General features: G+C 69.6%; 42 protein-coding genes and 1 tRNA gene. 12 read left to right on the plus strand and 31 right to left on the minus strand.

What is annotated here, in order from left to right; translation table 11 throughout:
• Window positions 1-621: 621 nt before the first annotated feature.
• Entirely contained in the window at window positions 622-1,893 is a 1,272-nt protein-coding gene (gene tyrS / locus ABZY89_RS25360) for a tyrosine--tRNA ligase (RefSeq protein ID WP_355231685.1), read from the minus strand.
• A gap of 134 nt (window positions 1,894-2,027) precedes the next feature.
• Between tyrS and ABZY89_RS25365 the strand changes: the two genes are divergently transcribed.
• A complete protein-coding gene (locus ABZY89_RS25365; protein WP_355231687.1) occupies window positions 2,028-3,485 on the plus strand; it encodes a serine/threonine-protein kinase in 1,458 nt (485 codons plus the stop codon).
• A 12-nt stretch (window positions 3,486-3,497) separates the two neighbouring features.
• On the opposite strand, the gene ABZY89_RS25370 is transcribed toward ABZY89_RS25365, so the two are convergent.
• From ABZY89_RS25370 to ABZY89_RS25425, 12 genes are read right to left on the minus strand one after another with little or no spacing between them, the layout of a single operon-like run.
• Complete coding sequence (locus ABZY89_RS25370) at window positions 3,498-3,833, minus strand: gas vesicle protein K (protein WP_355231688.1); 336 nt, start codon at window positions 3,831-3,833, stop codon at window positions 3,498-3,500.
• The gene (locus tag ABZY89_RS25375) at window positions 3,830-4,462 is read right to left on the minus strand and encodes a GvpL/GvpF family gas vesicle protein (protein ID WP_355231690.1); all 633 of its coding nucleotides are present in this window, start codon (window positions 4,460-4,462) and stop codon (window positions 3,830-3,832) included. The genes ABZY89_RS25370 and ABZY89_RS25375 overlap by 4 nt, the downstream gene beginning before the upstream one ends.
• On the minus strand, window positions 4,459-4,656 hold the full coding sequence (gene gvpJ / locus ABZY89_RS25380; RefSeq protein WP_355231692.1) for a gas vesicle protein GvpJ: 198 nt from the start codon (window positions 4,654-4,656) through the stop codon (window positions 4,459-4,461). Before gvpJ (ABZY89_RS25380) ends, ABZY89_RS25375 begins: the two co-directional genes overlap by 4 nt.
• On the minus strand, window positions 4,653-5,489 hold the full coding sequence (locus tag ABZY89_RS25385) for a GvpL/GvpF family gas vesicle protein (RefSeq protein WP_355231694.1): 837 nt from the start codon (window positions 5,487-5,489) through the stop codon (window positions 4,653-4,655). Before ABZY89_RS25385 ends, gvpJ (ABZY89_RS25380) begins: the two co-directional genes overlap by 4 nt.
• Window positions 5,440-5,805: a gas vesicle protein gene (locus tag ABZY89_RS25390; RefSeq protein ID WP_355231696.1), complete on the minus strand. Its 366-nt coding sequence runs from the start codon at window positions 5,803-5,805 to the stop codon at window positions 5,440-5,442. Before ABZY89_RS25390 ends, ABZY89_RS25385 begins: the two co-directional genes overlap by 50 nt.
• A complete protein-coding gene (locus ABZY89_RS25395; protein WP_355231697.1) occupies window positions 5,802-6,074 on the minus strand; it encodes a gas vesicle protein in 273 nt (90 codons plus the stop codon). The genes ABZY89_RS25390 and ABZY89_RS25395 overlap by 4 nt, the downstream gene beginning before the upstream one ends.
• Window positions 6,067-6,303, minus strand: a complete 237-nt coding sequence (locus tag ABZY89_RS25400) for a gas vesicle protein GvpG (RefSeq protein WP_355231699.1) — start codon at window positions 6,301-6,303, stop codon at window positions 6,067-6,069. Before ABZY89_RS25400 ends, ABZY89_RS25395 begins: the two co-directional genes overlap by 8 nt.
• Window positions 6,294-7,043, minus strand: a complete 750-nt coding sequence (locus ABZY89_RS25405) for a GvpL/GvpF family gas vesicle protein (RefSeq protein WP_355231701.1) — start codon at window positions 7,041-7,043, stop codon at window positions 6,294-6,296. The genes ABZY89_RS25400 and ABZY89_RS25405 overlap by 10 nt, the downstream gene beginning before the upstream one ends.
• Window positions 7,044-7,045: 2 nt before the next feature.
• Window positions 7,046-7,513, minus strand: a complete 468-nt coding sequence (gvpJ, locus tag ABZY89_RS25410) for a gas vesicle protein GvpJ (protein ID WP_355231703.1) — start codon at window positions 7,511-7,513, stop codon at window positions 7,046-7,048.
• Between the two features lie 3 nt (window positions 7,514-7,516).
• On the minus strand, window positions 7,517-7,771 hold the full coding sequence (locus ABZY89_RS25415) for a hypothetical protein (RefSeq protein WP_355231705.1): 255 nt from the start codon (window positions 7,769-7,771) through the stop codon (window positions 7,517-7,519).
• A 2-nt stretch (window positions 7,772-7,773) separates the two neighbouring features.
• Entirely contained in the window at window positions 7,774-9,087 is a 1,314-nt protein-coding gene (locus ABZY89_RS25420) for an SRPBCC family protein (RefSeq protein ID WP_355231706.1), read from the minus strand.
• Window positions 9,088-9,090: 3 nt separating this feature from the next.
• A complete protein-coding gene (locus ABZY89_RS25425; RefSeq protein WP_355231708.1) occupies window positions 9,091-9,801 on the minus strand; it encodes a hypothetical protein in 711 nt (236 codons plus the stop codon).
• A 133-nt stretch (window positions 9,802-9,934) separates the two neighbouring features.
• On the opposite strand from ABZY89_RS25425, the gene ABZY89_RS25430 reads away from it, so the two are divergent.
• The 4 genes from ABZY89_RS25430 (at window position 9,935) to ABZY89_RS25445 (ending at window position 14,068) form a co-directional block, all read left to right on the plus strand.
• Window positions 9,935-11,203, plus strand: coding sequence for a helix-turn-helix domain-containing protein (locus tag ABZY89_RS25430; protein ID WP_355231710.1), 1,269 nt, complete (start codon window positions 9,935-9,937; stop codon window positions 11,201-11,203).
• Between the two features lie 89 nt (window positions 11,204-11,292).
• Entirely contained in the window at window positions 11,293-13,296 is a 2,004-nt protein-coding gene (locus ABZY89_RS25435; RefSeq protein ID WP_355231712.1) for a fatty acid desaturase, read from the plus strand.
• Between the two features lie 81 nt (window positions 13,297-13,377).
• Window positions 13,378-13,454, plus strand: a tRNA-Ile gene (locus ABZY89_RS25440).
• Window positions 13,455-13,537: 83 nt separating this feature from the next.
• Entirely contained in the window at window positions 13,538-14,068 is a 531-nt protein-coding gene (locus ABZY89_RS25445) for a GNAT family N-acetyltransferase (RefSeq protein WP_355231713.1), read from the plus strand.
• A 69-nt stretch (window positions 14,069-14,137) separates the two neighbouring features.
• Here the strand turns inward: ABZY89_RS25445 and ABZY89_RS25450 are convergent, their stop codons facing one another.
• The 6 genes from ABZY89_RS25450 to ABZY89_RS25475 form a co-directional block, all read right to left on the minus strand.
• Window positions 14,138-15,100: a GNAT family N-acetyltransferase gene (locus ABZY89_RS25450; protein WP_355231715.1), complete on the minus strand. Its 963-nt coding sequence runs from the start codon at window positions 15,098-15,100 to the stop codon at window positions 14,138-14,140.
• 65 nt (window positions 15,101-15,165) lie between these two features.
• Window positions 15,166-15,597: a DUF5990 family protein gene (locus ABZY89_RS25455; RefSeq protein ID WP_355231717.1), complete on the minus strand. Its 432-nt coding sequence runs from the start codon at window positions 15,595-15,597 to the stop codon at window positions 15,166-15,168.
• A 49-nt stretch (window positions 15,598-15,646) separates the two neighbouring features.
• On the minus strand, window positions 15,647-17,914 hold the full coding sequence (locus tag ABZY89_RS25460) for a transglycosylase domain-containing protein (protein WP_355231719.1): 2,268 nt from the start codon (window positions 17,912-17,914) through the stop codon (window positions 15,647-15,649).
• 195 nt (window positions 17,915-18,109) lie between these two features.
• Window positions 18,110-18,535: a ribonuclease domain-containing protein gene (locus ABZY89_RS25465; protein WP_355231721.1), complete on the minus strand. Its 426-nt coding sequence runs from the start codon at window positions 18,533-18,535 to the stop codon at window positions 18,110-18,112.
• A 110-nt stretch (window positions 18,536-18,645) separates the two neighbouring features.
• Complete coding sequence (locus tag ABZY89_RS25470) at window positions 18,646-19,299, minus strand: response regulator transcription factor (protein WP_355231723.1); 654 nt, start codon at window positions 19,297-19,299, stop codon at window positions 18,646-18,648.
• Entirely contained in the window at window positions 19,296-20,579 is a 1,284-nt protein-coding gene (locus ABZY89_RS25475) for a histidine kinase (RefSeq protein WP_355231725.1), read from the minus strand. The genes ABZY89_RS25470 and ABZY89_RS25475 overlap by 4 nt, the downstream gene beginning before the upstream one ends.
• Window positions 20,580-20,697: 118 nt before the next feature.
• Here ABZY89_RS25475 and ABZY89_RS25480 point away from each other — a divergent pair, with 118 nt between their 5' ends.
• On the plus strand, window positions 20,698-21,450 hold the full coding sequence (locus ABZY89_RS25480) for a GAP family protein (protein ID WP_355231727.1): 753 nt from the start codon (window positions 20,698-20,700) through the stop codon (window positions 21,448-21,450).
• A gap of 3 nt (window positions 21,451-21,453) precedes the next feature.
• Here ABZY89_RS25480 and ABZY89_RS25485 read toward each other — a convergent pair whose 3' ends face one another.
• The 12 genes from ABZY89_RS25485 to ABZY89_RS25540 all read right to left on the minus strand — a co-directional run bounded on the left by ABZY89_RS25485 (window position 21,454) and on the right by ABZY89_RS25540 (window position 40,195).
• Window positions 21,454-22,299 carry a hypothetical protein gene (locus ABZY89_RS25485; protein WP_355231729.1) on the minus strand — a complete coding sequence of 282 codons (846 nt, stop codon included), beginning with the start codon at window positions 22,297-22,299 and terminating at the stop codon, window positions 21,454-21,456.
• Between the two features lie 31 nt (window positions 22,300-22,330).
• Window positions 22,331-25,099, minus strand: a complete 2,769-nt coding sequence (locus ABZY89_RS25490; protein WP_355231731.1) for a family 78 glycoside hydrolase catalytic domain — start codon at window positions 25,097-25,099, stop codon at window positions 22,331-22,333.
• Between the two features lie 59 nt (window positions 25,100-25,158).
• Window positions 25,159-28,323: a family 78 glycoside hydrolase catalytic domain gene (locus ABZY89_RS25495; protein WP_355231733.1), complete on the minus strand. Its 3,165-nt coding sequence runs from the start codon at window positions 28,321-28,323 to the stop codon at window positions 25,159-25,161.
• A gap of 273 nt (window positions 28,324-28,596) precedes the next feature.
• A complete protein-coding gene (locus ABZY89_RS25500) occupies window positions 28,597-29,214 on the minus strand; it encodes a lactate utilization protein C (protein WP_355231734.1) in 618 nt (205 codons plus the stop codon).
• Entirely contained in the window at window positions 29,207-30,667 is a 1,461-nt protein-coding gene (locus ABZY89_RS25505; RefSeq protein WP_355231736.1) for a lactate utilization protein B, read from the minus strand. The genes ABZY89_RS25500 and ABZY89_RS25505 overlap by 8 nt, the downstream gene beginning before the upstream one ends.
• Window positions 30,664-31,404 (minus strand): (Fe-S)-binding protein, encoded by a 741-nt coding sequence (locus ABZY89_RS25510; protein ID WP_355231738.1) that lies wholly within the window; start codon window positions 31,402-31,404, stop codon window positions 30,664-30,666. Before ABZY89_RS25510 ends, ABZY89_RS25505 begins: the two co-directional genes overlap by 4 nt.
• Window positions 31,405-31,445: 41 nt before the next feature.
• Complete coding sequence (locus ABZY89_RS25515) at window positions 31,446-31,673, minus strand: helix-turn-helix domain-containing protein (protein WP_355020528.1); 228 nt, start codon at window positions 31,671-31,673, stop codon at window positions 31,446-31,448.
• Window positions 31,674-31,747: 74 nt separating this feature from the next.
• Window positions 31,748-34,855 (minus strand): glycosyl hydrolase, encoded by a 3,108-nt coding sequence (locus ABZY89_RS25520; protein WP_355231740.1) that lies wholly within the window; start codon window positions 34,853-34,855, stop codon window positions 31,748-31,750.
• Window positions 34,856-34,878: 23 nt separating this feature from the next.
• Complete coding sequence (locus ABZY89_RS25525) at window positions 34,879-36,360, minus strand: rhamnulokinase family protein (protein ID WP_355231742.1); 1,482 nt, start codon at window positions 36,358-36,360, stop codon at window positions 34,879-34,881.
• Window positions 36,357-38,387 (minus strand): bifunctional aldolase/short-chain dehydrogenase, encoded by a 2,031-nt coding sequence (locus ABZY89_RS25530; protein WP_355231744.1) that lies wholly within the window; start codon window positions 38,385-38,387, stop codon window positions 36,357-36,359. The genes ABZY89_RS25525 and ABZY89_RS25530 overlap by 4 nt, the downstream gene beginning before the upstream one ends.
• Window positions 38,388-38,389: 2 nt before the next feature.
• Window positions 38,390-39,559, minus strand: a complete 1,170-nt coding sequence (rhaI, locus tag ABZY89_RS25535) for an L-rhamnose isomerase (RefSeq protein ID WP_355231746.1) — start codon at window positions 39,557-39,559, stop codon at window positions 38,390-38,392.
• A 300-nt stretch (window positions 39,560-39,859) separates the two neighbouring features.
• On the minus strand, window positions 39,860-40,195 hold the full coding sequence (locus ABZY89_RS25540; protein ID WP_355231748.1) for an L-rhamnose mutarotase: 336 nt from the start codon (window positions 40,193-40,195) through the stop codon (window positions 39,860-39,862).
• Window positions 40,196-40,332: 137 nt separating this feature from the next.
• Between ABZY89_RS25540 and ABZY89_RS25545 the strand changes: the two genes are divergently transcribed.
• From ABZY89_RS25545 to ABZY89_RS25570, 6 genes are all read left to right on the plus strand, one after another.
• Window positions 40,333-41,376: a LacI family DNA-binding transcriptional regulator gene (locus ABZY89_RS25545; protein ID WP_355231750.1), complete on the plus strand. Its 1,044-nt coding sequence runs from the start codon at window positions 40,333-40,335 to the stop codon at window positions 41,374-41,376.
• 84 nt (window positions 41,377-41,460) lie between these two features.
• Window positions 41,461-42,483 carry a LacI family DNA-binding transcriptional regulator gene (locus ABZY89_RS25550; protein ID WP_355231752.1) on the plus strand — a complete coding sequence of 341 codons (1,023 nt, stop codon included), beginning with the start codon at window positions 41,461-41,463 and terminating at the stop codon, window positions 42,481-42,483.
• A 111-nt stretch (window positions 42,484-42,594) separates the two neighbouring features.
• Window positions 42,595-43,746 carry a Gfo/Idh/MocA family oxidoreductase gene (locus ABZY89_RS25555; protein ID WP_355231753.1) on the plus strand — a complete coding sequence of 384 codons (1,152 nt, stop codon included), beginning with the start codon at window positions 42,595-42,597 and terminating at the stop codon, window positions 43,744-43,746.
• Window positions 43,743-44,927, plus strand: coding sequence for a dihydrodipicolinate synthase family protein (locus ABZY89_RS25560; protein WP_355231754.1), 1,185 nt, complete (start codon window positions 43,743-43,745; stop codon window positions 44,925-44,927). The genes ABZY89_RS25555 and ABZY89_RS25560 overlap by 4 nt, the downstream gene beginning before the upstream one ends.
• A complete protein-coding gene (locus ABZY89_RS25565) occupies window positions 44,924-45,775 on the plus strand; it encodes a sugar phosphate isomerase/epimerase family protein (protein WP_355231756.1) in 852 nt (283 codons plus the stop codon). The genes ABZY89_RS25560 and ABZY89_RS25565 overlap by 4 nt, the downstream gene beginning before the upstream one ends.
• Entirely contained in the window at window positions 45,775-46,896 is a 1,122-nt protein-coding gene (locus ABZY89_RS25570) for a glycerate kinase (protein WP_355231758.1), read from the plus strand. The genes ABZY89_RS25565 and ABZY89_RS25570 overlap by 1 nt, the downstream gene beginning before the upstream one ends.
• The last annotated feature ends 273 nt before the right edge of the window (window positions 46,897-47,169 follow it).

The following is a 47,169-nucleotide window of genomic DNA, read 5'->3' on the forward strand; positions in this document are numbered from 1 at the left end:
GAGTTCTCAAGAATCACACGCACACCGGTAGATTTCAGACATCCGTCTCAGCCAGTCCGGCGGCTATATTCGTTTTATACTGCTTTGTCCTGCTTCGTGCTGAACCTTATCAGGCTTTCTTTCGCTTTCGCAATTTCGCGCTTTCGGCGTTTCCTTGCCAGCTCCAGAACCTTTATCGGCTCCTTGCCTTTCAGACTTTAGCAGACTCACTTTCGCTTTCCCAATTCGGCGCGTTCCGCGCTTTCCCTGGTTTAGCAGCTGTGTTTCTGCCTCGTCCTGGAGGACTTTATCGGATCTCGCTTTGTTGTCCAATTCGGCGAATTCTCGCGCTTATCGGATAAAGACGACATCCACGCCGACACAGCACAAGACAATCAAACTGCGGTTCGTCACGGTCTTGATGCCTGATCCGAAGACCTGACTGAGACTCTGAACCGAGCTGAAGCTCGAGAATGTTGGCGGCCGACTCAGGGGCCGGAAACCCGCTCGAAGACTCGAACTTGCTTCCCGCCGCACCCCGGCGACCAGATGAACATTACGCCTCAGTGACGCGCTTGCCAAATCGAGGAACGCCCCAGGGAAGGCGGTCACCTTCCCTGGGGCGTTCTCGCAGGTCAGAGGCTATTTGAAGCGCACGCCGGCGAACTTCTTCTTGCCCCTGCGCAGGACGACCCAGCCCTCACCGAGCAACTCTTTTTCGCCGAGCGCCCCCTCGGCGTCCTCGACGCGGACGTTGTTGACGTACGCCCCGCCCTCGGAGATCGTCCGGCGGGCCTCCCCCTTGGAGGAGACGAGGCCGGCGGCGATGAAGAGGTCGACGTACGTCGGCAGCTCGTCACTGCGATCCAGCTCGACGGCACCGGCCTCCGTGATCGCGGCGGCCAGCGTCGTACTGCTCAGGGTGGCCAGGTCGCCGCCGCCGAAGAGCGCGGCTGCGGCCTGCTTGGCCTGCTCGGTCTCCCCGGCCCCGTGGACGAGGGTCGTCATGTGATCGGCGAGCGCCTTCTGAGCCACCCGTAGGAACGGCTTCTCCGCGTGCTGCGCCTCCAGGGTCTCGATCTCCTCGTGGGACAGGAAGGTGAAGACACGGAGCATCTCCCCCACCTTGGCGTCCTCGACGTTGAGCCAGAACTGGTGGAAGGCGTAGGGCGACATCATCGTCGGGTCGAGCCAGAGGGCGCCGCCCTCGGTCTTCCCGTACTTGGTGCCGTCGGCCTTGGTGATCAGGGGCGTGGTGAACGCATGGACGGTCTCGCCGGTGACCCGGCGGACCAGCTCGACACCGCCGGTGATGTTCCCCCACTGGTCCGAGCCGCCGAACTGCAGGCTGACCCCGTGCGTACGGAAGAGGTTCAGGTAGTCCATCGACTGCAGGAGGATGTAGGAGAACTCGGTGTAGGAGATGCCGTCCTCGAGACGCTTCTTCACCGTGTCACGGGCGAGCATCCGGTTGACCGGGAAGTGCTTGCCGATGTCACGGAGGAAGTCGATCACCGACAACGACGCCGTCCAGTCGGCGTTGTTGACCATCGTCGCGGCGGTCTCGCCCTCGAAGGAGACGAACCCCTCGATCTGGCTGCGCACCCTCCCGACCCATTCCTGGACGGTCTCCGGCGAGTTGAGGGTGCGCTCGCCCGAGTCGCGCGGGTCACCGATCATGCCGGTGGCGCCGCCGACCAGTACATAGGGCGTGTGACCGGCCCGCTGCAGGCGCATCGCCATGGTGATCTGGAGAAGGTTGCCCATGTGCAGGCTCGGCGCGGTGGGATCGAACCCGATATAGAACTTCACACTCCCGCCGGCGAGCGCTTCTCGGAGCGCGTCGCGGTCCGTCGAGTCGGCGATGAGGCCTCGCCACTCGAGGTCGTCGAGGAGTGTGGGATCGATGGACACGTGGTGCCTTTCTCGGATCGTTCTCAGATGGTGTTTCCGGGGCCCGGAACGGGCTGTCCCGGAAGCAAGGGTAGTAGGCGATACCCCCTAGAGTTGACCACTGGCGTTCGCGACGAGATTTTGAGGGGACCTGGGTGATCGCAGGGAGGTACCGGCTCGAGAGGGAGCTCGGCCGGGGAGCGATGGGAGCCGTCTGGCTGGCCACCGACGAAGTTCTGGGGCGTTCGGTCGCACTCAAACAGCTGATCGCACTCGACGGCGTATCGGATGCCGCCGTCGAACGCGAGGCGCAGCTCGCCGCACGACTTGTCCACCCGAACGTCGTCGCCGTCTTCGACCTGGTGCGCGACGACGACAAGCCCTGGCTGGTGATGGAGTACGTCGAGGGGAAGACCCTCGCTCACATGGTGCGCGACGACGGCCCGCTGCCCATCGAGGACGCAGCGAGGCTGATCGGTCAGATCGCCTCGGCCCTGCGCTCTGCCCATGCCGCCGGAATCGTCCACCGGGACGTGAAGCCCGCCAACATCGTGGTCGGCCGTGCCGAGCGCGCCAAGCTGACCGACTTCGGGATCGCGCGCGGGGTCGACTCCCAGACCACACAGACCGGGCAGGTCACCGGCTCGCCGGCGTACCTGGCTCCGGAGATCGCCACCGGTGGGCGGGCCAACCCGGCCAGCGACATGTGGTCGCTGGGGGCCACGCTCTTCCAGGCGCTGACCGGTGAGCCTCCCTACGGGATCGGCGACAACGCGCTGGCGACGCTGTATCGGGTGGTGCACGAGGACCCGCCGCGTACGCCGCTGGCCGGTCGGCTCGCGCCGCTGCTGGAGCACACGATGGCCTACGACCCCGCCGAGCGGTGGTCGGCCGAGGACGTCGTCGACTTCCTGGCCGGGCGGTTGGCGGCCGAGAAGCTGGAGCCGGTGGCGCTGCGTACGCAGACGCTCGCAGCGGTCGCGGCTCCCGCGCCTGCGCCGGCAGCGCCTTCGGGACTGGCACAGTCGACGAGCACCCCGACGCGGCGTCGTTGGTGGCCGATCGCGCTCGTCGTCGCTGCAGCGTTGGTGCTGGTGGTCGGCGGAGCGATGTGGGCCAACCGGGGCGAGGAGCCGAGTGCGAAGCCGAAGCCGGTCGCGTCCGGATCGCCGCTGTCGGAGGCGACCGACAAGGCCACCGAGGACGCAGACGAGGGGTCGGAGGAGGCCTCCGAGAAGCCGTCGCCCAGCGAGACGGCCAGCGAGTCTCCGAGCGAGAACCCCTCGGCCAGCGAGACCGCCGGCCCGACCGCCGAGGGGATCGACGCCTTCATCCGCAACTATCTCGCCACCGCGCCCGCGAACCCCGACAGTGCCTTTGGCTCGATGCTGACTCCCGCGTTCCAAGCGAGCAGCGGAGGGATCGAGGGCTACCGCGATTGGTGGGGCAGCGTCGCGAGCACCAGCGTCGTCTCGGTCTCCCCCAGCGTCGACCCGCTCAAGGTGACCTACACCTACAACTACGCGATGAAGGACGGCCGCCAGGACGGCGGCACGGTGACGTTGGGGCTCGTCTACGCCGACGGGAAGTACCTCATCAACAGCGAGGGTTGAGCGCCTAGCTCCTCAGAGGAGCTTGCCCAACGGGCCCAGGTCGATGTTGAGATCCTCCGGGGTGAGCCCGAAGTGGTCGCGCAACTCCGTCATCTTCTCGTCCAGCAGCATCAGGGTCTGCCCCAGCCGTTCGATGTCCTCTTCGCTCAGGCCTCCTGCATCCATCCGGCGGATCGCCTGGCGCTCCATCAGCTGCCGGAGCAGCTCGACGAGGGTGAGCACGAGCTGTACGAGCCCCTTCTCGACGGATTCCGGATCCGCATCGATCCGCCTGCTCAGGGCCGAGGGCAGGTCGTCTTCCGCGTCGAGGTCCAAGGGCCAGGGAGCACCGTCGTCGGGCCGCGTCACGGGCTCTCCTCCTGACAGAAGCTGAACGGGGGCCATGGGCCGGTGACCGTCACTCCGGGCCGGTTCTCGCCCCAGTCTCGAATAGCTGTCCGGGCCGCTTCCACCTGCTCGTCGGGAAGCAGGACAGACAGCCGCGCCTCCTGCGGACGGATAGACGAGAGCTTCGTGATCTCGGAGGCGTACGGAGCGAGCAGCGCCCGCAGCTCCGCGGTCTCGGCGTCATGCTGCTTCAGCTCCGCCGCGCGCCGGCGCAGATAGTCCGAACCCGTCTGCTCGTCCTTGACACGTTCGGGGACAGGTTCGGGCAGCGGGAGGTGGACGATGCATTCGCTGTGTCCCGTGACGGCGGCGATCCGGTCGGTCCACTCGCTCTCGCGCTCCGCGACGAGCTCGTCAAGCTCATCGCTGTCGCTCACGACCGTCCCGAAGCGCATCGGCAGCACGGGGACGTACGACCACAGCTGGTGGAGCGCTCGTCCGAACCCGAGCAGCTCGTGCATCGACCGCTCAGGTGGCTGCGTTCTCGGTTCGACGAAGACGGTGAGCCCGCGGGAACGGTGTGCTTGCAGCGGGGTGTCGACCGTTTCGCCTGCGCTCTCCGTGGCTGCCACGGCGTAGAGGAGCATCATGGCTGCTTCCCGGACCCGGGCAGCGAAACCGTGTGGGCCGGGGCGAGAACCAGGCGCAGGCCGAGGTAGACGAGGTCGACCCCGGCGAGCGAGAGGACGATGTCGCCGCCCACCACGACGCCGCCGTCGATCAGGCGGTCGACGAGGTCGACGAGCGAGGTCTCGTCGAATGCAGGGGAACGCTCGAGCGTCATGACACCACCCCGCTCAGGTCCTCGTCGTGCGGCTCTTCCGCAACGAAGCTGTAGGGCGGCCACGGCCCGGTCACCTCGATACGCAAGCCGGCGGTGGCGACCAGATGGTCGTGGAGCTCTTCGGCAAGGCCGAGGAATCGCTGCTCCTCGTCCCGCGCCACGAGGTAGGCGTTGTTGAGCAGCATCGGCTCGTCTCGGCCGGTGACGGCAGCGTCGAGCGGGGCGCGCACGACGCTCGCGGCCGTGCCGCGAGCCAGGGCCTCGTGGGTCTGCGTGACGGCGATCTCGCGCCGTCCGCGTTCGGTGTTGCGGGCGTCCTGTTGCGACCGGCGCCGTTCGAGGTATTCACGGCCGCTGCGCGGGGCGGGCGCCTCGGTCGGGCGTGGAGACGCGGTCGGGAAGATCTGGACTGACCACTCGACGTGTCCGGCCACGAACCGCCAGGCGTGTTCGAGGGCCCGGCGACTCGAGTCCAACGCGGCGATCAGCACCTCATCGTTCGGGTAGATCCCGGGCAGCGGCAGCGGCAGTACGTCACCGTGCTCGACCAGATGCTGGAGCACCTCGTGGTGGGCCGCGGCGACGGGCGTGACCCAACCGGTGTCCTCGCCGTGCTCCGCCCACGCGGCCTCGCCGAAGGCTGCGGCCGCCAGATCGCTGACGACCACCTCGAGATCGTGGAACGGGATGGTGCGAATGTCCGCGTTCATGATCCCGTGCTCAGGCATGGGCCGGGGCTCGTCACTTTGGATGAGTCCGTACGCATGAACAACCGCGGTCGCGTCAGCGGCGCTCACGACTCTTCTCACCTTCCACGATCTCGGCCTGGTCACCGCCGACGCTGCGCTCGAGCGCCTCGAGCCGCCGACGGAGGTCGAGCTCCTCGTCCTGCTTCTGCTGGTCCTCGAGGTTGCTGACGAACGGGTCGCCCTCCCACCAGTTGATGCCCATCTCGCGGGCCTTGTCGACGGAGGCCACCATGAGTCGCACCTTGATGGTGAGCAGCTCGATGTCGAGCAGCCGGACCTGGATGTCACCGACGATGACGATGCCCTTGTCGAGAACACGCTCGAGCACGTCGGCGAGGCTCTCCGGTGAGGACTGGGGCCGGTTGCTCACGAACATCGGTGAGCGTTGGGTCTCGGTCATCGGTCCTCCACTTGGGCTCGGACGTAGCGGTGGACACGGCGATAGCCCGTGATCTCGCCGTCCGGGTCGACGGTCACCTCGTAGGAGGCAAGAACATCGGTTGTCTCCGGGACTCGTTCCAGCTCGAGGATGTCCGCGTTGACGACCCAGCCGTCGTCGTCGCGACGGATTGCCGTCACGCCCTCGGCGGGACATCCCACGAGCGCCTCGAGCTCTTCGAGCACGTGCTCGGCGATCGAGGACAGGGTGGGTTTGCTGTGCTCACTCATGCCAGCCTCCGGCCATCAGGCGCTGCACCAGGTCTTCCTCGAGATCGGCAGCCTCCTCCTCGGTCAACAGACCCGCCTGCCGGCGAGCATCGACATCCTCGAGCGCGGCTTGGATGATGGCCGGGTCGAAGTACTGGCTCTCGGCCTCGTCCCGGATCTGCTCCGCCACCCAGACCACACCGCGCACGGGAGCGATGGGCAGGGTCAGCAGCTGAGTGATCAGGCCCATGCGAGCTCTCCCGACGAGGCAGCGTCGAGAAACGCGTACGGCGGCTGGGGGCCGACGTAGCGAAGCGACGCCAGCGGCGCCAGGTCGTCGCGCAGCGTGGTGACCGTGGCGTCGAGCTCGCTCTGCCGGTCGCGCTCGACCAGCAGGAACACCTCGGCGGCCTGCAGAGCTCCGCGGACCTCGCCGAGGGAGACGGCGCGGGCGGTCGGGGCGATCCGGTCGACGACACCGTCGCCGACCTCGGCCCGCAGCGCTTCGAGCGCGGCCGCGATGGCCTCGCCCAGGCGTACCTCCGCCGAGTGCCGGTCCTGCGGGGCGGCTCGCTGTACGTGGTCGCGCAGCGCGACGAGATCGGGGTCCCGCCGAAGCACCTCTTTGAGCGCTTCCTGCTCGATCAGGTCGACCGCGACGGTGAGCTGCAGCAGGCCGTCGAACCGTTCCAGCAACGGGCGGATCTCGTCACCGCGGCTCTCGATCAGCTCGTGGCGCACGGTGTCGTCGTCCGGCATCTCGACGCCGAACTGCATGGGCAGCACCGTCCCGAGCGCGGCCACCGCCTCGAGCGTATGAGCGTGTGCCATCAGGTCCTCGCGCAGCACGCGCGAGTCGTCGTCCACATCGCTGACGAGCACCCGAAGGCCGCCGCCGTCGATATGGCGCAGCGGACGTTTGGATCGTCCCTTTCGGTCCGTGGGGATCGTGACCGAGGCGTCCGTGACTCCGTAGACGTGGACAGGCACGGTCAGTCCTCCTTCGCCTTGGTCTGCCTGGACGACGTGCTCTTCCGAGTGCGTCGAGCCGGCTGCTTGCGAGCCTGACCTTCGTGCTCGTCGTCGTCCTTGTCGGCGTCCTTGTCGGAGTCCTCATCGTCGCTGCCGAGAATGCTCCCGAGCTTCTCCTTGGCTCCTTCGATCGCGCCGGATGTCTTCCCCTTGGCCCCGGACTCGGTCACCCCCTCGATCAGCTCCGGGATGCCGTGCGTCTGGGTGTCGGTGAGGTCCAGCCGATTCACCGCCTCGGCGAAGCGTAGGTAGGTGTCGACACTGGCGATCACGATGCGTGCGTCGATCGTCAGCAGCTCGATGCCGACGAGCGAGACGCGCACGTAGATATCGATCACCAGACCCTTGTCGAGGATCGTGTCGATGACGTCGGCGAGACTGCTCGGCGCCGGGCGGTCGAGGTACCGGTTCTGCTGGGTGATGGTCATGACTCAGTCGCTTTCTGCCGGGGTGCTGGCGGGCACGGGTTGCTCGGCCCGCTTCAGTACGTGCCTGCGGATGTAGGCCCGGTTGGCGCCGAGCGACTTCGCCAGGCCGGATTTCCCGGACCCGACGAAGTAGCCGATGCACCAGTCGAGCTGCTGCAAGGCGTCCTCGGTGGCGGTCCGATAGCGATCGACCTCCACCATGAGCTCCTCGACGTCGCGCTCGAGCTCCTGGACACGTCGTTCGTCGTTCTCGGCCATGGTCAGGATGCCTTCGTGGAGGAGCCGGAAGACGTACGCCTGCTCGTGCTCTGCTTGCTGGCGCTCTGCTTGCGCGGGCTCCGCTTGCTCGCGCTCTGCTTGCTCGCGCTCTGCTTCGTCGGGCGCCGCGTGCTCGTGGTCTTCTTGGCCGCCGGCTTATTGGCAGCGGTCTTCTTCGCAGCGGTCTTCTTGGCTGCCGGCTTCTTGGCCGCGGTCTTCTTGGCGGTCGTCTTCTTCGCCTGCGGTTTGTCACCGGACGACCCGTTCCCGGAAGACCTGTTGTTGGAAGACCCGTTGCCCGGCTTGCTGCCCGACGACGACTTCTCGGAGCTCCGGGAGCCGCTCGCCGTACGGGCCTTCGTCTTCCCGCTCTGCTCCTGACTCTTCTCCGAGCTGTTCTTCTGCCCGTTCTCCGAGCCCTCGCCGGAACCGTCGTCCACGACCTCCTTGTCGTGGATCTCGCCCGTCCACCCCTCGATCTCGTCGCGGTGGAGCAGCGTGTGGTTGGCGACATGACGCCGGAAGTGCTTCATCTCCAGGCGAACTCGACGCCCCTGGGCCCGCCAAAGGTTCCCGGTGTGCTCGAAGAGGCCCTTCGGGTGGTATTCGAGCGAGACGAGGATCCGGGTCAGGTTCGGCGCGAGCTCGTGGAAGGTGACGGCGCCGTCGACGCGTCCCTTCTCGCTCTCGCTCTTCCACACGATGTGCTCGTTCGGGACCTGGTCGAGGATGGTGGCCTTCCATGTGCGGTGGGACCAGAACACCTGGGCCTGCCAGGTGACGACCTCGTCGTCCTCCTGCGTGACGTTCTCGACCTTCTTCATGAAGGACGGGAATTCCTCGAACTGGGTCCACTGCTCGTACGCGACGTCCCGACTGACGGGTACGTCGACCGTCTCGACGATGTTGGTCACCTTGAGCTTCTTGCCGGTGGGCTGCTCGCTCTTGTTGAGACCGCCCGAGACCTTGTCAACGGTGTCCTTGACCTGAGTCGCCGTGTCCTTGACCTGGGCGGCGGTGTTCTTCACCTTGCCGACCGGAGCCGTGACTTTGTCGACGGCCGCCTTCGCCCCCGCCTTCACGGTCGAGGCACCCTTGGATCCCTTCGCCCCCTTCATCGTGGGGACACCATCGGCGAAGCCGGTCAGTCGGTCAGTGAGCCCCTCGACGCCGCTGCCCAGCTTGCTCAGGCTCCGCTTCCCGAAGGCGCGGCTGAGGCCCAGGACCTCCTTACGCAGCCGATCGACGGGGAGCTGCGACAGAAGGCCCGAGTCCTCCGTGTCGGCAGTCGCTTTCTTGCGAGTCTGTTCCGTCATGACTCAGGCACCTCCTGTCGGCGCACCTGCGCGCCGGCGTCGGGAGCTCCGCGCGCGCCGGCGCGGCATCTCCTCTTCGTCGTCCTCGTCCTGCTGGTCCGCCTCGTCCTCGGGCTCGTCCTCGTCTTCGTACTCGTCCTCGGGCTCGTCCTCGTCTTCGTACTCGTCCTCGGGCTCTTCCTCAGCCTCTTCCTCGTACTCGTCCTCGGGCTCGTCCTCGGGCTCTTCCTCAGCCTCGTCCTCAGGCTCTTCCTCGTACTCGTCCTCAGGCTCCTCACCCTCGGCCTCGTCTTCGGGTTCGTCTTCGGCTTCGGCCTCGTCTTCGTACTCGTCCTCGGGCTCCTCGTCCTCCGGAACCTCGTCGGTGTCCTCGTCGGTGTCCTGGTCGGCGTCCTCATCGGATGACGACCCGCTCAAGAGCGTGCTCCGCTCGTGCAACCGGTCGCTGAGCTTGTCGATCTGGCCCGCGGCCACGGCGACCGCGGCAGCCTTACCAGCCGTGACGAGCTTTCCGCTGACCTGCTGTCCGAGCTTCTGTACGTCCGACGAGCCGCCAAGGCTCTGCGTACCGATCTTCAGCAGCTCGATGCTGCGGTCGCGGACGGCACTGTTGCTGAGCGCCGACCCGACGATCACGGCGAGTCGAAGCTTCTTGAATCGCCCGAGCACGTACCCCGCTGCGACAGCGGTTCCCACGCGTGTGGTGACAGACATGTTGGTGCTCCCTCCTCGGGCGGCCCTCCAACCACCCTCGTACCCCCGGAGGTACCCGTCACGCCACGCGACATACCTTGCGTGTCCGAATTCGTGCCACCCACCGGGTCAGAGCGCTGGATAGTCTCCGGACATGGACGTCAGCGCGAGACAGCAGGAAGACCTGCCGGAGTCGGTGGTGATCGAGCTGCGCCGCACCGCTGCCGACCTGCTGGGGCACGTGGCGTCGTACGCCGATGACATGCTCGCCTACATCCTCGAGCGGATCCCGGAGGCGAGCGCAGATGAGGAGCTTCGTGGCCTGACGCTGGGGTCGTGCTCGTCCAACCTCGAGGCCGCGCTGTCGATGGTGCGGCACGGTATCGACGTGAGCGCGGCCTCGGCGCCGGTCACCGCGCTCGAGCATGCGCGCGCGATGGCCGGCCGTGGCTACAGCGTCGATGTGATGCTGCGCTTCTACCGGATCGGCCATGCCTACTTCAGCGAACGGATCCTCACCGGGATCAACGACTCGATGCCGGACCCGGCCCTCGCCCTGGCGGTGGTGGCACACCTGCAGCACTACGCCTTCGCCTACGTCGACCGCATCTCCAGCGAGGTCGCCGCCGAGTACGTCGCAGAGCTCGACCGGATCCAGACCCAGGCACGCGCTGCGCGGACGGATGCGGTCCGCACCCTGATCGCCGGCGGACGGATCGACCTGCGCCGCGCGGAGCGCACCCTGTCCCACCGGCTCACCGGATGGCAGACGGGCTTCGTCTGCTGGACCGACAGCGACGACGTCGATCTGGCGCGGGTGGGTGAGACGGTGGGCGCCCACTTCGGCTCACCCCATCCCCTGCTCGTCCCGGACGGCGCTCGGGCACTGTGGGGCTGGGTCTCCACGACGGGTGCACCTCGCATCGCGCCGACGGACCTCAGGCCTCTGGCCGGGAAGATCCCGGACGCGGTGCGGGTCACGCTCGGCACGCCGGCGCAGGGTGCCCCTGGCTTCCGGGACTCTCATGTCCAGGCCCAGCGCGGGCGCCGGATCATCGAGCTCGCGGGACGCGGTGCAGCAGTCACGCCGTACGCCGAGCTGGCGCTGGTGGACACGATGAGTGGCGACCTCGACCTGACCCGCGCCTTTGTCGCGGCCGAGCTCGGTGGGCTGGCGGTCACCGGGCGCCGGGAGGAGGAAGAGCGGCGGGCGTTGCTCGCGGTGCTCGACGCCCAGGGTGGCCTGGCGGCTGCGGCCGACGAGCTCGGCGTACACCGCAACACGGTGCTGCAGCGCGTACGCCGGGCCGAGGAACGACGCGGGCTTCCCGCGACCGAGCGCGTTGCCGAGCTGCATGCCGCGTTGCGTCTCGTGGGTTTGCTGGGTCCGCTCGTGCTCGCACCGGAGCCTGACCAGGTCTGATCAGCCTCTGGCCCGGATGTGCTGCGCGCACATCGACATGGGCTCGGCACCTCTCGCGGGGTGCTGCTCGCGGTTCGTACGTTTCGAGCATGTCAACTACGACGGAGCAACCCGCAGACACCCGCCACGCGCTCCCCGACCCGGGTGAGAAGGTCCCGACGATCTCCTGGCCCATCGTCGGCATCTTCTCCGGCGCGATCGCGGTCTTCGTGATCTCGACCTGGGCGGCGCTGACCGAGCGCCTTCCCGTCCCGGTGACGGTCCTGCTCAGTGCGGTGGCGATCTTCGTGCTGTTCACCGTGCTGCACGACGCCGCGCACTTCTCGATCAGCACCCACCGCTGGGTCAACGTGGCCTTCGGACGGGTCGCGATGCTCTTCGTCTCGCCGCTGATCTCGTTCAGGTCGTTCGCGTTCATCCACATCGAGCACCACCGCAACACCAACGACGACGACAACGACCCCGACCACTTCGTCAGCGGCGCTCCGTGGTGGCAGGTTCCGTTCCGGTTCCCGCTGATGGACGTGCCGTACCTGTCCTTCCTGGTGCGCAATGTTCGGCGGCGTCCGCGGGCGGAGGTGCTCGAGACGGTCTTCCTGATGAGCACGACGATCGCCGTGATCGTCGCCGCGGGCTTCACCGGACAGCTGTGGACGCTGGCGGTCCTGTATCTGATCCCCGAGCGGCTCGCGATGTTCGTGCTGGCCTGGTGGTTCGACTGGCTGCCGCACCACGACCTCGAGGACACCCAGCAGGAGAACCGCTACCGCGCCACCCGCAACCGGGTCGGCTCCGAATGGGTCCTGACTCCCCTGCTCCTCTCGCAGAACTACCACCTCGTCCACCACCTGCATCCCTCGATCCCGTTCTACCGCTACGTCGCGGCCTGGCGCCGCAACGAGGAGGCCTACCTCGAGCGGGAAGCCGCGATCGGCACCGTCTTCGGTCATCAGCTCGACGCGGACGAGTACCGCGAGTGGAAGACGCTGAACGGCAAGATGGCCCGGCTGCTTCCGGTGCGGATGCCTCGGCGATCCTCTGCTCGTGCCGCCGAGTTCCACCCGGTTCCGGTTGCCGGCGTCGACCGGCTGACCCACGACAGCGTGCTGATCCGCTTCGACGTGCCTGACGAGCTGCGCGAGAAGTTCTCCTTCGAACCCGGTCAGCACATCACCGTCCGCACCGATCTCGGCGGCGAGGGCGTACGTCGCAACTACTCGATCTGCTCCTCAGCCACCTCCGACGCCCTGGCGATCGCCGTCAAGCACATCCCGGGCGGGGCCTTCTCCACCTTCGCGATGGAACAGCTGGAGGCCGGGGACACTCTCGACCTGATGACGCCGACCGGTTCGTTCGGCACCGCGGTCGACCCGCTCGCCGCCAGGAGCTATGTGGCGATCGCCGCCGGCAGCGGAATCACCCCGGTCCTCTCGATCCTGCAGACGACGCTTGCTGTCGAGACCGAGAGTCGCTTCACCCTGATCTACGGCAACCAGGACGCGGACAGCACGATGTTCAGCGACGAGCTCGATGACCTCGAGGCGCGCTACGCCGACCGTCTCCGGATCATTCACGTACGCTCCCGCGATCCCCGGCACCCGGAACATCTGCGCGGCCGGATCGACCGGGCGAAGCTCGACCAATGGCTCGGCTCCGAAGTGGCCGTGGCATCGGTGGACGAGTGGTTCCTGTGCGGACCGATCGAGATGGTCGCCGACCTACGCGACCTGCTCCTCGAACGCGGCGCCGAGGCGGACCGGGTCCACGTCGAGCTCTTCCACGGCTACCCGAAGCCCCGGGTCGCCGACGGCTTCGCCCCGGCCACCGTCACCGTCGGCCTGCGCGGCCGACAGCACGAGGTCCCCTTGGCGGCCGGCGACACCGTTCTCGAGGCCGCGTTGAAGGCCGGGCTCGAGGCGCCGTACGCCTGCCTCGGCGGAGCCTGCGGCACCTGCACGGCGAAGGTGACGCTGGGGTCGGTCGCGATGGAGCAGAACTTCGCCCTGTCCTCTGCGGAGGTCGAGACCGGCCACGTGCTCACCTGCCAGTCCCGCCCGACCACGCCGGCGGTCACCGTCGACTACGACGACTGAGTCATGGGCAGATGTCGAGCGGGAAGGTCTCGATCGTCGCCGAGTGACCGATCGTCCGTGCACTCCCGCTAGGATCTGCCCGGGCCGTTAGCTCAGTCGGTTAGAGCAGAGGACTCATAATCCTTGGGTCGCGGGTTCGAGCCCCGCACGGCCTACCATTCATAACCGCAGGTCAAGCCATGTCGGCACGGGCATACGCGCGCCAGAGGGGCCGGAACCTGGTCCGTGTCAAGGTATGCGGATGGTTCTACCCGTCCTCATCGGCCAGAGAGTACGACTCGTTCCTGCAGGCCCTGAGCATCTTGAGTTCTTTCGTCGACTCAATACGGACGAGCAGGTGATGCGGCACGTGTCTGGCCGACCGTACTCGCCGTCCGAGACTGACGCAGAGTGGTCGCGGCGGCTAGGCCAGCGGTCGAACACGGACCGGGGTCATGGCTACTGGACTGGTTTCCTTGACGGGCGTCCCATCGGCTGGTGGGGCCTCGGTTACGACGGAGCTCGCCCGGAGGCAGGTGAGCTTGGATTCCGACTTGCCCACGAACGATGGCGCCAGGGTTACGGCGTCGAGGGAGCCCGCCTTCTGTTGCGCCACGGCTTCCTCAGCGCCCGACTTACGCATATCTGGGCGGGAACCGTGACGGCAAACGCGGCGTCCAGGGCTACGCTCGCAAGCCTCGGGTTTGCGTGCGTCGACGAACCGACACCGAGAGCTCTGACGTACGAGATCTCTCTTGGCGAGTGGCTCGAGCGAGACGATCCGCGGTCCTGACCGCGGCCACCGTCCTCGTGCTGTCGCTCAGTGGGCACGACTGACCGACGCATCCACACGCGCGACGCTCTACCAACGATCGGTGCGCTGGACCTCGTGCATGAGCTCGATCTTGCGGAAGCCGAACTGCTTGTTGATGCGCTGCATCACGTCGTTGGACGGGTCGGTCCAGGTGTGGATGCTGGTGCGTTCGGGGTGGTTTCGCTGGACGGCGGCGAGGGTGGCGACCTTGAGGGCGAGGCCCAGCTTGTGGCCGCGGTGGGCGGACTTGACGAAGGTGTCGTCCTGGATGGCCTCGTCGCTGCCGTGGGCCAGGAAGATGACCGAGTAGCCGACGAGTTCGCCGGTGAGGATCTCGCGGGCGGCGGCGGTGATGCGGTCGTAGGAGCGGGCGGTGCTCTTCTCCGCCGAGCGGATGCGGTCGGCGGTGTGGGCGACCAGGTCCTCCTGGGACTTGCCCGGCATCTCCTTGCCCATCTGGTTGCGCAGGCCGACGAACTGGGCGAGCAGGTCCTCGGGGGTCCGGTCCTCCCACATCAGGAGCTCGTAGCCGAGCACGTTGAACGGCTTGTGGGGCAGCGGTAGGTCGGCGGCGAGGTGGTCCTCGCGGCGTACGGACTTGAAGCCGAGCGCCCGCGCGAAGGCCAGGGACGACTTCGGGGGGATGGTCACCTCGGCGGTCGTAAGGGTGCGGCCGCTGGTGCGGCGTACGTCATCGGCGGCTCGCCACAGCTCGGTGCCGACCCCGCGCCAGCGGTGCACGGGGAGGACGTGGATGCCCAGCTCGACGACGTGGCTCCGCTCCTCCTCCGGGAGGTCGAGCTCGGCGATGCCGATCGTCTCGCCCTGCTCCTTCGCGGCGAGGAGTACGCGGCGGCCATGGTCGTGCGGCATGCGCACGGAGTTGGCGAGCGCCTCGAACGTGCGATGCGACGCGTAGGGTCGATCGAAGGCCATCGATGCCGCCTCCACGGCGTACCAAGCCTTCAGAGCGGTGTCATCGTGGACGTCGACGGGGGCGATCACAGACACGGGCACTATCTAACCGTGTCGGGCAAGGTCGTGGGAACTGAGGTCCCCCACCAAGCGTTGACACATCATCTGTTTCGGAGCTGGAGGGCCGGCGCCGCCAGTCGAGCGCATCGCGGGCCACCGCACTCATCGGTGAGGTCGACGGTGGCGATGACGTGCTGACCGGTCCGGCCTGACGCCACCAGTGGGACGAGGTCGTCGAGCATCAATTTGGCGCGACGGAACATCGTGAACCCGTCGCCGCCCACGTCACCCCAGGTCAGATAGACGAACCTGGCTCCACGTCTGCCCTGCACCGCGTCGCCGCGGAAGTCGAGACCCGAGTCGACCTCGAGGAGCTCGATCTCGGCCTTCCAGACCGCGCTCTTGCTGTCGCCGGGCACCAGGTCGACCGGGTGCTTTCCCCGCTGGATGCCGACATGGACGTTGTGGCACGGACCGTCGTCCAGATGCCAGGTCCGGCCTGGGAGGTTGTGGCCACGGATCTCGAGCAGCACCGTGTCATCATCCCACCGCCGTTCGCCCATGCCGCTGCCGATCAGTCGCTCAGAGCGGCCCGGGCTCGGTCGAGGGGTCGTCCGGGTCGGGGTCCGGAGGACCGGGCGTCTTGGTCGGCGTCGGAGTCGGCGTCGGAGTCGGAGTGGGCGTCGGGGTGGGCGTCGGCGTCGGCTCCTGGGACGGCGGCGGCGTGTTCGACGGCTCCGGCTCCTCGGTCGGCTCGGGGTCGGGAGCCGGCGGGACGTACGGCGCGTGGCCGGACTCGGGGGCGTCGCCGTCGAGCCAGGCCGGCGGCGGGAACTCCTCGTAGTCGAGCTCGTCGGTCAGCGTGCCCATGATCTCGACCCAGGTGTCGGCCGGGTAGTCGGCGCCGAAGAAGGTGTCGAGCCAGCCGTCGAGGGCGCCGCTGCCCTTGCCGCGGCTGTAGGAGACGGCGGTGGAGAGCTGCGGGGTGTAGCCGACGAACCAGGCCGAGGAGACCTCGTCGTTGGCGTTGGTCGCGGTGCCGGTCTTGCCCGCGGCCGGCTGGGCCACCGCGCTGGCGGCCTGGCCGGTGCCGCTGGAGACGACCTGCTGGAGGGCGTAGGAGGTGTCGGCTGCGACGTCCTCGTCCATCGCCCGCTTCCTGCCAGCGGAGTCGTCGTGCTCATAGATGACAGTGCCGTCGGCGTCAACGACCTTGGAGACGACGAACACGTTGTTGTGCATCCCGCCGTTGGCGATCGTGGCGTAGGAGTTGGCCATGTTGATCGGGCTGATGGTGGCTTTCCCGAGGGTCATCAGGAAGTCGTTGGGCTCCATGTCCGGGCCCGATCTCGTCGGGATGCCCGGGTAGGCGGGGTCGACGCGGTCGCCGCGCGGGATGCCGGAGCGTACGGCCATGTCGTAGACGTCCTTGCTGCCGTTGGGCAGCGAGTCGGACATCTCGACGAAGGCGGTGTTGATCGAGTCCTCCATCGCCTGGAGACTGCTGACGTTGGAGCCGTAGCTGTGGCCGTACGGGTCGGCGGCGCTCTGGCCGGAGTTGCGTACGTTCACGCCACCGGGGAACTCCATCGGCGAGTTGCCGTTCCAGGTGTCCTTGAGCGAGTAGCCAGCCTTCAGCGCCGCGGCGAGGGTGAACGGCTTCATCGTCGACCCGGCCATGGTGGCGCTGCTGGCGGCCCAGTTGATCTGTGAGTCGAGGTAGTCCTGACCGCCGTAGAAGCCGCGCAGCGCACCGGTCTTCACGTCGACCGTGGCCGCGCCCACGTGGAGCTCGTCCTTCTCGTTGCCCTCGTCGTAGGCCTTCTTGTCCTCAGGACGTACGTCGTCGACCGCCTGCTCAACGGTCTTCATCGTCTTCTTGGTCAGGGTGGTGGTGATGCGGAGCCCGCCGCCGTTGATCTCGTCCTCGGTGACCAGCTGGTTGCCCTGCTCGTCCTTGAGCTTGAGGAGCTCGTCGCGGACCAGCTTGAGCGCGTGACCCTTCTGGCCGCCGTAGCGGCTGTCGGAGCGCGGCTTCTTGAACTTCGGCAGCGACTCCTTGGCCTTCTCCCCCTCGGCGGCGTCGACCATGTCCAGCTTGACCATGGAGTTGATGACGTAGCGGTAGCGGCCCTCGAGCTCGGCGACCGACTCCTCGCCGTTGCTCGGGTCGAGGTCGTTGGGGTCGTTGAGGATCGCGGCGAGGGCGGCGGCCTCCTGGAGGGTGAGCTTCGCGGCCGGCTTGTCGAAGTAGGCGTTCGACGCAGCCTCGACGCCGTACGCGCCACGGCCGAAGTAGATGGTGTTGAGGTAGCCGGCGAGGATGTCCTCCTTGGACTTCTGCCGGCTGATCTTCAGCGAGATGACCGCTTCCTTCACCTTGCGGGAGTAGGTGCGCTCCTGGGTGAGGTAGAGGTTCTTGACGTACTGCTGGGTGATCGTCGAGGCGCCGGACTGGGTGCCGCCGGTGTTGTTGTTGACCACCGCACGCAGGATGCCCTTGATGTCGATGCCGCTGTTGGTCCAGAAGGTGCGGTCCTCCGCGGCGACCGCGGCGTCCTTCATCAGCTGCGGGATCTCGTCATAGGGCAGCGAGTCGCGGTCCTGGGAGTCGGCGATGTAGCGCCCGAGCTCGTCCTTGCCGCCGCGGTAGTAGACGAAGGAGGTCTCCTTCTCGTACGCGGCGTTGGCGTTGGGGATCGGGATGGCGTTGTAGGCCACGATCACACCCAGTGAACCGATCAGAGCGCCGACCAGAATCACGATGAGGAAGGCCTTCAGGACCTTCTTTCCCCGCTTCTTCTTCGGCGTCGGCGTGGGTATGTAAGGCGGATTGCCCTGCCAGCTCAAGATGTCCCCTCCCGCGGTCACAACGTCCCTAGAGTACGGCGGGCTCCCACGCCCTTCGTGATCCTCGGACCCGTGTTTGCGGCGTCTCAGCGGCGTCTCAGCGAGGTCTCAGGGACCTCCAAGCGTACGAACGGGCCTCCGACCTGGGCAGGCGATGCCGTGTCTGCCCAGGTCAGAGACCCGTTTCGGAAACACTCAGACCAGGAAGTAGAAGGTGCTGTAGTGGTCGGGAGTGAAGTAGACGTCACCCGTTGTGGTGTCGACCACGAGGCGGTAGGACTGGCGCTGCGCACCACATTCACGCGGGGTCACGTCGAACTCGAGGTAGGAGTGGCCCGAGGGCAGCTCGCCCTCGTAGTTGTTGTAGGTGCCGCCGGAGAAGTTGCAGGTGCCGGTCGGCGGCCAGTCGTGCCAGCCACGGTTGGACGGGTAGCCCAGCGAGGCCCAGACCTCGTTGGAGTCGAGGGCCTCGGCACAGCCCTTGTGGGTGCAGCTCTCGATCCAGTCGGCCTGGGCGGCAGGGGCGAGCGCGATGCTCCCACCGAGCAGGCTCGTGGTGGCGACGAGACCTGCGAGGAGCAGCTTGATCATCGTGAGCACGGAGCGGTTCTTCCCGGACATGAATCCTCCAGTGTGTGCGTTACGGACGGTTGGTAATTCTGCTACCTGGCGCGTCCGGATGGGGGCTCCGAAGGTCACGAACCGGTGAACTCTGGGGTGTGAGCGCGTCTTCAGACGACGCCCGCCTCGCGGGCCACGATCGCCGCCTGGACCCGGGAGGCGACCCCGAGCTTCGCCAGGACGCGGGAGACGTGGGTCTTCGTGGTCGCCTCCGAGATCACCAGCCGCTGGGCGATCTCGGCGTTGGACAGGCCTTGTCCCAGGGCGGCGAGCACGTCCCTCTCCCGGGGTGTGAGATCTGTGGGAAGAGGTACGCCGGGCGTGGCCGCCGGGCCGGATCGGTCCGGCGCGCCGGCGAGCTCGGCGAGCACCCGGCGGGTCACCTCCGGGGCGACCACGCCGTCGCCGGCGGCGACGTGCCGGACCGCGTCGACCAGGTCGTTCGCCTCCGCCGACTTGAGCAGGAAGCCGGCCGCGCCGGCGCGGAGGGCACCGAAGACGTACTCGTCCAGGTCGAAGGTGGTCAGCACGAGTACGTCGGCGAGCCCCTCCTCCACGACCTGGCGGGTCGCGGTCACGCCGTCGGTGCCGGGCATGCGTACGTCCATCAGCACGACGTCGGGGCGCAGCGCCCGCGCGTTGGCGACCGCGGTCGCGCCGTCGGCGGCCTCCCCCACCACCTCGATGTCGCCGGCGGTGGCCAGCAGCATGCGCAGGCCGGCGCGGATGGCGGCGTGGTCGTCGGCGAGCAGGACCCGGATCATGCACTCGCTCCCGGGAGCGGCAGGATCGACCGGACCCGCCAGCCGGGGCCGTCGGGGCCGGCCTCGAACGTGCCGCCGAGGGCCTCGGCGCGTTCGCGCATCGACACCAGTCCGGTGCCGGTGCCGGCCTCTGCCGCGGGCTCCTTCGCGGCGCCGGCATCGGTCACCTCGATCTCGAGGGTGTCGCCGGGGATCAGGCGCAGCTGAGTGGTGCCGCCGCCGTGCTTGAGCACGTTGGTCAGGGACTCGCGCACGATCCGGTAGACGGCGTGGTCGACCGAGACCGGCAGCGCGAGGTCGGCACCGTCCAGGAGCCCGCCGGGGTCGTCGACGCGCAGCGGCAGACCTGCCAGTCGCGCCTGCTCCAGGACGGGGCCGAGGTTGGCGGCGCGGGAGGCGGCGGTGAGGTCCTCGGCGTCGCCGGAGTCGCCGTCGGAGCGCAGGACGCGGATCATCGCGCGCATGTCATCGAGCGAGGCCAGGCTCTCGGCCCGCACCGACCGCAGCGCCGCCCGGTCCCGTTCCGGGTCGTGCCCACCGGCCAGCGCCGCTCCCGAGGTCAGCGCGATGGCGGACAGGTGGGAGGCGACGACGTCGTGCAGGTCCCGGGCCACCGCGGAGCGCTCGGCGCGGACCGCGTCGTGCCGCTCGGCGTCGGCCAGGCGCAGCAGCGCGGCGCTGCGTTCCCGCTCGAGCCGGGCCCGGTCGTCGGCGGCATCGGCGAGCTCGCTGCCCTGGCGTACGTTGCTGCCCCACCACATCGGGGTGACGACGATCGCGAAGAGGGTGAGCGCGAGGACGACGGGGGTGCGCGGGTCCGAGGTGGCCGCGGCGGAGGCGACGACCGCGGCACCTATGGCCACCGCGACGGCGACGGTGGCGATGCGTCGCGCCAGCGGCGATCCGTGCAGCTGGCCGGCGAAGAGCGCGTCCCAGAGCACCACCACCATCGCGATGCTGCTCCCGATCAGCAGATCTGCCCCGAAGCAGAGGGCGACGACGGTCTGCACGGCGAGCGGCCGGCGCCGCTTGAGCACGAGCGCTGCGGCCGCGAGGGCGAGCGGGACGAGATGCCACCAGGTCGGCACACTGTCCAGGTCGATGCCGAACGGGTGCAGGCCGCGTACGCCCCCGACCTGACCGAGTGCGTGCAGCGCGAGGCCGGCGGCGAGGACGACCCCGGCGTCGAGCCAGGCCAGCCGGCGGTCAGCGGCGCGCAGGCTGGTGCCACCGCCGAAAAGCGCCACGGGCAGCTGCTGCAGCAGGGTCGGGCGGTCCACGACACCATCTCAGCACGTACGCCGCCTCCCCGGGGTCATCCGAAGGATGTATCCCCGTGCGGAAGGATCACCGGTTCGACCGACGCGCACGCGGCCGGCTGCACGCGAACCTCGGGGCATGGACATCGACCTCGGCCCACTCACCGGTGATCTGGGCGGCACCGCGACGTACGTCGCACTGGCGGTGCTGGCGCTGATCGACTCGACCAGCTTCGGCACGTTGCTGATCCCGGTGTGGCTGCTGATGGCGCCCGGCCGGGTGCGGCCCGGGCGGATCCTGGTCTACCTGGGCGCGATCGCCGGCTTCTACGCGCTGCTCGGTATCGGGATCCTGCTGGGTGGCTCGGCCGTGGCTGACGCGCTGACCGGGTTGCGCGACTCGCGCCCGTTCCTGTGGGGGCAGCTGCTCATCGGCGTCGGTCTCTTCGCGTGGAGCTTCAAGCTGGATCCGCCTGGTTCGGGCAAGCAGCGGACCGAGGCGCCGGAACCGCCGCGACGCCTGCTCCGCTGGCGCGAGCGGGCGGTCGCCTCGGAGTCCGGCTCGGCCTCGGCGCTCGCCGCGCTGGCGGTGCTCGCCGGGCTGGTCGAGGCCGCCTCGATGCTCCCGTACCTGGCCGCGATCGGAGTGATCGGGACCCAGGGGCCGGACTGGCCGGTCTCGGGGCTGTGGGTGCTCGGCTACTGCGCCGTGATGATCGCTCCGGCGCTTCTGCTCACCGCCGCGCGCGTCTTCGCCGCTCCTCTGGTGGCGCGCCCGCTGGCTCTCCTCGACGGCTGGCTGGTCAAGCACGCCGCGAGCGCGACGGCGTGGGCCGTGGGGATCGTCGGGTTCCTGCTCGCCCGGGCCGCGCTCGGGCCGCTCTTCGGCTGAGCCTCACTCCCAGCCGCAGTAGCCCGGCAGGAAGTCGTAGAGGGCGGTCTTCTGCGCCTTGCTGAGCGGGAGGAAGTAGTTCGCGCCGTCCGGGACGTCCGGGCCGCCGACGTGGACGCGGAACAGGCTGCCGACCTTGTCGTCGGCCAGGGCGTGCGGGTCGCACCGGGCGGGCAGGACCCGCAGCTCCAGCGTGGTCGGCTCGCCCGTCATCGGAAGCGGGGTTGCTCGCGGCCAGGTCGGTGTCTCGGCCGCGAGCTGGAAGAGCACCGTGCCCTCCCAGCCGTCGAAGGTGACGTCCGGGAGAGCCTCGGTCGGGGCGAAGGTGACCGGGAGGACGAAGACGCTCTGCTTGCCCTCTCCCTCGACCTGGGGCTCGCCGACGGTGATGTCGGCGGCCTCGGTCAGGCTCCGCTCAGCGCAGTCGCGATCGAGGAGGCGGTCGACGTTGGCGTACCTGTCCTCGGCCTTGCCGGTGCTGGTGCGCCACTCCCCCGCCTCGTCGCCGGCTTCGCGCCAGATGAGGGTCAGGTCGGCGTCGCCGCCCTCGCCGCACTTCCCGCGGGGCATGTCGAAGTCGAAGTCCATCTCGGGGTCGACCGGTTCCGAGCCCGTCCATCGGGCCCGGAACCGGTCGCTGCTCACCTCGACGCGCGAGACCTCGATCGAGGTGCCGGTGTCGTTGACGAGGCGTACGAACGCCTCACCGGTGTTGCGCTGGAGCCGGGTCTGGTCGAGGTATGCCGTGAGCTCGTCGGGCCAGGCCGTCTCGCGCGGCTCGCTCGTGCCGCAGGCGGCCAGGGTCGACCCGCCCAGGAGGCCCGCGGCGAGCACGGCGATTCGGCGCACTGCCGCAGGTTAGCGGAGTCACGGCACCTGGTCATGCCCCTTTCGTGAAGGTCCAGGCACCGGAGCCGATCCGGTAGGAGGTGATGCCGTTCGCGGTCCCGAGGCGCTCCGGGGCGGTCCTGCCGGGGCCGGTGGCCAGGTAGGAGCCTTCGGGGAGGCGTACGACCGCGGTGACGTTGACCGGGATGGTGGCGCGAAGGGCGACGGCGTCGGCGGTGCGGGTCCAGGCGGAGGCGACCCGGCCTCGCTGGGTGGCCACGGAGCCCTTGGCGTGGGTCAGGCCGGTGGCCGGCACGGTGAGCTCGACCTCGGCGGCACCCGGGGCGGTGGTGCGGATGCCGAGCACCGACTCGGTGACGTCGACGATGCCGCGCGAGCCCCAGCCGTGGGAGGCGCTGTTGGCCGAGCCGCTCAGCTCCCAGGCCTCGGGAGTGAAGGTGCCTCCGTCCGCGAGCCAGCCGGCCCAGCCGTAGTCGTCCTCGTTGGTCAGCAGGTTCAGGACGCTCTCGCCGGCACCAGCTTCGGAGAGGGCCTCGAGCAGCACGTGGGCGGTCATCGGGCCCTGCTTCATCCCCTGGGCGGCGATCTGCTCACCGAGCGCGGGCACATCCTTGTGCGGTGCGACGCCGAAGGCGATGGCGTACGAGGTCGCGTGCTGTCCGGCATGGGCGGACTGGGTGCCGTCGGCGAGCAGGCCGTCGACGTAGGTCCCGTCGGCCTTGCGCAGCGTCTGGTTCATCCGCGTCGCGAGGGCGTCGGCGTCCGAGCGGAGCGCGGCGACCTCGGCGTCGGGGCGGTCCAGCTCCTCGCCGATCAGCGCGACCTTGCGGAGCACGTCGACGCCGAGCGCGTTGACCGTAGTCCTGGCGGCGGTGGTCATGTCGTAGCCGAAGCGGCCGTGAGCGGGCCAGTCGACGATGCCGTACAGGTACTGGCCGGAGCCGCCGGACAGGTTGGTGACCAGCCCCTGGGTCGGGCCGCTGGTGGCGATGTGGCGGCGGATGTAGCCGGCGGTGGCGGTGAGGTTGTCGTAGGCGTCCTCGAGGACGGCCTTGTCGCCGGTCTCGAGGTAGTAGCGCCAGATCCAGTCGGGGACGACCTCGGTGAAGTCGGGGATGTCGCGCTTGCCGTCGCCGTTGGGGTAGACCGCGTTGTAGCGGCCGGCGTCGTTGCCGGTGGTCCAGTAGCGCTCCTGGCTGAGCAGGAACTCCCGGATCGCCTGGCGGGACGCGACCCGCTCGCGCTGGGAGGACATCAGGCCGATCGAGATGTTGGCGGTGTCGTGCAGGAACTGGCCCTGCTCGCGCGTCGGGGTGTCGACGAAGGTCTCCTGGACGGAGTAGCGCAGGGAGCGGTCCATCAGGTCCCACACGTCGTCGAGGGTCGCGTCGGAGCTCTCGAAGGTGGCAGCACCGTCCTCGTCGTACGCGGTGTGGACGACGGTCGCGGTCACGTCCTCGGCGGTGATCTCCTCCCCCGCTCCCGGGATCTCGAGGTAGCGGAAGCCGAGGTGTCCGACCGCCAGATAGTCCTGCGCGCCCGCGGCCTGGGTGTAGGGGAAGGACATGTTGGTGCTCTGCGTCGAGAGGCCGGTGGTCGAGACGCGGCCGGTGTCGGCGAGCTCGTAGCCGGCCCGGATCGGGACCTGTCGCCCGGCGACGCCGTCGTCGAAGTGCACGCCGGGGCGGGCCGGGATGATCCTGCCGAAGTCGGCGACCGGGGTGCCGTCGGCGGCTTGGAGGATGCGCTCGGGGTGGACGACGGTCTCCTCGAGCCGGGTCTGCTGGCCCTCCAGGTGGGTGAACGGCGCCACCGGGTGCGCACCGACGACTACGGCGCCGGACCACTGCGAGTCGTCGTAGCCGGGCTCGGTCCAGTCGCCGATCTGTTGGGCAGTCTGGCCGTCGAGGTGCTCGATCCACAGGCCCTCGCCGTTGCGCGTGCCGACGGTGACGTACGGGCCGCGGCGTACCTTCCAGGAGCCGTCGGTGACGATCGTGGTCGTCTCACCGTCGGCGTAGGTCAGCTCGAGCTTCAGGAGTACGCCGGGGATGCCCGCGGCGCGGCCCTGGCCGCCGCTGAACCAGTGCAGCTTGACGCCGAGGGCGAGGGTCTCGCCGGGCGTGACCAGGTCGGTGACGTCCGCGGCCTGGTAGTAGCCCTCGCTGGGGTAGCCGAAGTTGCTCATCCGGTCGGCCTGCTCGCCGCCGAGGTAGAGCTCGGCGGTGTGGCTGGCGGCCAGGTAGCTGCGGGCGCGGACGATCCTGCCGTCCGGGACCTCGACCTCGGTGCGGGCCAGGGTCCACTCGTCGCGTTCCTGGGCCGGGTTGTCCGCGGTGCCCGGTGGTCGCCTGATCCAGCTCGCACCGGCCCAGTCGGCGTCGCCGAGCCCGGTCTCGAAGGCAGCATGCGCCGACCACCGCGACGGCAGCTTGCCGCGATCCCAGGTCATGACCCGCCAGGTGTAGCGGCTGCCGGGCTCGAGGGTCTCGCCGGCGTAGTCGACGTAGGACTGCTGCCCGGAGGTGACCTTGCGGGAGTCCCAGACGATCTCGCCGGCGGCGTCGCTTACCTCGATCTTGTAGGCGCTCTGCACCTCGTTGGCGTCGCTGTCCTGGGGCAGCCACCCGAACCGTGGGGTCAGGTCGGTGTTGAGCGGTCGGGTGACGTCGTCGACGGTCAGACCGGCGGGTGCGCCGGGCGCGGTGTTGGCGGACGCGGCACCGGTCGGTGTCACGGCCGCCGCGAGGCTGGTGACGACCAGGGCGCTGGTGACGATCGCGGCCAGGCGGAGCTTCATGGGTTCCTCCGAGCGAGTTGGTACGTTGCTGTGGCCGGATCCGGGCACAGCCTTCAGGTTCAGCAGACGGCGCGAAGCCGCTCGACCTCCGGGCTCTCACCCGAGCTCGTGCTGATCACATGGCAGCCGGAGGGCACGTCCTGGATCACCAGGTAGGAGCCCTCACGCGTCGCGGGCACCGGGCGTCCGTCGAGGAACACCTGCTCCCCAGACGGCGCCGGCAAGAAGACCTCGGCCCGGGAGTTGCCCGGGACACTCACGCCGACGTCGATGCCGCCGTCGGTCGTGGCGTACGCCGCGCCGATGCGTCCGCGCAGGGTGGGCAGGGTGACGTGTGCCCACAGGACCCCGGCGGGCTGTGGCCGGACGCGGAACTCCTCGTAGCCGGGCATCAGGGGTTCGATGCCGAACATGCCTTGGGGCACGTTGTAGGCCGGGGATGCCGCCCAGGGGTGCGACCACGTCATGTTGGGCTTCAGCGAGGTGTCCCAGGCCTCGGCGGTGGCACCGGCTCCCTTCGCGATCATGTTGAGCCAGCTGCGAAGCCCGGTGCTCGTCAGCAGCTGGTGCGCTACGTCTCCGCGGTCACCGTCGTAGAGGGCCTCGAGGACGAAGGCGGCGCAATAGACGCTGCAGGCCATGCCGCGGGTTCCGATGTAGTCCGCGGCGCGTTGCGCGACCTCACCCTGGGCGAGCCCGAACGCCGTGGCGAAGACGCTGGCCTGGATCGCCCAGTGCTGGATCGGGGTGCCGTCGGCGTTGAGACCGTCACGGAACGCACCCTTCGACGAGTCCCACAACCTCTCGTTGGCCGCGTTCCGGAGCCGGTCGGCGATGGCGGTGTACGTCGCCGCATCGTCGTCGTGGCCCAGCGCCGTCGCGATCTCCGCCATGTCCCGGAACGACCGGTGGCCGATCGCGTTGATGACCGTGTTGTAGGGGCGGAAGACGTAGCCGTCGCGCTCCGATGCCGGCCAGTCGACGATGTCGCAGTCGGTACAGGAGTTGCCACCGTTGGATCCGGTGTTCTTGCGGATGAGTCCCGTGGACGGCTCGACCCACTTCAGAGGCAGCTTCTCCTGCAGGGCGGCGTAGTTGCGGGCCAGGGCGTCGGTGTCACCGGTCTGCTGCCACGAGTCGTGGAAGGCGAGGATCGTGTACATCGGCCACTCGGTCGGCCACGTCCTGCGGGTGAGCAGGTACTCCAGGGAGTAGTTGCCCAGGGTCGGGTCGCTGGAGACGAAGTAGTTGGCCATCATCTGCAGGTAGCTGTCGGCCTCGTAGGCACCGCGCTCGCGGCTCCAGGAGTCGACGTAGAGGTCGTGGTTGGTGGCCTCGATCGTGTTGCGCGACAGCTCCCACACGCGGTCGAGGTCGTCGTCGGCCGAGTCGAAGACCGCCTCGTCGGTGTCGAAGGGATAGATCTGCGCCAGGGCGGGGAAGTCGGCCGTGCCCAGGCCGGTGGGGGCACCGATGACCTCGGCGTAGCGGAAGACGCGCATCCCCCAGGTCTCCAGGTGCTGCTCACCGTCGCGCAGCGTCCACTTGTCCTGGTACGTGTTGCCGGTACGCATGGCGTACCGCACCGTCTGGGGCGCGGACAGCTCTTCGCCGAACCGGAGGTCGAGCACCTGGCCCGCGGTGCCGTCGATGTCCAGGGAGAGACCGCCGATCCACGTGCGGCCGTAGTCGATGAAGTAGTGGCCGGGTGCCTTCTCCACCACGCTGACCGGGGCCCTCAGCTGCTGCTCCACCTTCGCCGTGGGGGCTGCGCGGAGGTCACCGAAAGCCGGGCGCACCGCGGCGTCGCTCCAGCCGGAGTCGTCGAAGCCCGGCTCGGCGAAGCCCTCGGGCCACTGGGCCGACTGCAGGTTCTCCTTCGGGGCCGAGAAGAACGAGGTCCCGATGCTGCCGGCGGAGGGGAAGACGAGCCCACCGGAGCGACTCCGCCACTGCGGACCGCTCACGATCGCGTCACGGGTGCCGTCGGCGTACTCCACGACGAGCCGCCCGAGGAAGCGCCGGTCGCTGCTCGTCCAGCCGAGCACCCCGATCGCATTCTCGGCTCCCGGTCGCAGTGCGGCGGTCACGTCGAAGCCGTCGTATCGGGCCTCGCCGCGGATCGGCTGCGTCGGGCCGAGGCCGACGAACTTCCCGTTGAGCCACGCCTTGTAGACGTACTGCCGGCCCGGCGCGGTCGAGGATGCGGTCGCATAGAGGGTGGCGGCCGCGATCGGCTTGTCGGGCAGCGTGAACTCGTGCCGGAGGAAGGCCCAGTCCTGCGACTCGACACCGTAGACGCAGTTGGCGTTCGTGCCGACCTCGAGCCAGCCGCCCACCGCGGCGCCGCAGGCGAAGTCGCTCCTGGCGGAGAAGTCGTTGGTGTAGAGGACCTCGCCGGAGGCGGAGGTGACGGTCAGGTCGTCCCACGCGTTGCGCTCGGACCCGCCTGTGCGGAAGCCGACCGAGCCGGCGGCGAAGTCGGTGAGGGTACGGGTGTCGATGAGGGTGTCGTCGAGCCACGTGCGGATGGTGGTGCCCTCGGCCTGGATGCGAAGCCGGTAGGACGTGTCGCGGACGAGAGGCTCGGGCAGCGGCACCGAGTCCAGTTGGGTGAAGGTCCCGCCCACGCGCTTGTGGGGAGCGAAGGTGTTCACCCCGTCGCCGCGGAACTGCCACATGTAGTAGTTGCTGGCGTCCGCGGCCCGGAAGGCGATGGTGGCGTTCTGGGACGTGATCCGGAAGGTGGTGTCGATGGTGACGTCACCCCAGGTGACCGTACGGGCCGGGGCGAGCCAGATCGGCTGGGCCTGACCCCACTCCTGGCCGGGACCGGTGGTGAAGGTGGAGACGCTCGACCAGTCCGAGCCCTTTCCACGGCCGTCCCAGGTGCGTACTCGCCATTGGTAGGTCTGCTCGGGCTCGAGCGCCGGACCGGCGTAGGGCACGTTGGTGCTCGCCGATGACGTGACGCGACCGGAGTCCCAAACCCCGGCGGCTCCGATGCCTTCGGTGATCCGGGCGACCTGCACGCGGTAGGCGCTCTGCTCAGCGAAGGGGACGTGCCAGGCCAGCAGCGGCGAGCTGCGGTCCTCCACGTCGCGCGGCGAGGGCAGCTGCGAGACGGTCAGGTGGGTGGCCGCCGCGCCGTCGACAGCCACAGCCGGGGCCGGCACCGCGACGACGAGGGCACTGATCACGATCGCGGCCAGGCGGAGCTTCATGGGGGTCCTCCGGAGCGGGATTGATACGTTTCACTGCTACCTGGAGACTATGGCGCTCGTCACATGTTGGGGAAGGGTGATGGCCGGATCCGGTCACGCCGACCGTCTCGGACGCCGAAGCGTCAGTTCTTGACCGCGAAGGGTCGATTCTTGAACACGAGGGGTCGATTTCTGGCGCGGGCGTTGCACTCAGAATTCGACCCCTCGACGTCAGAAATCGACCTCTCGCGGCCAGAAACTGACGCCTCGCGGCCAGAAACTGACGCCTCGGCGTCAGGAAGTGACTTTTCGGGGTGCGACCACCAGGACGTGGAGGGTGCGGGGGCCGTGGACACCTTCTACGCGGTCGAGCTCGATGTCGCTGGTGGCCGAGGGGCCGCTGATCCAGGTCTGCGGGCGGGCGGGGTCCAGGACGCCGATGGCATCGGGTACGTCGGGGACCACCTGGTCCTCGCGGATCACGCAGATGTGGGTGTCGGGGACCAGCGAGATGGCTCGGCGGCCCTGGTCAGGGGCGTGGTCGAGGACGATCGTGCCGGTCTCGGCGATGCCGACCCGGGCCTCGGTGACGACCGCTGCGATCCGGTCCAGCTCCGCGGCGGTGAGGGTGCCGTCGTCGACGATGGCGTCGGGGACCTGGACCGACAGGCCGGGCGGGACGACCACCTGACCGGCTGGGAGCGCGGCGGCGATGCGGACCTCGAGCTCCTCGGCTGCGCAACGCTCGACCAGGGCTCGGTAGTCGGCCACGCGTTCGGCGAAGAGGTCGACGACCTCTGGGGTCGCGACCGGCGCGAGGTCCCGCGGAGCGGACGTCTCGGGGAGCTCGATCGCCGAGCCGGCCAGTGCCTCGCGGACTCGGGCGAGGATCTCGGTGCGGGCGTCAGTCATCGGTGCCATCTCCCTTTCGGCCGCCGTCGGTGCGGCCGCCATCCGTGCGTAGCCACCAGGCGCGGAAGCTCTCCCGCGGAGCGTCTGGCAGATCTCGCGCGCCGATCCAGGCGGCGGGTCCGAAGCGGCGCGCGAAGCGCATGCCGAGACCGGTGAAGCGCTCGACGGCGGAGAGGCGGCGCGAGCGCCCCAGGACGTACGCCGCACCCTTCATCGCCACGGCCTCCGGCTTCGGCACGCCACCTCGGTGGGCGTCGACCACCTGGGCGCGCAGGTCGACCAGGACGGAGGGGATGTCGATGCGTACCGGACAGACCTCGAAGCAGGCGCCGCACAGCGAGGAGGCGTAGGGCAGCGAGTCGGTCTGCTCGTCGTGGCCTACGCCCTTCAGCAGCGGATTGAGGATGGCGCCGATCGGGCCCGGGTAGACCGAGCCGTACGCATGGCCGCCGGTGCGCTCATAGACCGGGCAGACGTTGAGGCAGGCCGAACAGCGGATGCAGCGCAGCGCCTGCCGACCTACCTCGTCGGCCAGCGCGCGGGTGCGGCCGTTGTCGAGCAGCACCACATGCACCTCCTGCGGACCGTCACCGGGGGTGATCCCGCTCCATGTCGAGGTGTAGGGGTTCATCCGCTCGCCGGTCGAGGACCGCGGCAGGAGCCTGAGCATCGGGTCGAGGTCCTCCCAGCGGGAGACGACCTTCTCGATGCCGACCACCGACACGAGCACGTCGGGCAGGGTCAGGCACATCCGGCCGTTGCCCTCCGACTCCACCACGACGAGGGTGCCGGTCTCGGCGACCGCGAAGTTCGCGCCGGAGATCCCGACCTTCGCACGCAGGAACTTCTCGCGCAGGTGCTCCCGGGCGGCAGCGGCGAGTACAGCCGGCTCGTCGGTGAGGTCTGCGGGCGCCGGACGGCCGGCGGCCCCCATCTTCGACCGGAAGATCTCGCGGATCTCGGCCCGGTTGCGGTGGATCGCCGGCACCAGGATGTGGCTCGGCAGATCGTCACCGAGCTGCACGATCAGCTCGGCCAGGTCGGTCTCCCAGGCAGCGATGCCCTCCTCCGCGAGCGCCTCGTTGAGCCCGATCTCCTGGGTCACCATCGACTTGACCTTCACGACCTCCTCGGCGGCGTGGGCCTTCGCGATCCCAGCGACGATCGCGTTCGCCTCGGCGGCGTCACGGGCCCAGTGGACGGTCGCGCCATTGGCGGTGAGGGTCTCCTCGAGGCGTACGAGCTGGGTGTCGAGGTCGAGCAGCGCGCGCTCCTTGACCGCGGCACCGGCCAGGCGCAGCTCCTCCCAGTCCTCCACCTCGGCGACGACCTTGGCCCGCTTGGCCCGGATGGTGCCGGTCGCGTGGGCGAGGTTGTGGCGCAGCTGGGTGTCGGCGAGGGCCTCGCGCGCGGCCTCGGGGAACGCCGGCATGCCGACGAAGGTGCCGGTCATCGCAGAGCCCCTTCGGTCGAGGCCAGGATCTCGGCGAGATGGACGGTGCGTACGCCCGAACGCTGCCGCGAGAGCACGCCGCCGATGTGGGTCAGGCAGGAGTTGTCGCCGGCGACCACGATCTCGGCGCCGGTCTCGCGGATGTGGCGCGCCTTGTCGGCGCCCATCGCGATCGAGGTGTCGGCGTTCTTGACCGCGAAGGTGCCGCCGAAGCCGCAGCACTGGTCGGCGCCCGGAAGGTCGACCAGCCTGATCCCCCGCACCGACTCCAGCAGCCGTCGCGGCCGGTCCCCCACGCCCAGCATCCGCAGCGAGTGGCAGGTCGGGTGGTAGGTCACCCGGTGCGGGTAGTAGGCGCCGACATCCGTCACTCCGAGCACGTCGACGAGGAACTCGGAGAGCTCATAGACCTTCGGGGCGACCTCCGCGACGGCCCTCTCCAGGGCCTCGTCGCCGGAGCGGCGGGCCACGATCGAGTGCTGGTGCCGGGCCGAGCCCGCGCACGACCCGGACGGCGTCACGACGGCGTCGTAGCCGGCGAAGGCGTCCACGAACGTACGCACCACCGGAACCGCCTCGTCCAGATAGCCGGTGTTGACCATCGGCTGCCCGCAGCACGTCTGCGCCTGCGGGAAGTCCACCTCGACGCCGAGCCGGCGCAGGAGGCGTACGACGGCCTGACCTGTGCTCGGGTAGAGCGCGTCGTTGATGCACGTGACCATCAGTGCGACTCGCATCGAGCAGCCTCCTTCGTCTGTCTAGTTGCCATCAAATCAGTTCAGATGAGTCCGGTGCGTACGGCCCGCACGACCGCCTCCACACTCGTCCCCGCTCCCAGCGCATCCGCGGCAGCCCGGAGACGGCGCCGCACGGTGCGCTCGGAGATGCCCAGCGCCCGCGCGATCCGCTCGATCGTGTAGCCCCGCGCGAACAACGCCAGCACCTCCACCTCGTCCGCGGGAAGATCGGTCGAAGAGGAAGGTCGTACGCCGCCCGAGGCCGCCACGGTTCACTCCTGTCTCAGCATGATGCTGATCGATGGGTGGGCCGATGAATGGACTCGCGACCGGGACACCGCGCTCATCCGGCCACCACCTTCTCGACGTAGGGCACCAGACGCACCGGCCCGGCGAGCCCGTAGCTCTGCCTGGTCGCCACGCCGTAGACCGATGGGGTGACGGTGCGCAGCCGGTTGAGCAGCGTGGAGGCCACCTCGATCTCGATCGTGTTGGAGCCGGCGACCAGGGCGTGGCCCAGGTCGACCACCGGGTCCATCGGGTCGCACGGCGCCAGCAGCTCACCGTTGACGCGCACCCGGAAGGTGTCGTTGACCTCGCCGAGCTCGAGGTAGGCGCCGTCCTCCGCGGTCCAGTCGGTGCCGAGGTCGATGCTCGTGCGGTAGTGGCCGATGCCGGAGGCGTCCTCGAGGCCGGCGACCTTCGACCAGGGCTGCGGCGCCGCGAGGTCGCTGGTCACGACCTCCTTTGTCGTGGCGAGGTCCTTGGGGTCGGCAGGGTTGGCCGGCTTCCAGTCCTCGAGCGCGAGGGCCCAGGACTGCGGCGTCACCGGCTCGCGTACCCGGTCGACGGCGACCTTCACCGTCCGGCCGTCGGCCTTGGTGAGCTCGAAGGTGCCGGCTGTCGTCGTGCGCAGCGCGACGTTGGCGCCCCGCGCCACCACGGCCTGGCCAGCGGTGGCGACGGGGAGAACAGAGCGGGCGACACCCGCGCCCGGGGCCGCGAGAGCGACCACGGTGGACTGGCCCGGAACGAGGTCGACTCGCACCCGAACCCGGTCGCCGGCGCGCTCGTAGCCGGCGATCCGGGTGACCTCACCGGTCCACGCGTCCAACAGCCACGGCACGGCGGCGCGGTCGGTGGCGGTCAGCCAGACGTCCTGCTGCACCGGGTTGAGCCGCCGGTTCTCGGCGTGCCGGGCATTGGCGAGGTAGTAGAGGTCGACCTTGCCGGTGACGCGTCGGACGTGCATGACCGTCGAGTCGGCGTGCTCGACGTCGCGTACGACACCGAGCGCGGCCAGCGCGTTGCCGACCTCGGCCTCGGGGACGGTGCGGGTGGTCGGCAGGGCGCCGATCTGGGCCATCAGCGAGCGCACCTCGGCGGTGGCCGCCTCACTGTCGCGCCCGGCGACGGTGACCTGCGACCAGTCGCCGATGAGCACGATCGGCAGGCCCTTGCGGCCGAGCGCGAGCAGCCGCTTCGCGCCGTCGATCTCCATCGTGAACGCGTTGCTGCGCAGCGAGTCGGGACCGACGACGACGGCCTTGTAGGCGGGGCCGTCCGGCGCCAAACGGCCGTTGACGACGTCGACGCCGTCGAGCGCGAGCAGCGAGGCGCTGACAAAGGAGTGCGACCAGCCGAGCTTGGTGCCGTTGTTGGTGATCCACTGCGGGCCGATGCCGGTCGAGGCCCAGCCCTTGTGGCGCCAGAACGCGACGTCGTACTTCGGGGCGCCGGTCTGCAGGACCAGCTGGGTGCGGGCGAGGTAGGCGGCGATGCCGGGGATGTGCTGCCACTGCGGGGTGCGCGGCCCCCAGGCCTCCCCGAAGCCGATCGCGCCGTTGTAGTAGGGCGAGAAGGCCGCGAAGCCCGGCCAGGTGACGTCGGGCGCCTTCGCGTAGGGGAAGCCGTGGATCATCAGCTGGTTCACGCCGGCGACGAAGATGCTGTTGATCGTGAACAGCGCCTGGTTCTGGGCGGTCGGGCTGGTGCTGTTGGCGCCCCAGGTCGTGTTGTAGGCCGCGCCGTTGTAGCAGATCGCCTCACAGGAGAGGACCTTGTGGCCGGCGAGGTCGCGGCCGGCGGCCATCACCCGGTAGTCGTCCAGGTTCTTGAACCCCAGCGACTCGGTCTCCGGTACGTCGACCACGGCCGCGTGCTGCATGGTGTCGGTCTCCAGGCCGTAGGGCTGGATCCGGATGCCCATGCCGAGCGTCTTCGCGAACTCCTGCATCGGGCGCAGGTGGTGGTCGCGGTAGAGGTCGGAGAGCACGATGTTGTAGTCGTCGCGGATCTCGTTGGTGCGCAGGTTGTCGGCGGTGGCGGGGTCGGCGGCCGCGATCGAGAACTGGTACTTCTCGTCCTTCTCCAGGACGTACGGCAGCCAGGGCCGCAGGTCGTAGCCGTGCTTCGTCTCGAACTCGTCGAGGAGGTCGCGGGTCCAGATCGTCGCCTCGGTCTCGATCTCGAGGGAGTCCTCGAAGAGGTAGCCGCCCGCGGCCCGCAGCAGCGTACGCAGCTCGCCGTCGAGCACCCGGTCCTGCCACAGGTCGATGACCTTCTGGGCGCCGCGGCGGTTGAAGTGGTCGACCACGTAGGCACGCGGCGAGGTGTGCGGGCCGGCCTCGGGCTCCTGGCCCGAGCCCCGCTGCCAGGTCGCGAGCACGACCCAGGTGGCGCCGGCCGGCTCGGCCGGCGCGGTCCAGGTGAGGTGCTCGCCCTCGACACTGTCGCTGAGGTCGAGGTAGGAGGCCGGGTCGAGGATCGTGCTGGTGATGTTGTTGTTGCGGTCGCGTACGTAGCCGGTGACGCGGTGCGCCTGCACGGTCACCAGCTCCGAGCGGGTCACCGACGACGCCGGCTCCACGACGGGCTCGGGAAGCGCTGCGTCGTAGGACGAACCGGCACTGACGACCGCCTGCCCGTGCACGAGCTCGGTGCAGGCCGCGTCGTCGTCGGGCGTGATCGTCGGGACGGCCGCAGGCCAGGAGGGGCCGACCGTCAGGTCCACCCGTACGTCCCGCTTCGCCGCCTGCGCGAGCGCGGCCTTGACACCGGCCACCCACGGCGCCGTCCCCCACCCGTGCGTCGCGACGTCGATGTCGATGTTGCGGGCCCGCAGGCTGTGGGTGACGTCGGCGACCTCGAGCACGCCGAAGCCGGCGTCGGCGACCTGGTCGACCTCCCGTGCGATCTCGACCGGGTCGACGAGGCCGTGCGGCCACCACCAGCGGAAGCCCGCCGCGGTGGCCGTGCCCGGCTTGCGGAACGCCCTGACGAAGGCGTCCGGGAACCCGGCGGTGCCGGTCGCGCTCGCGGCGGTCGTGGCCCCGGCGGGGGTCACGGCAGCGGTCGCGGTGACGCCGGCGGCAGCGGTGCCGAGGGTGGCGGCCGCGGTGCCGAAGAGCGCGCGGCGGCTGAGCCGGGCGGTGGAGAGGAAGTCGGTCATGGGGGTGCCTTCGGGGAGCAGGGTCAGGAGATGCGGGCCTCGGCGGCGGCCCAGTCGAGGCCGTCGCGCGGCTCGAAGCGGCGTACGTCGTAGGAGCGGCGGACCAGGTCCCGCATCGCGGGGAGGTCAGGCAGGTCGGCCCCGAGAGCCCTGCCCTGGACCAGGACGTTTCCGAGTGCGGCCGCCTCGACCGGGCCGGCGAGAACCGGCAGGCCGCAGGCGTCCGCGGTGAGCTGGCAGAGCAGCTCGTTCTGGGATCCGCCGCCGACGACGTGGACGACCTCGGGGGAGGTGCCCGCGAGGGCGGCGGCGGTGCGTACGTGGCGACGGTAGGCGACAGCGAGGCTGTCGAGGATGCAGCGGGTGATCGCGGCCGGCGAGCGCGGGATCGCCTCGTCGGACTCCGTGGCCAGCGCGGCGATCCGCTCCGGCATCGGGTCGGCAGACGTGCTCGGGAAGAGCAGCCGCGGGTCGTTGATGTCGACCACCGTACGCAGCGGCTCGAGCTCCGCCGCGGCTGCGAGCAGCGAGCGAAGCTCGGCGCCCTGGTAGCGCCGCTCGCTCCACGAGCGCAGCGACTCCGACAGGACCCACAGGCCCATCACGTTCTTGAGGAAGCGGATGGTGCCATCGACGCCGACCTCGTTGGTGAAGTCGGCGAGCCGGGCCTCCTCTGTCAGCACCGGCTGGTCGAGCTCGAGGCCGACCAGCGACCAGGTGCCCGAGGAGATGTAGGCGAAGTCCCCGCTGCTGCCGGTGGCGGGGACGCCGACGACCGCCGAGGCGGTGTCGTGCGACCCCACCGCGACCACGGGTACGTCGGCGGTGACACCCAGCTCGTCAGCGACGTCGGGCAGCAGGGTGCCGAGGAGAGAGCCCGGGTCCCGAAGGGGCGGGAGGACCCCTTCGGGAATCCCGAGCTCCCGGCACAGGTCGACCGCCCAGGCGCCCTGACGTACGTCGTAGAGCTGGGTGGTCGAGGCGTTGGTGCGCTCCGCGCCGATCGCACCGGTGAGCCAGTAGCCGAGCAGGTCGGGCAGCAGCAGCATCGTCTCGGCGGCGTCGAGGGCGGTGGTGCCGCGGGCCGCCACCAGCTGGTAGATCGTGTTGAACGGGAGCTGCTGGATGCCGGTGGTGCCGTAGAGCGTCGCCGCGCCGATCTGGGCGACGACCTTCTCGGCGATCCCCTCGACGCGGGCGTCGCGGTGGCTGAAGACCTGGCCGAGGAGCTGGCCGTCGTGGTCCAGCAGCCCGTGGTCGATGGCCCAAGAGTCGATGCCGATGCCGTGCAGCGGTCCGGTCCGGGCCACCTCGCGGATGCCGGTGAGCACCTCACGATGGATGTCGAGCACGTCCCAGAAGAGCGAGCCTCGGACGCGTACGGCCCCGTTCGGGAAGCGGTGCAGCTGGTCGATCTCGACCCGGCCGCCACCGATCCGGCCGGACATGACCCGGCCGGAGGTGGCACCCAGGTCGACCGCCGCGACCCTGAGGTGAGGATTCATCGCAAGAAGGCGGCGGCGACGCCGGCGTCGACAGGGACGTGCAGACCGGTGGTGTGGGTCAGGTCGGGGCCGCAGAGCACGAAGACGGCGTTGGCGATGTTCTCCGGCAGCACCTCGCGCTTGAGCAGGGTGCGCTGGGCGTAGAACTTGCCGAGCTCCTCCTCCTTGACCCCGTAGACCTCGGCGCGCTTGGCGCCCCAGCCGCCGGCGAAGATGCCGGAGCCCTGGACCACGCCGTCGGGGTTGATGCCGTTGACCTTGATCCCGTGCTCGCCGAGCTCGGCCGCCAGCAGCCGGACCTGGTGGGCCTGGTCAGCCTTGGCCGCGCCGTACGCGACGTTGTTGGGCCCGGCGAAGAGCGAGTTCTTCGAGGAGATGTAGACGATGTCGCCGCCCATCTCCTGCTCGATCAGCACCTTCGCGGCAGCCTTGGAGACCAGGAACGAGCCCTTGGCCATCACGTCGTGCTGCAGGTCCCAGTCGCGCTCGGTGGTCTCCAGCAGCGACTTCGAAAGCGACAGACCGGCGTTGTTGACGACCAGGTCGACACCGCCGAAGGCGAGCACCGCGGCGTCGAACATCGCCTGCACGGCGGCCGCGTCGGAGACGTCGGCGGCGAGGCCGACGGCGACGTCAGGGCCACCGATCTCTTCCGCTGCGGCCTGCGCCTTGGCGAGGTCGAGGTCGGCGATCACGACGCAGGCACCCTCGGCGGCGAGCCGCTTCGCGGTGGCCTTGCCGATACCGGAGGCGGCGCCGGTGACCAGGGCGACCCTGGTCGCGAGGGGCTTGGGGGCAGGCATCCGCTGGAGCTTGGCCTCCTCGAGCGCCCAGTACTCGATCCGGAACTTCTCCGACTCGTCGATCGGGGCGTACGTCGAGAGCCCCTCGGCACCGCGCATCACGTTGATCGCGTTGACGTAGAACTCCCCGGCCACGCGGGCGGTCTGCTTGTTCTTGCCGAAGGAGAACATGCCGACGCCGGGGACCAGGACGATGAGCGGGTCCTTGCCGCGGATCGCGGGGCTGTCCTGGTCGGCGTGCCGGTCGTAGTAACCCTGGTAGTCCTCGCGGTAGCTGACCGCGAGCTCCTTGAGGCGGGCGATCGACTCCTCGACGGTCGCGTTCGCCGGAAGATCGAGGACCAGCGGCTTGACCTTGGTGCGCAGGAAGTGGTCCGGGCACGACGTGCCGAGCTCGGCCAGACGCGCGTGGGCCTCGTGAGCGAGGAAGTCGAGGACCACGTCGGAGTCGTTGAAGTGGCCGACCATCGGCTGGTCCGCCGAGGCGATGCCACGGATCGTGGGGGCCAGAGCAGCGGCCTTCGTACGCCGCTCCTCCTCCGGCAGGGCTGCGTAGCCCTCGAGCGCGGGGCCGAACGGTTCCGCCTTGCTGTGCTCCTCGATGTAGGCAGCCGCCGTGTCGATGATCCACAGCGAGTTCTTCTCGGCCTCCTCGGACGTGTCGCCCCATGCGGTGATGCCGTGACCACCCAGGACGCAGCCGACCGCCTGCGGGTTCTTCGCCTTGATCTCGGCGATGTCGAGACCGAGCTGGAAGCCGGGACGGCGCCACGGCACCCAGACGACCTGGTCGCCGAAGATCTCCTTGGTGAGGTTCTCGCCGTCGGCGGCGGTCGCGATCGCGATGCCGCTGTCGGGGTGCAGGTGGTCGACGTGGGCGGCGTCCACGAGCCCGTGCATCGCGGTGTCGATCGACGGCGCCGCACCGCCCTTGCCGTGCAGGCAGTAGTCGAACGCGGCGACCATCTCGTCCTCGCGCTCGACGCCCGGGTAGACGTCGACGAGCGCGCGCATCCGGTCGAGCCGGAGCACGGCGAGGCCACTCTCCTTGAGGGTGCCGAGGTCACCGCCGGAGCCCTTCACCCAGAGCAGCTCGACGTCCTGGCCCGTCACGGGGTCGGTCGCGGTGCCCTTGGCGGAGGTGTTGCCGCCGGCGTAGTTGGTGTTCTTCGGATCCGCACCGAGTCGGTTCGAGCGCGCGATCAGGTCTTCTGCAGTGGTCATCTTCAGTTCCATCCGGCCTGGGTGCCGCCGACACGGGCGGCTTCGATCTGTTCCTGGTAGCCGCTGGCGAGGTAGGCGCGCATCGGGTCCGCGGCCAGGCCACGGTCCTCACGCCACCCGCCGAGGTCGGCGCGTACGTCGGTGTAGAAGGCGTCCATGAAGATCTCGTTGGCCAGGAGTACGTCGCCGTCCTCCTGCGCCTGGGCGAGAGCATCGGTGTCGAGGAGGAGCGCCCGTGCGGACATCTCCTGGACGTTGAGCACGGACCGGATCTGGCCCGGGATCTTCTTCTCGATGTTGTGGCACTGGTCGAGCATGAACGCGACCCCGCCCTCGGTCACAGGCTTGAACCCGCCGCCACGGACCACCTCGACAAGGATCCGGAAGAGCTGGAACGGGTCGGCCGCACCGACGATCAGGTCGTCATCGGCGTAGAAGCGGCTGTTGAAGTCGAACGAGCCGAGCCTCCCCAGCCGCAGCAGCTGCATCACGATGAACTCGATGTTGGTGCCGGGCGCGTGGTGGCCGGTGTCGAGGCACACGACGGCACGGTCGCCGAGCGCGCTGACCTGGGCGAAGGACGTACCCCAGTCGGGGACGTCGGTGTGGTAGAACGCCGGCTCGAAGAACTTGTACTCGAGCACCAGGCGCTGCTCCTCACCGAGGCGCTCGTAGATGGTCGCGAGCGACTCGGCGAGCCGGTCCTGGCGGCCGCGCATGTCGGCCTGCCCGGGATAGTTGGACCCCTCGGCGAGCCAGATCTTCAGGTCACGCGAGCCGGTCGCGTTCATCACCTCGATGCACTCGAAGTGGTGGTCGATCGCCTTCTGCCGGATCTTCGCGTCAGTGTGGGTGAGCGCGCCGAGCTTGTAGTCGTCGTCCTGGAACGTGTTGGAGTTGATCGTGCCGAGCGCGATCCCCTGGTCCTCGGCGTAGGAGCGCAGGGCCGCGTAGTCATCGACCCTGTCCCACGGGATGTGCAGCGCGACGCTCGGCGCCAGGCCGGTGAAGCGGTGGACGGTGGCCGCGTCGGCGACCTTCTCCTCGGGGGTGCGCGGTGTGCCCGGGGTGCCGAAGACCTTGAACCGGGTCCCCGAGTTTCCGTAGGCCCACGAGGGGACCTCGATCTCGAGGGCGGCCAGGTCGCCCGAGATCTGGTCGAACGTCGTCATCGGAGAGCCTCTCTGTGTGCGGTTGAAAGGTTTCAAAGCGCGCATCCGACGTTAGTGGCGCACGTCACGTGCGTCAAGAGCAGCGCGAACTTCGTTGCGTTTCAGCGCTGACCGCGAGAGGTCAGTTTCTGACCGCGAGAGGTCGGTTTCTGACGACGAGAAGTCAGTTCCTGGCCCACGGAACCCATTGCGCGTACAGGAATCGACGCCTCGAGGTCAGAAACTGACCCCTCGGCGTCGAAAACTGACTCCTCGGCGTCGAAAACTGACTCCTCGGCGTCGAAAACTGACCCTTCGGCGTCAGGGCCCCAGCTGGTCCTCGAGGTGGAAGACCTCCTCGAGGCGGAGGAAGCCCTCGTCCGGCGCGACACCGTCGAGGTCCTCGAAGAACTCCGCCATCTCCGCCTGCCAGCGGGCGTTGACCTCGGTGGCCGCCATTCCGGCCTGAGCAGCCTCGATGGACGGGGTCTCGACGTAGCCGATGAGCATGCCGTCAGGGCGGAGGAACAGGGAGTAGTTGTGCCACCCGGTCTCCGCGAGCGCCTGGAGCATGTCGGGCCAGACGGCGGCGTGGCGCCGCTTGTACTCCTCGATGCGCTCAGGCTTGACCTGCAGCTGGAAGCAGACGCGCTCCATGACGACCTCCGATGAAACGATTTAGACACGGACGCTAATGAGCATGTCCGACATCGGTCAATCCCGGTAGCGTCCTTCCTCGTCACAGCGCCGCCCACGGCCTATGCTGCGATTGAACGTTTCAGGAAGGAGCCCAGGTGGCGATCACCCCAGGTGCGGGCACCCCGCGCAGCGCCTCGGTCAAGGACGTCGCGGCCACCGCAGGCGTCTCCCTCGGCACGGTGTCCAACGTGCTCAACCGGCCCGACCGGGTCAGCCGGACGACCCGCGAGCGGGTCGAGCGCGCGATGGCCGACCTCGGCTTCGTACGCAACGAGTCGGCGCGCTCCCTGCGCACCGGCAGCACCCAGTCGCTGGCCTACGTCATGCTCGACGCCGGCAACCCGTTCTTCACCGACGTCGCCCGCGGCATCGAGCTGGCCGCCGAGGCGGCCGGGCTCTCGCTGTTCCTGTGCAACAGCGACGGCCGCTCGGCCCGCGAGGGCGCCCACCTGGCCCACCTGCAGCAGCAGCGGGTCCAGGGCATCCTGATCACCCCGGTCGACCCCGACGACCCGCAGCTCGACCAGCTGATCGAGCGAGGCACCCCAGTAGTCATCGTCGACCGCACCCGGGCCGGGTCGTCGTTCTGCTCCGTCGCCGTCGACGACGTCCTTGGCGGGCGGCTGGCTGTCGAGCACCTCATCGACGCCGGCCACAAGCGGGTGGCGTACGTCGGTGGGCCGGAGTCGATCGGACAGGTCCGCGACCGTGGCGAGGGCGCCCGGCAGGCCTGGGCCGAGGCCGGGCTGCCGCCCGAGGACCTGATCACGCTCTCCTGCGAGGCCCCGACCGTCGCCTGTGGCCGCGCCGCCGGCGAGCGGCTCGTCGGGCTGCCCGCCCGGCGCCGCCCCACCGCCGCGTTCTGCGCCAACGACCTGCTCGCGCTCGGCCTGCTCCAGCAGACGATCTCCGGCGGCCGGACCGTACCCGGCGACCTCGCGATCGTCGGCTACGACGACATCGAGTTCGCCGCCGCAGCAGCCGTGCCGCTCACCTCCGTACGCCAGCCACGCCAGGACCTCGGCCGCCGCGCTGCCGAGCTGCTCCTCGACGAGGTCGGCGACCCCACCCACGAGCACGAGCAGGTCGTCTTCACCCCCGAGCTCGTCGCCCGCGCCTCCACCCTCGGACGCCCCTGACCGCCGAGTCGGCCGGAGCAGGAGCGGGCGTACGTCTTCATCGGATGCCTTAGGCTCCAGGATCGGAAGCCGAAGGAGAGTCAGTTGGCCGGAGAACGCGCAGCGACGCTGAGCGATGTCGCCCGCGAGGCAGGGGTCTCGCTGGCCACCGCGTCGCGGGCGTTGAACGGCAGCGACCGGGTGGTGCGCCCCGAGCTGCAGGAGCGGGTCCTGGCCGCGGCGAACAAGCTCGGCTACACGCCCAACGCCAACGCCCAGGCCATGGCGCGCGGCTCGACCGAGACGGTCGGGCTCCTGGTGAAGGACATCTCCGACCCCTACTTCTCCACCATCGCCGGCGGTCTGGCCGACGAGGCCGAGAAGCACGGCCTGCTGGTGATGCTGTGCAACACCGGCGGCCAGCCCGAGCGCGAGCAGAAGTTCCTGGCCGCGCTGCGGCGCCAGCGCAGCCGGGCGATCGTGCTGGCGGGAAGCGACACGGCCGACGTACGCCACACCAGCGAGGTCGCCGACCTGCTGACGTCCTACTTGGACGGCGGCGGCCGGGTGGCCGCGATCAGCCAGCCGCGCCTGCCGGTCGACACCGTCGTGATCGACAACCACGGCGGCGCCAAGGCGCTGGCCGAGCAGCTGGTCGGCCTCGGCTACCGCCATGCCGCGGTGCTCACCGGTCCCGAGAACCTGCTGGTCTCGGCCGAGCGCCACGCCGGCTTCGCGGAAGGGTGGCTCGAGGCGACCGGCTCGGAGCCGGCGTACGTCTCCGACGAGTTCAGCCGCGACGGCGGACGCCGGGCGATGACCCGGCTGCTCGATGACGGCCCGAAGGTGGACTGCGTCTTCGCGGTCAACGACCTGATGGCGGTCGGCGCCCTGGCCGCGTGTCGGCAGGCCGGCGTCGAGGTGGGGCCCGATCTGGCCGTCGCCGGCTTCGACGACATCGCCACGCTGCGCGACGTGACACCGGGGCTGACCACCGTACGTCTCCCCCTGGCCGACATCGGCCGGCTCGCGCTCGAGCTCGTCCTCGGCAAGCCGTCGGCGGAGCTTCGCAAGCGGTCCGTCCACGGCGAGGTCGTGCTGCGGGAGAGCACTCCCCCGCGCTCCTGAGTCCGGCTCAGCGGAACACCCTCTTGCGACGGCCATCACATTTGCCATACCGTACTGGAAAGCGCTTTCCCCATCGCTCTCCCGGACTTCCAGCAGACGAGGAACCCTCACATGGCCACACGACGGCTCGGCATCATCATGAACGGCGTCACCGGACGCATGGGCTACCGCCAGCACCTGGTGCGCAGCATCCTGGCGATCCAGGAGCAGGGCGGTGTCGAGCTCTCCGACGGCACCCGGATCCTGCCCGACCCGATCCTGGTCGGACGCAATGCCGAGAAGCTCCAGGACATCGCCAAGGAGCATGGCCTGGACCGTTGGACCACCGACCTCGACGAGGCCCTCGCCGACGCCGAGGACACGGTCTACTTCGACGCCCAGCTGACCAACGTCCGCGAGGTCGCCATCACCAAGGCGGTCGCGGCCGGCAAGCACGTCTACACCGAGAAGCCGATCGCCGACGACGTCGAGGGCTCGCTGCGCCTGGCCCGTCTGGCGGCCGACGCGGGCGTGAAGAGCGGCGTCGTCCACGACAAGCTCTATCTGCCGGGTCTGCTCAAGCTGCGCCGCCTGGTCGAGTCCGGCTTCTTCGGCCGCATCCTCAGCGTGCGCGGGGAGTTCGGCTACTGGGTCTTCGAGGGCGACCTGCAGCCCGCCCAGCGGCCGAGCTGGAACTACCGCAAGGAGGACGGCGGCGGCATCACCACCGACATGTTCCCCCACTGGAACTACGTCCTGGAGAACCTCTTCGGCAAGGTCGAGGCCGTCACCGCCAAGGTCGTCACCCACATCCCCGAGCGCTGGGACGAGAAGGGCAACGCGTACGCCGCCACCGCCGACGACTCCGCCTACGGCATCTTCGAGCTCGAGGGTGGGATCGTCGCGCAGATCAACTCCTCATGGGCCACCCGGGTCAACCGTGGCGAGCTGGTCGAGTTCCACGTCGACGGCACCCACGGCTCCGCCGTCGCCGGCCTGCACCACTGCGTCGCCCAGGACCGCAACCTGACCCCGAAGCCGGTCTGGAACCCCGACCTGGTCGAGAGCATCCGGTTCCGCGAGCAGTGGTCCGAGGTGCCCGACAACCAGCCCTTCGACAACGGGTTCAAGGCCCAGTGGGAGCAGTTCATCCGCTACGTCGAGGGCGACGGCAACCACCCCTACGACTTCATGGCGGGGGTCCGCGGCGTACGGCTCGCCGAGGCCGGGCTCGCCTCCTCGACCGAGGGCCGCCGGATCGAGCTCGGAGAGATCCAGCTGTGACCTCAATACGCCTCCCGCTGCCCGACGGCGGCACCGAGCTCCACACGCTCGCGGCCCCCAAGGAGTGGACGAAGCCGACTGCGCCGTTCACCTCCCGCACCGCGTACGCCGCCGCCCACGTCGTCCCCCGCGTGCTCGCCGAGAACGTGCCCGGCGCCCCCGCGGACATCGACTGGGACCGCACCCTGGCCTACCGGCACGAGCTGTGGTCCTACGGTCTCGGCGTCGCCGAGGCAATGGACACCGCGCAGCGCGGCATGGGGGTCGACTGGACCGCCGCGGCCGAGCTGATCCGCCGCTCCGCCGCCGAGGCGGCCACCGTGGGCGGGTCGATCGCCTGCGGCGCCGGCACCGACCAGCTCGCCCTCGACGCCGTCCCCGAGGGCAGGGCCGGCCTGGCCACCGTCATCGACGCCTATCGCGAGCAGATGAAGGTCGTCGCCGACACCGGCGCGACCACCATCGTGATGGCCTCGCGCGCGCTCGCCCGGGTCGCCCGCAGCGCCGAGGACTATGCCGAGGTCTACGCGACCATTCTCGACGAGGCCGAGAGCCCGGTGATCCTGCATTGGCTGGGCGACATGTTCGACCCGGCGCTGGCGGGCTACTGGGGCTCCTCCTCGGTCGAGGAGGCGACCGAGACGTTCCTCGACGTCATCCGGGCCCGTCCCGGCAAGGTCGACGGGGTCAAGGTCTCGCTCCTCGACGCCGAGCACGAGGTCGGGCTGCGCCGGGCGCTGCCCGGCGGCGTACGGCTCTACACGGGGGACGACTTCAACTACCCCGAGCTGATCGTCGGCGAGGGGACCGAGGAGGGCGAGTTCTCGCACGCGCTGCTCGGCATCTTCGCCGCTATCTACCCGGCCGCCTCTGCCGCGCTGCAGGCGCTCGACGACGGTGATCCCGAGACGGCCAAGCAGCTGCTGGAGAGCACCCAGGCGCTCGGCCGGAAGATCTTTGAGGCGCCGACCTACTACTACAAGACCGGGATCGCGTTCCTCTCCTGGCTCAACGGCCACCAGCCCGGCTTCTCGATGGCCGGCGGCCTGCACACCGGTCGCTCGGTGCCCCATCTGGCCGAGGTGTTCCGGCTGGCCGACGCGGCCGGCCTGCTGACCAGCCCCGACCTCGCGGCCGCACGCATGCGCGCCTTCCTCACCGTGCAAGGAGTCGACCAGTGACCGACAGCAGCACCGGGCTGGAACGCCTCTCGCTCAACACCAAGACCACCAACTCCTGGACCCTCGCCGAGGCCGTCGACGGAGCCGCTCGCGCCGGCATCCCCGCCCTGGGGCTGTGGCGCGACCGCGTGCACGAGGCCGGGCTGGAGAAGGCCGCCAAGCTCGTACGCGACGCCGGGCTGCGCGTCTCCTCGCTCTGCCGCGGCGGCTTCCTGACGGCCTCCGACGAGGCGGGGATCGCCGGCGCTCTCGAGGACAACAAGCGGGCGGTCGACGAGGCCGCGACGCTCGGCACCGACGCGCTGGTGATGGTCGTCGGCGGCCTCCCCGAGGGCGATGTGGACCTGGCCGGCGCCCGGGAGCGGGTCGCCGAGCGGCTCGCCGAGCTGGCCCCGTACGCCGGCGACCACGGCGTGAGGCTCGTCCTGGAGCCGCTGCACCCGATGTACGTCGCCGACCGCGCGGTCATCTCGACCCTCGGTCAGGCGCTCGATCTGGCCGCGCCGCACCCGGTCGACGCGGTCGCGGTCGTCGTGGACACCTTCCACGTCTTCTGGGACCCGGACATCGCGGCCCAGATCGAGCGGGCCGGCGTGGAAAGCCGGATCGCGGCGTACCAGGTCTGCGATTTCAACCTGCCGATCCCCTCCGACGCGCTGCTGGCGCGCGGGATGATGGGCGACGGGGTCATCGACTTCGCGTCGATCACGCGGATGGTCGCCGCGACCGGCTACACCGGCGACGTCGAGGTCGAGATCTTCAACGAGGCGGTCTGGGCCGGCGACCCCGACGACGTGCTCGCCACCATGGCGCAGCGCTACCGCGACCTCGTCCTCCCGTACCTGTGATGCCGGCTCGTCGGGTCGTCGTCGCCTGCGACAAGTTCAAGGGCTCGCTGACCGCGCGCGAGGTCGACGAGGCGGTGGCCGCCGGGATCCTCGCGGCGAACCCCGAGACAGAGGTACGGATCGTGCCGATTGCCGACGGCGGCGACGGCACCGTGGCGGCGCTGGCCGGTGCCGGTTTCGACCTGGTGCCGGTCGAGGTCGCCGGCCCGACGCTCGAGCCGGTATCGGCACACTACGCCGTACGCGGCGACCTGGCGGTCGTCGAGCTCGCCGACACCTGCGGACTGCTGCGGCTGCCCGGTGGCCGGCTCGCCCCGCTGACCGCGTCCTCCCGCGGTCTCGGTGAGGCCGTGCTCGCCGCCATCGACGGTGGTGCCGGCGCGGTCGTTCTCGGGCTCGGTGGGAGTGCCAGCAACGACGGCGGCGCGGGAATGCTCCGCGCCCTCGGGGCACGCCTCCTCGACGCAGCCGGGTCCGAGCTCCCCGAGGGCGGCGGCCCTCTCGGAAGCCTCGCGGAGATTGACCTCACCGGTCTCGACCCTCGTCTCCAGGAGACCGAGATCGTGGTCGCCTGCGACGTCGACAACCCGCTGCTCGGCCCTCGCGGCGCGGTCGCCACCTTCTCCGCGCAGAAGGGCGCCGGCTCCGTGGACCAGGAGCTGCTCGAGGCAGCCCTGGCGACGTACGCAGCCAAGGTCGCCGCGGCCACCGGGCGCGATCACGCCGGGATCGTCGAGGCGCCCGGCGCGGGCGCGGCCGGTGGCGTCGGGTTCGCCGCCCTCGCGGTGCTCGGCGGCAGCGTCGAGCGCGGCGTCGAGCTGCTGCTCGGCCTCGTCGGCTTCGCCGAGGCACTCGCGGGCGCGGACCTGGTCATCACCGGCGAGGGCTCCTTCGACCACCAGACCCTGTCCGGCAAGGCGCCGATGGGCGTGCTCCAGGCTGCTCGCGAGGCGGACATCCGCGCCGTCGTCGTCTGCGGCCGCACCACCCTCTCCCCCGTCGAGGCGGAGCAGGCGGGGGCCGCCGAGGTGCGCGCGCTCACCGACCTCGAGCCCGACCCCGAACGCTGCATGACGAACGCCGCCGAGCTGCTCTCACAGCTCGGCGGCGAACTCGGGTAACACGTCGTTCGTAGGTCTGTCCGGTCGTTCCCATAGGGCGAGTAGTCCTACGAACAGCGTGTTACCTGAAGACGCTGGATCTCGACCCGCCCGTCGTTCCGGGCGAGCGAGCTCGCCGGAACGGGGCTTGCTCGATCTCCTCGCGTTGCGACCCTGCGACTGCGTCGGGCCGGGTTCAAGGACTTCGAGACCCGGCTGAAGACGCCCGGTGGCTTCGCCCTGCCCAACGGCCCGCGCGACTCGCGCACCTTCAACACCGCGACCGGCCGGGCC

Origin of the sequence: Nocardioides sp. NPDC006303, from assembly GCF_040613175.1 — a bacterium.
GTDB lineage: Bacteria > Actinomycetota > Actinomycetes > Propionibacteriales > Nocardioidaceae > Nocardioides.

Excerpts from the sequence above, each read along its gene's own strand:
- ABZY89_RS25375 (WP_355231690.1), bottom strand. The coding sequence starts at position 4,462 with ATGATGCTCCTCTACGCCGTGGCAGCCACGGAGAGCGCAGGCGAAACG.
- gvpJ (WP_355231692.1), bottom strand. The coding sequence starts at position 4,656 with ATGACGCTCGAGCGTTCCCCTGCATTCGACGAGACCTCGCTCGTCGAC.
- ABZY89_RS25390 (WP_355231696.1), bottom strand. The coding sequence starts at position 5,805 with ATGACCGAGACCCAACGCTCACCGATGTTCGTGAGCAACCGGCCCCAG.
- ABZY89_RS25395 (WP_355231697.1), bottom strand. The coding sequence starts at position 6,074 with ATGAGTGAGCACAGCAAACCCACCCTGTCCTCGATCGCCGAGCACGTG.
- ABZY89_RS25400 (WP_355231699.1), bottom strand. The coding sequence starts at position 6,303 with ATGGGCCTGATCACTCAGCTGCTGACCCTGCCCATCGCTCCCGTGCGC.
- gvpJ (WP_355231703.1), bottom strand. The coding sequence starts at position 7,513 with ATGACCATCACCCAGCAGAACCGGTACCTCGACCGCCCGGCGCCGAGC.
- ABZY89_RS25415 (WP_355231705.1), bottom strand. The coding sequence starts at position 7,771 with ATGGCCGAGAACGACGAACGACGTGTCCAGGAGCTCGAGCGCGACGTC.
- ABZY89_RS25420 (WP_355231706.1), bottom strand. The coding sequence starts at position 9,087 with ATGACGGAACAGACTCGCAAGAAAGCGACTGCCGACACGGAGGACTCG.
- ABZY89_RS25425 (WP_355231708.1), bottom strand. The coding sequence starts at position 9,801 with ATGTCTGTCACCACACGCGTGGGAACCGCTGTCGCAGCGGGGTACGTG.
- ABZY89_RS25430 (WP_355231710.1), top strand. The coding sequence starts at position 9,935 with ATGGACGTCAGCGCGAGACAGCAGGAAGACCTGCCGGAGTCGGTGGTG.
- ABZY89_RS25435 (WP_355231712.1), top strand. The coding sequence starts at position 11,293 with ATGTCAACTACGACGGAGCAACCCGCAGACACCCGCCACGCGCTCCCC.
- ABZY89_RS25445 (WP_355231713.1), top strand. The coding sequence starts at position 13,538 with ATGGTTCTACCCGTCCTCATCGGCCAGAGAGTACGACTCGTTCCTGCA.
- ABZY89_RS25465 (WP_355231721.1), bottom strand. The coding sequence starts at position 18,535 with ATGTCCGGGAAGAACCGCTCCGTGCTCACGATGATCAAGCTGCTCCTC.
- ABZY89_RS25470 (WP_355231723.1), bottom strand. The coding sequence starts at position 19,299 with ATGATCCGGGTCCTGCTCGCCGACGACCACGCCGCCATCCGCGCCGGC.
- ABZY89_RS25480 (WP_355231727.1), top strand. The coding sequence starts at position 20,698 with ATGGACATCGACCTCGGCCCACTCACCGGTGATCTGGGCGGCACCGCG.
- ABZY89_RS25490 (WP_355231731.1), bottom strand. The coding sequence starts at position 25,099 with ATGAAGCTCCGCCTGGCCGCGATCGTCACCAGCGCCCTGGTCGTCACC.
- ABZY89_RS25495 (WP_355231733.1), bottom strand. The coding sequence starts at position 28,323 with ATGAAGCTCCGCCTGGCCGCGATCGTGATCAGTGCCCTCGTCGTCGCG.
- ABZY89_RS25500 (WP_355231734.1), bottom strand. The coding sequence starts at position 29,214 with ATGACTGACGCCCGCACCGAGATCCTCGCCCGAGTCCGCGAGGCACTG.
- ABZY89_RS25505 (WP_355231736.1), bottom strand. The coding sequence starts at position 30,667 with ATGACCGGCACCTTCGTCGGCATGCCGGCGTTCCCCGAGGCCGCGCGC.
- ABZY89_RS25510 (WP_355231738.1), bottom strand. The coding sequence starts at position 31,404 with ATGCGAGTCGCACTGATGGTCACGTGCATCAACGACGCGCTCTACCCG.
- ABZY89_RS25520 (WP_355231740.1), bottom strand. The coding sequence starts at position 34,855 with ATGACCGACTTCCTCTCCACCGCCCGGCTCAGCCGCCGCGCGCTCTTC.
- ABZY89_RS25525 (WP_355231742.1), bottom strand. The coding sequence starts at position 36,360 with ATGAATCCTCACCTCAGGGTCGCGGCGGTCGACCTGGGTGCCACCTCC.
- ABZY89_RS25530 (WP_355231744.1), bottom strand. The coding sequence starts at position 38,387 with ATGACCACTGCAGAAGACCTGATCGCGCGCTCGAACCGACTCGGTGCG.
- rhaI (WP_355231746.1), bottom strand. The coding sequence starts at position 39,559 with ATGACGACGTTCGACCAGATCTCGGGCGACCTGGCCGCCCTCGAGATC.
- ABZY89_RS25540 (WP_355231748.1), bottom strand. The coding sequence starts at position 40,195 with ATGGAGCGCGTCTGCTTCCAGCTGCAGGTCAAGCCTGAGCGCATCGAG.
- ABZY89_RS25555 (WP_355231753.1), top strand. The coding sequence starts at position 42,595 with ATGGCCACACGACGGCTCGGCATCATCATGAACGGCGTCACCGGACGC.
- ABZY89_RS25570 (WP_355231758.1), top strand. The coding sequence starts at position 45,775 with ATGCCGGCTCGTCGGGTCGTCGTCGCCTGCGACAAGTTCAAGGGCTCG.